The 42,848-nt window shown below is 33.0% G+C and carries 39 protein-coding genes and 1 pseudogene; 13 read left to right on the top strand and 27 right to left on the bottom strand.

Annotated elements, in window-relative coordinates:
* Positions 1 to 540: 540 nt before the first annotated feature.
* On the bottom strand, positions 541 to 1,266 hold the full coding sequence (locus DFR66_RS08785; RefSeq protein WP_114754468.1) for a hypothetical protein: 726 nt from the start codon (positions 1,264 to 1,266) through the stop codon (positions 541 to 543).
* A 28-nt stretch (positions 1,267 to 1,294) separates the two neighbouring features.
* Complete coding sequence (locus DFR66_RS08790; RefSeq protein ID WP_114754469.1) at positions 1,295 to 1,663, bottom strand: hypothetical protein; 369 nt, start codon at positions 1,661 to 1,663, stop codon at positions 1,295 to 1,297.
* A 498-nt stretch (positions 1,664 to 2,161) separates the two neighbouring features.
* Here DFR66_RS08790 and prfA point away from each other — a divergent pair, with 498 nt between their 5' ends.
* Entirely contained in the window at positions 2,162 to 3,238 is a 1,077-nt protein-coding gene (gene prfA / locus DFR66_RS08795; RefSeq protein ID WP_091174156.1) for a peptide chain release factor 1, read from the top strand.
* A gap of 79 nt (positions 3,239 to 3,317) precedes the next feature.
* On the opposite strand, the gene DFR66_RS08800 is transcribed toward prfA, so the two are convergent.
* From DFR66_RS08800 to DFR66_RS08835, 8 genes are all read right to left on the bottom strand, one after another.
* The gene (locus tag DFR66_RS08800; RefSeq protein WP_114754470.1) at positions 3,318 to 3,662 is read right to left on the bottom strand and encodes a hypothetical protein; all 345 of its coding nucleotides are present in this window, start codon (positions 3,660 to 3,662) and stop codon (positions 3,318 to 3,320) included.
* 12 nt (positions 3,663 to 3,674) lie between these two features.
* A complete protein-coding gene (locus DFR66_RS08805) occupies positions 3,675 to 4,211 on the bottom strand; it encodes a hypothetical protein (protein WP_242008653.1) in 537 nt (178 codons plus the stop codon).
* 137 nt (positions 4,212 to 4,348) lie between these two features.
* Positions 4,349 to 4,591 carry a YtxH domain-containing protein gene (locus DFR66_RS08810; RefSeq protein ID WP_114754471.1) on the bottom strand — a complete coding sequence of 81 codons (243 nt, stop codon included), beginning with the start codon at positions 4,589 to 4,591 and terminating at the stop codon, positions 4,349 to 4,351.
* A 27-nt stretch (positions 4,592 to 4,618) separates the two neighbouring features.
* Positions 4,619 to 4,762 carry a lmo0937 family membrane protein gene (locus DFR66_RS08815; RefSeq protein WP_114754472.1) on the bottom strand — a complete coding sequence of 48 codons (144 nt, stop codon included), beginning with the start codon at positions 4,760 to 4,762 and terminating at the stop codon, positions 4,619 to 4,621.
* 24 nt (positions 4,763 to 4,786) lie between these two features.
* Positions 4,787 to 5,425, bottom strand: a complete 639-nt coding sequence (locus DFR66_RS08820) for a porin family protein (RefSeq protein ID WP_114754473.1) — start codon at positions 5,423 to 5,425, stop codon at positions 4,787 to 4,789.
* Between the two features lie 273 nt (positions 5,426 to 5,698).
* Positions 5,699 to 7,483 carry a sensor histidine kinase gene (locus tag DFR66_RS08825; RefSeq protein WP_114754474.1) on the bottom strand — a complete coding sequence of 595 codons (1,785 nt, stop codon included), beginning with the start codon at positions 7,481 to 7,483 and terminating at the stop codon, positions 5,699 to 5,701.
* Position 7,484: 1 nt separating this feature from the next.
* Positions 7,485 to 7,931, bottom strand: coding sequence for a response regulator (locus tag DFR66_RS08830; RefSeq protein ID WP_114754475.1), 447 nt, complete (start codon positions 7,929 to 7,931; stop codon positions 7,485 to 7,487).
* 12 nt (positions 7,932 to 7,943) lie between these two features.
* Positions 7,944 to 8,507 carry a helix-turn-helix domain-containing protein gene (locus DFR66_RS08835; RefSeq protein ID WP_114754476.1) on the bottom strand — a complete coding sequence of 188 codons (564 nt, stop codon included), beginning with the start codon at positions 8,505 to 8,507 and terminating at the stop codon, positions 7,944 to 7,946.
* A gap of 498 nt (positions 8,508 to 9,005) precedes the next feature.
* Here DFR66_RS08835 and pyrF point away from each other — a divergent pair, with 498 nt between their 5' ends.
* Together pyrF and DFR66_RS08845 are read left to right on the top strand one after the other, a co-directional pair.
* Complete coding sequence (pyrF, locus tag DFR66_RS08840) at positions 9,006 to 9,851, top strand: orotidine-5'-phosphate decarboxylase (RefSeq protein ID WP_114754477.1); 846 nt, start codon at positions 9,006 to 9,008, stop codon at positions 9,849 to 9,851.
* Between the two features lie 282 nt (positions 9,852 to 10,133).
* Entirely contained in the window at positions 10,134 to 10,934 is an 801-nt protein-coding gene (locus DFR66_RS08845; RefSeq protein ID WP_114754478.1) for an ABC transporter substrate-binding protein, read from the top strand.
* On the opposite strand, the gene DFR66_RS13910 is transcribed toward DFR66_RS08845, so the two are convergent.
* Positions 10,929 to 11,078 (bottom strand): hypothetical protein, encoded by a 150-nt coding sequence (locus tag DFR66_RS13910; RefSeq protein ID WP_167400506.1) that lies wholly within the window; start codon positions 11,076 to 11,078, stop codon positions 10,929 to 10,931. The genes DFR66_RS08845 and DFR66_RS13910 overlap by 6 nt on opposite strands.
* 106 nt (positions 11,079 to 11,184) lie before the next feature.
* Between DFR66_RS13910 and DFR66_RS08850 the strand changes: the two genes are divergently transcribed.
* Positions 11,185 to 11,970 carry an alpha/beta fold hydrolase gene (locus tag DFR66_RS08850; protein WP_114754510.1) on the top strand — a complete coding sequence of 262 codons (786 nt, stop codon included), beginning with the start codon at positions 11,185 to 11,187 and terminating at the stop codon, positions 11,968 to 11,970.
* Between the two features lie 247 nt (positions 11,971 to 12,217).
* Here DFR66_RS08850 and purU read toward each other — a convergent pair whose 3' ends face one another.
* Together purU and DFR66_RS08860 are read right to left on the bottom strand one after the other, a co-directional pair.
* Positions 12,218 to 13,072, bottom strand: a complete 855-nt coding sequence (gene purU, locus DFR66_RS08855; RefSeq protein WP_114754479.1) for a formyltetrahydrofolate deformylase — start codon at positions 13,070 to 13,072, stop codon at positions 12,218 to 12,220.
* Positions 13,073 to 13,197: 125 nt separating this feature from the next.
* Positions 13,198 to 13,905: a DUF4197 domain-containing protein gene (locus DFR66_RS08860; protein ID WP_114754511.1), complete on the bottom strand. Its 708-nt coding sequence runs from the start codon at positions 13,903 to 13,905 to the stop codon at positions 13,198 to 13,200.
* A gap of 298 nt (positions 13,906 to 14,203) precedes the next feature.
* Between DFR66_RS08860 and DFR66_RS08865 the strand changes: the two genes are divergently transcribed.
* Positions 14,204 to 17,656 carry a methylmalonyl-CoA mutase family protein gene (locus tag DFR66_RS08865; protein ID WP_114754480.1) on the top strand — a complete coding sequence of 1,151 codons (3,453 nt, stop codon included), beginning with the start codon at positions 14,204 to 14,206 and terminating at the stop codon, positions 17,654 to 17,656.
* 428 nt (positions 17,657 to 18,084) lie between these two features.
* Positions 18,085 to 18,951 (top strand): alpha/beta hydrolase, encoded by an 867-nt coding sequence (locus DFR66_RS08870; protein WP_114754481.1) that lies wholly within the window; start codon positions 18,085 to 18,087, stop codon positions 18,949 to 18,951.
* Positions 18,952 to 19,046: 95 nt separating this feature from the next.
* On the opposite strand, the gene DFR66_RS08875 is transcribed toward DFR66_RS08870, so the two are convergent.
* On the bottom strand, positions 19,047 to 19,616 hold the full coding sequence (locus tag DFR66_RS08875) for a DUF1543 domain-containing protein (RefSeq protein ID WP_114754482.1): 570 nt from the start codon (positions 19,614 to 19,616) through the stop codon (positions 19,047 to 19,049).
* Positions 19,617 to 19,702: 86 nt separating this feature from the next.
* Here DFR66_RS08875 and DFR66_RS08880 point away from each other — a divergent pair, with 86 nt between their 5' ends.
* Complete coding sequence (locus DFR66_RS08880) at positions 19,703 to 20,203, top strand: hypothetical protein (RefSeq protein ID WP_114754483.1); 501 nt, start codon at positions 19,703 to 19,705, stop codon at positions 20,201 to 20,203.
* Positions 20,204 to 20,268: 65 nt separating this feature from the next.
* Here DFR66_RS08880 and DFR66_RS08885 read toward each other — a convergent pair whose 3' ends face one another.
* Positions 20,269 to 21,216, bottom strand: a complete 948-nt coding sequence (locus tag DFR66_RS08885; protein WP_114754484.1) for a TerC family protein — start codon at positions 21,214 to 21,216, stop codon at positions 20,269 to 20,271.
* A 291-nt stretch (positions 21,217 to 21,507) separates the two neighbouring features.
* On the opposite strand from DFR66_RS08885, the gene DFR66_RS08890 reads away from it, so the two are divergent.
* The 4 genes from DFR66_RS08890 (at position 21,508) to DFR66_RS08905 (ending at position 26,348) form a co-directional block, all read left to right on the top strand.
* Positions 21,508 to 23,697 carry a glutamine synthetase III family protein gene (locus tag DFR66_RS08890; RefSeq protein WP_114754485.1) on the top strand — a complete coding sequence of 730 codons (2,190 nt, stop codon included), beginning with the start codon at positions 21,508 to 21,510 and terminating at the stop codon, positions 23,695 to 23,697.
* Positions 23,698 to 23,806: 109 nt separating this feature from the next.
* On the top strand, positions 23,807 to 24,649 hold the full coding sequence (locus tag DFR66_RS08895) for an OmpA family protein (RefSeq protein ID WP_114754486.1): 843 nt from the start codon (positions 23,807 to 23,809) through the stop codon (positions 24,647 to 24,649).
* 98 nt (positions 24,650 to 24,747) lie between these two features.
* Positions 24,748 to 25,926: an AIR synthase related protein gene (locus DFR66_RS08900; protein WP_114754487.1), complete on the top strand. Its 1,179-nt coding sequence runs from the start codon at positions 24,748 to 24,750 to the stop codon at positions 25,924 to 25,926.
* A 62-nt stretch (positions 25,927 to 25,988) separates the two neighbouring features.
* Positions 25,989 to 26,348 (top strand): hypothetical protein, encoded by a 360-nt coding sequence (locus tag DFR66_RS08905; RefSeq protein WP_114754488.1) that lies wholly within the window; start codon positions 25,989 to 25,991, stop codon positions 26,346 to 26,348.
* Positions 26,349 to 26,541: 193 nt separating this feature from the next.
* Here DFR66_RS08905 and DFR66_RS08910 read toward each other — a convergent pair whose 3' ends face one another.
* Positions 26,542 to 29,382 carry a M16 family metallopeptidase gene (locus tag DFR66_RS08910; protein WP_114754489.1) on the bottom strand — a complete coding sequence of 947 codons (2,841 nt, stop codon included), beginning with the start codon at positions 29,380 to 29,382 and terminating at the stop codon, positions 26,542 to 26,544.
* Between the two features lie 297 nt (positions 29,383 to 29,679).
* Here DFR66_RS08910 and DFR66_RS08915 point away from each other — a divergent pair, with 297 nt between their 5' ends.
* Positions 29,680 to 30,276, top strand: coding sequence for a GNAT family N-acetyltransferase (locus tag DFR66_RS08915; protein WP_114754490.1), 597 nt, complete (start codon positions 29,680 to 29,682; stop codon positions 30,274 to 30,276).
* A 51-nt stretch (positions 30,277 to 30,327) separates the two neighbouring features.
* Here the strand turns inward: DFR66_RS08915 and DFR66_RS08920 are convergent, their stop codons facing one another.
* From DFR66_RS08920 to DFR66_RS08965, 10 genes are all read right to left on the bottom strand, one after another.
* The gene (locus DFR66_RS08920; protein WP_114754491.1) at positions 30,328 to 32,466 is read right to left on the bottom strand and encodes a PAS domain S-box protein; all 2,139 of its coding nucleotides are present in this window, start codon (positions 32,464 to 32,466) and stop codon (positions 30,328 to 30,330) included.
* A 916-nt stretch (positions 32,467 to 33,382) separates the two neighbouring features.
* Positions 33,383 to 34,969 carry a SulP family inorganic anion transporter gene (locus tag DFR66_RS08925; RefSeq protein WP_114754492.1) on the bottom strand — a complete coding sequence of 529 codons (1,587 nt, stop codon included), beginning with the start codon at positions 34,967 to 34,969 and terminating at the stop codon, positions 33,383 to 33,385.
* 41 nt (positions 34,970 to 35,010) lie between these two features.
* Positions 35,011 to 35,652 carry a carbonic anhydrase family protein gene (locus DFR66_RS08930; RefSeq protein WP_114754493.1) on the bottom strand — a complete coding sequence of 214 codons (642 nt, stop codon included), beginning with the start codon at positions 35,650 to 35,652 and terminating at the stop codon, positions 35,011 to 35,013.
* 283 nt (positions 35,653 to 35,935) lie between these two features.
* Positions 35,936 to 36,400, bottom strand: coding sequence for a DinB family protein (locus tag DFR66_RS08935; RefSeq protein ID WP_114754494.1), 465 nt, complete (start codon positions 36,398 to 36,400; stop codon positions 35,936 to 35,938).
* A gap of 238 nt (positions 36,401 to 36,638) precedes the next feature.
* Entirely contained in the window at positions 36,639 to 38,174 is a 1,536-nt protein-coding gene (locus DFR66_RS08940; RefSeq protein ID WP_114754495.1) for a M20/M25/M40 family metallo-hydrolase, read from the bottom strand.
* Positions 38,175 to 38,526: 352 nt separating this feature from the next.
* Positions 38,527 to 39,345, bottom strand: coding sequence for a M23 family metallopeptidase (locus DFR66_RS08945; RefSeq protein ID WP_114754496.1), 819 nt, complete (start codon positions 39,343 to 39,345; stop codon positions 38,527 to 38,529).
* 298 nt (positions 39,346 to 39,643) lie between these two features.
* Positions 39,644 to 39,937, bottom strand: a complete 294-nt coding sequence (locus tag DFR66_RS08950) for a type II toxin-antitoxin system RelE/ParE family toxin (protein ID WP_114754497.1) — start codon at positions 39,935 to 39,937, stop codon at positions 39,644 to 39,646.
* Complete coding sequence (locus tag DFR66_RS08955; RefSeq protein WP_114754498.1) at positions 39,930 to 40,181, bottom strand: type II toxin-antitoxin system ParD family antitoxin; 252 nt, start codon at positions 40,179 to 40,181, stop codon at positions 39,930 to 39,932. The genes DFR66_RS08950 and DFR66_RS08955 overlap by 8 nt, the downstream gene beginning before the upstream one ends.
* A 168-nt stretch (positions 40,182 to 40,349) precedes the next feature.
* Positions 40,350 to 40,556, bottom strand: coding sequence for a hypothetical protein (locus tag DFR66_RS08960; RefSeq protein ID WP_146841143.1), 207 nt, complete (start codon positions 40,554 to 40,556; stop codon positions 40,350 to 40,352).
* Positions 40,557 to 40,700: 144 nt separating this feature from the next.
* Positions 40,701 to 40,970 (bottom strand): hypothetical protein, encoded by a 270-nt coding sequence (locus DFR66_RS08965; protein WP_146841145.1) that lies wholly within the window; start codon positions 40,968 to 40,970, stop codon positions 40,701 to 40,703.
* 7 nt (positions 40,971 to 40,977) lie between these two features.
* Between DFR66_RS08965 and DFR66_RS08970 the strand changes: the two are divergent.
* Positions 40,978 to 41,697 (top strand): annotated as a pseudogene (locus DFR66_RS08970) (IS91 family transposase); the annotation flags it as partial.
* A 226-nt stretch (positions 41,698 to 41,923) separates the two neighbouring features.
* Here DFR66_RS08970 and DFR66_RS08975 read toward each other — a convergent pair.
* Positions 41,924 to 42,673, bottom strand: coding sequence for a hypothetical protein (locus DFR66_RS08975; RefSeq protein WP_114754501.1), 750 nt, complete (start codon positions 42,671 to 42,673; stop codon positions 41,924 to 41,926).
* Between the last annotated feature and the right edge of the window lie 175 nt (positions 42,674 to 42,848).

Genomic DNA, 42,848 nt, shown 5'->3' on the forward strand with positions numbered 1-42,848 from the left:
ACACTCGTTGCAAACGAACGCCCAATGTCATTATGTTTAGGAATAACCCCCATGATTTTGTCATTCCGACGAAGGAGGAATGGCAACAAACGAGAGCAACAAACAGAGATTCCTCCTTCGTCGGAATGACAAATAAACTCTTAACTTAATGACATTCAACGAGCGCCAGTGGGGTTTGTTGATTATTGGGATGGCTACGAAGTCAGAGACTTTGCAGAGCAGTCACGTTTATAATTCCGGATACGACTTATTAATACTTCGCAGAGCTTGGATATTCCCATGATTTTGTCATTCCGACGAAGGAGGAATGGCAACAAACGAGAGCAACAAACAGAGATTCCTCCTTCGTCGGAAAGACAAATAAACTCTTAACTTAATGACATTCCGTTAGCGCCAGCGGGGTTTGTTGATTATTGGGATGGCTACGAAGTCAGAGACTTCGCAGAGCAGTCACGTTTATAATTGCGGATACGACTTATTCATACTTCGCAGAGCTGGTATTTGAGAGATCGGTTTCCACTAATTCTTTTTTATAAATTATTAAAGCTTATTTTTAGTTAATTCTGCAATTTTAATTAATAAATCATTACTAGTATCCATACTCAACTGTCTAGTATTTATTAGAATTTGATTTGAATTTTGATAAATGTGAATATTCTCTCTTTTTTTAAGAATGCTTTCATAATAACTTACACTAAAAATATTCTCTATTTGTTCTTTTTCTAGATAACTTCCACAAGCTAAAATAATAATTTCAAAAGATTTAAAGAATTTGTTATTTAACATATTTAAGCGTTCAAAATTATCAAATCTTTTAATTTCGCTATATTTCGAAGGAATAAAATTAATTTCACTTAAAAAAGCATATCTAAAAAATTCATTTTCTGATTTTGGAATTGAAGTATAAATATGATTTAATAAGGTGTAATATTTATTCCAAGTATGACCAGATTTATTTTTATTCAAATATGGAAAAAACGTATTTATGTAATTTTCACTATCGTAAAATTTATTTTTATTACTTCCAATATTATTTTTTATATAATTATCCCATTCTCTAGGATTATTTATACTTTCATATTCTAATTGTTTTAAATTATTTTTATCAAACCCCTTTTCTTTACCTAAAATTAAAATTTTAGCATTTGGATTACCAAAACCAATAAAGTATGGATTTGGAGAGTTTACATTTTCTGGATTATTATAAAAATTATTACTTTTAATTACAGCGAAATTCACTAAATCTTTAAAACTTTCTTTATACATTTTCAATTGATTTATATTTCAAATTATTTTATACGTGTTTTTCATTCCAAGTTTTTTTCAACAACCACCAAGCTAATTTGAAGGGAAAAAAAAGCAGCCATAAAATAATGCTGAGTAATGAAAATGAACTTTTTTGTTTACTGTAATTTGTTTTTTTTTCATATTCGTTTTTTTGAACTTTTGTTGTTTTAGGCAATCGAATGGCTTCTATATCGCATACTATTTGATTAGGTTTAATTCTCACACCTGGAAAATGAATTGCTAAAATTGCTAATTTAACTTCATCTCTTTTTAATCCTGTTAAAGTAGATGCTGTTCTATCGTCTAATTCAATAGTTTTATTAATAATTATTGGACCATTTAATTGTCCAGTACCTCTAAATGTTACTTGTTTCATGTTTTTTTAACTAGCTAGTAATTTACGTATATGTTTGAAGATAAATGACTTATTATCCATAAACTGTGTTGTTTTTTCTGATGAGCGTCATTAGTTATTTTCAAACATATAACTTTCTTCCGAAAATACTGATAAAAATATATCAGTTTTATATCATTCTCAAAACTACTTCCTTTTGTTTTATCAACTTTACGGGAAACCGTAAACGCAATTATTTTAACACAAATTCCCTAGCCCTGATGGAAGGGAAAATCCTTTATTGATAAAACGCGAAGCAAGTTTTATCAATAAAGATTAGAATGACAGCAGGAAACAGCTCCTAAAAAGAGTTTAACTGGTTAAAAGTTTACTGTTTAAAGTTTCTATCATTGTAGTGTTTGTGTTATCGATGGCTTTGTGTCTAGAAAGTTTTAAATGGATGGGGAATACGCCAAAAACGAGCCTTGCAAACTGAATACTTTTTTCGTATTTTTGCACTCCAATAAAAGGACTAAGAAAATGTTAGATAGACTTCAAATAGTAAAACAACGTTTCGATGAGATTTCGGATTTGATTATTCAGCCGGATGTAATCTCAGATCAGAAGCGTTATGTGCAATTGAATCAAGAGTACAAAAGTTTAAAAGCTTTAGCTGAAAAGCGCGATGAATACGTTATTTTGATGGCGAATATCGATGAAGCAAACGAAATAATTGCCGATAATAGTGATGCGGATATGACCGAAATGGCCAAAATGCAACTGGAAGAAGCAAAAGAAAGATTGCCGGAATTGGAGGAAGAAATCAAATTTATGTTGATTCCTAAAGACCCTGAAGATGCTAAAAATGTTATGGTGGAGATTCGTGCCGGAACGGGTGGGGATGAAGCGAGTATTTTTGCCGGGGATTTGTTCCGTATGTATACGAAATATTGTGAAAACAGAGGTTGGAGAACTTCTGTGGTGGATATGAACGAGGGAACATCTGGTGGATTTAAAGAGGTGATTTTTGAAGTTACCGGTGAGGATGTTTACGGAACTTTGAAGTTTGAAGCGGGTGTGCACCGTGTGCAACGTGTACCGCAAACGGAAACGCAAGGACGTGTTCACACATCAGCAGCGACAGTTATGGTTTTGCCAGAAGCAGAGGAATTTGATGTACAAATTGATATGAATGATGTGCGTGTGGATTTCTTTTGTTCGTCAGGACCTGGTGGACAATCTGTAAATACTACTAAATCTGCGGTTCGTTTGACGCACATTCCAACCGGATTAGTGGCGCAATGCCAGGATCAGAAATCACAACACAAGAATAAAGATAAAGCTTTTGGCGTTTTGCGTTCCCGTTTGTACGAACAAGAATTAGCCAAAAAACAAGCGGAAGATGCTACAACACGTACCTCTCAGGTAAGTTCAGGTGACCGTTCGGCTAAAATCCGTACTTACAATTACGCTCAAGGTCGTGTAACGGATCACCGTGTAGGTTTGACGTTGTACGATTTAGGAAATATCATGAATGGTGATATTCAGAAAATTGTAGATGAATTAGCGCTAGTCAACAACATGGAAAAACTAAAAGAAGCCAGCGAAGTTTTTTAAAAAAACATAATGTGATACTATACAAAAACCAGCAAAAATTTCTTTCTGCTGGTTTTTTTGCATTCATAACTAACCAATATTATTTTTCTAAAAGGTTTGTGCCTTTTAAATTTTTTTTTCGTTCTCGAATAGAATTTCTGAACGCTTCATATTTGGCTGTTGCAGAGTCTATTTTGGCATCAAAGGCTGCTGTATTTTCTAATTGATCAATTGTGCTATTGAGTTCCGTTGATTGTTTTTCAAAATATTTTTCAATAGTTGACCAATTGGCTGCTGCGTCTGCAGTAGTTTTTTGTGTGACAGAATCTACAAAGCGAACGTATTTGTTTGTAACTAGTTCGGCTTTTTTTTCTTTATCACTTTTACAAGAAGTAAAAGTGATTATCAGGAATAAAAAACCGAATAGTGCTAGTGCATTTTTCATTTTGGGTTTACATTATAGTTTGAAACCGTATGCCAATCGAAGCGATATTTGGCCTAAACCATCCTTTACAACGTTGTTTTTAATTACTGGAAAGTCATTAAAATGTTCGTATCTCAAACTGATGTCAATTTTGTCAGTTGCATATCCAATGGCTGGACTTAACAGTAAAGAGGTGTCATTATATCCGTTTGTCACTGCAAATGCGGCACCTACCTCTCCCATCAAATACAATTGGTCTTTAAGGACAAATGCTTTAAAACCGGCTTTTGCAGGAATATAACCCAAGTCATTGTTGTCACCTGACACAAACATATTATTGAATCCAGTAGTTAACGTTAACGAATATATTTTTGATAAATCATATTGGAGTCTCGCATCTGCACCCAAATTGAAATCGTATGGGTTTTCAAGAGGAAGTCCTGCGTTGATTCCAAATCCAAGACGGAATCCCTGATCATAATTTTGTACTTCCTGCGCACTTGTCGTAGCAATTCCTAACGCGATTGCTAATGTTGTGAAAACTGTTTTGATATTGAATGTGTTTTTCATGATTGTGTGTTTTAATTAATATTTGAAATAAATAAGTAACTTTTCGGTTATGTAAAAAGTTCGTTTGAAACGATTATGAATTTAAATTATTGGTTTTTATAGATATTTTTTAAATTGTTATTATTTGCAATTTCTTCTTATAAAATTTTTGAATTATTTTCAAGTAATTGTTCCGAATCCGTTTTGAGTTGTCTTACTGTTTGGGTAATTTTTTGTGCCCATTTTTCGGAAGAATCTTTGGTAATATCTTTTAAATCTCTGCTTTTATCCGCAATTTTTTTTCTGGTTTCGCAACCTTTCGCTGGGGCGAATAGTATTCCTAAAGCTGATCCAATTACTAAACCGCCTAGTATTCCTGCTACTAAATTTTTGTTTTTCATGATTTTAGTATTTAAAATATAAATTATTTATCCTTTTATTACTCGTAATAAAATGGCTATCACTGCTATGACCAATAAAAAATGAATCATGCTGCCCACGCTATAAACAAAGAACCCTAACGCCCAAAGGATTACAAGTACCACCGCAATTGTGTATAGTAAATTTGACATGACATTTTGATTTGTGGTTATTTTTTAAAATTTTATTGCTGCATACAGACTAAGTACACTATTTTTAGAATCTGGGATAGTGTATGTTTGACCAAGAACTGTTCTTTCTTTTCCAACTGTACTTAATCCATAATTGTATCTGGCACCAATTCCAAAGGTGTCAAAATCAAATCCAACTCCAGCAGCGACCCCAAAATCAAATGTATTTAAATCGTCTTTATCGATATTGTCTTCAAAGTTGTAAGATCCATCTGCAGATTCGTTAGTAATTTTTGAGTCTACCAGAAAAGCTGCGTAAGGACCAAATTGTACATTGAAATTCTTAGTTAGGTTTGCTTTCAACAATACAGGAACTTCAATATAATTCAGTCTGAATTTTCCAGTTCCCTGTGCAAAAGCATTGTCGTATTGTAGTTCCGCTCCTTTTGTAGTGTAACTAACTTCTGGTTGTAATGATAGGCTTGCTGTTATAGGAAGTTGTGCAAATAAACCAATATTGAAACCTGCCAGAACATTTTCGTCGTCAACATCTTTAGTATATAAATTAGACATGTTTAAACCTCCTTTTATTCCTAATGATGCTCTAGTTTCTTGTGCTTTAATTGCAGTTGTTGTTCCTAATGTCATTAATACAACAGCTAATACTTTCTTTAAGTTTTTCATCTTTGTATATTTTTAAAGTGTTCGTTTTTGTTTTACAAAGATGCAATGGTTGGATTGATTGGTTGTTACATCAATTTCGAATATTATTACAGAATTTAAATATGGGGTCTTAGAAAAATAGTATAAATAGGAAAGATAACTTAAAAGTAATCCTAAGTTAGTTTTTTAAAAATCGAAAACGCTATCGCAAATTATTTTCTTGTATATGAAGATGATGTTCTAAAGTAAGTTACAGTTGGATTACCAAAATATGATCCTTTATAAAAAACTTTTTTAGCTTACGGGAAGATAAATGATAAACGTTGCACCTTCATTATGAGTTCCGTTTGCAAGTATAAATCCTTTGTGGTTTTCAACTATTTTTTTGCAAATGGCAAGACCAATTCCAGTTCCTTCGTACTCGTTTTTGTTATGAAGTCTATTAAAGAGAATAAAAATCTTTTTAGCATATTGCTGATCAAACCCAATCCCGTTGTCTTCAATTGTAATTTTGTAATATTTAGAGTTGTGGTTCGGCAGGAACTCTTCGTCGTTGTGTGTGATTATCCTAGTGTTAATTTTGATAATTGGTGCAATTTCTACTTTGCTGTATTTCAAAGAATTGCTTATTAAATTGATGAACAACTGCTGAATTTGAAATGGAATTACTTTCAAAATTGGTAATTCATCACTTTCTACAATTGCTTTTTTGTCCTCTATAATTTGATTTAATTCTTGCTTAGCATTTTCAAATAAAACATTTAAATCCGTTTCTTCAAAAACTTTCTCTCCTTTATTTGTTCTCGAAAATTGTAATAAATCATGAATAAGATTTCGCATTCTATTTGCTGAGGATTGAATACTAGAAACAGATTGCTGTCCGGATTTTGATAAATTATTATAATCTTTACTAATTAATCGTGATAGGAAAGTTTCAATTTTTCGGAGCGGTTCTTGCAAATCATGACTTGCTATATAGTTAAAAGCAGTTAATTCTTTGTTGTTGATTTCTAATTCTCTATTTCGTTCTTCCATCAGGTTTTGAGCGTAGACTTCTTCAGTTACATCGCTTGTCGTGCCTATTAAAGTTTTGTCACCTGAAGCAATTGATACCATTCTTCCTAAAGCTCTGAAATAACGTATTTCTCCATCTTTTCTAATAATTCGGAACGTAAAAGGAGCAAGGTCATTTTCTGTAAGAATGTTTTTGGTTTTTTGAACTACAAATTCTAAATCCTCGGGATGAATAAAGTTTAAGAAAGATTCCAAACTAGCTTCAAAAGATTGTGGTTCGCAACCCAATAACCGATATTCATTATCTGAAAAAGTATAAGTTTCTGTTTCCAAATTTAGTTGCCAACTTCCAGATCTACTAACGATTTCTGCAAGATTATTAGCTTCATTAGCAACAGAAAGAGTGTTAATTGTATTTTTTAGTAATACTAAATTATTATTCATTTTAATAAAAGCAACAGTAATTAGAATCAATGTTACAATTAATGTCAAATAAATGAGCAGCGGTGTATAATTCATTGTTGATTTGTAGTCGTGTTGCCTACTTTTCAAGAGCATCTGCTGGGTTTTCATCATGTCTTCTACTTTGAAGCGAATAGAATCCATTGTTTGTTTACCAATAATTGAGTAGTTTTTAAAAGTGTTTTTTTCAAATTTACCCTGCTCAATCATATATAACGACTTAGAAAGGTAATTTTGTTTTTTGTTAATAAAATACAACAGTTTTTTTAAATTGCTTTGTTGCGTCCTGCTGTTTGAAGTTAATTTAGAAACTCTTTCATACGATTTTCTTACTAATACTCTCGAATTATAATAGGGTTCCAAAAAGCTTTTATCATTACTCAAAATGTAGCCTCTTTGCCCGGTTTCTGCATCTTTAATATATGAAATCAAACGTTCAAGTTCAGCATTAACCTCATAGCTGTTACTCACAAATGCCGACGATTTTTTTAAAACTGTAATGTGCTTGAATGTAATCCCGCCAATAAAAAAAATAATCGCTACCGAGATAACAAACATTATTTTTAAAAAAACAGGTGATTTATGAAGTTGAGTATATTTCATGCTACATTCGCATTAAAAAATTGTCTTTGTTTAAACCAGAAGTGTGATATTGCCAATTGATGGTCACCACTTCCGAAAGTATTTTTTTTAATTCCTCGAAATCATTAGGTTTTTTTATGTAAATATTAGCACCATTTATAAAGGTTTCTTCAATATGTTCTTCTGATGATGAGGTGGAATAAATCGCAATGGCAATACCATTTAGTTTTTCATTTTTTTTTATTTCCAATAAACATTCAACACCATTTTTTTTTGGCATGTTTAAATCTAAAAATAATACGCTAGGCAAGACAGAATCTTCATTATTTAAATAATTCATCAATTCAACCCCATCGTTAAAAGTACTCACTTTTGTATTCATTTTTAATTCATCAAAGGCATCCGTAAAAAATAGTCTGTCGTCTTCGTCATCGTCTGCAAGACAAATATTTATAAAATCAGTATTCATATATATGTGTGTTTAACTTTTATTTTTAGTAGTTAATTCTCTTCTTTTATTGATAATTCTCTGAAATGCTGAGGGTGTCATTCCTGTAGTATGCTTAAATTGGGAGCTCAAGTGTGCTACGCTCGAATAATTCAACTTAATGGAAATTTCAGTTAAATTGAGCGATGTATTAATCATTAATTGTTTAGCTAATTCTATTTTTTGAAGAATAACAAAATTTTCAATGGAAGTGTATGTGACTTCTGAAAAAACATTTGACAAATACGCGTAACTAAGATTTAACTTGTCCGCAATATACACAGAGCTCTTTACGTTTAATGGCTTATCGCTATGAACCATTTCAACAATTGCATCTTTAATTTTTTGAACTAACACTCTTTTTTGATTTTCAACGATTTCTATTCCATATTCTTTGAAAATAGTTGTTATTTCATCCAATTTTTCAGGTGGTATTTTTTCTAAAAAATTAAACTCACCAAACCCAATAATGTTAAATTTATATCCCAATTCGGATAGTTTTTCCTGTACAATTTTTTTTGTCAGTTGAACATAATCAAATTTTAAATATACTTGCATAAAGACTTTTGTTTAACAGTAAAGATATAAAAGCTTGCTTTTAAATTCAAGTATAAATTATTCTTGGAGTTTTTTTTTTTTCAAAAAAAAAGATTTAAAAGCTACTTTTGCTTAAATAGTAATTATTTCCCTAAACGTCAGGCCTTGAATGTTAGGTTTTTAAAATTGGAAAATCTTTATACTAACTTTTTTTAAGAAATGTAAAAAAAAGGTTAGCATTCGTAAGTTTTTGTAGTTTTTTAATAGTCTTTCTAAGCTTCAATTTTATTTGGGTTTTAATCTGTACTGATTTTCATAAGTGACAATGTTTATTTAGCAGTAAAAAATCAAAAAAATATTTCTTGCTTTTTCTTTATAAATTTCTCTTTTTTTTCTTTTATTGTAATTTCTGCACACAGCGATGATCTAATTTGATTTTGATAATTAAATTCGATTTTATTACAGGATTGTAATTGATTTTGAATCTATGTTTGTAATTTTGCCTCACAACTCATAAAAATGACTACACAACAACTTATTGACCAAATCAAAATCAAGAAATCATTCCTTGCTGTAGGACTTGATGTTGATTTGAACAAAATTCCAAAGCATTTATTAGAATTAGAAGACCCGATTTTTGAATTCAATAAAGCCATAATTGATGCCACGCATGACTTGACGGTATCCTACAAGCCAAATACCGCTTTTTATGAAGCTTACGGAATAAAAGGGTGGATGTCATTGCAGAAAACAATCAATTACATCAACACAACTTATCCGGACATCTTCACGATTGCTGATGCAAAACGTGGTGACATAGGAAATACTTCTTCGATGTATGCCAAAGCTTTTTTCGAAGACTTAAATTTTGACAGCGTAACCGTTGCGCCTTACATGGGAAAAGATTCGGTGGAACCTTTTTTAGCTTTCGAAAATAAACACACGATTATGTTGGCTTTGACTTCAAACCAAGGAGCGTTCGACTTTCAGACTTTAAACGTAGATGGAAGCCGAGTCGAAGTTAAAGAATTGTACAAACAAGTGTTAGAAACCTCTAAAACGTGGAAAAAAAGTGAAAACCTGATGTATGTTGTAGGTGCTACAAAAGCCGAATACTTTACTGAAATCCGCAAAATTGTTCCAGATAGTTTCTTATTGGTTCCAGGAGTCGGCGCGCAAGGCGGAAGTCTCTCGGAAGTTTGTAAATATGGAATGAATGATAATGTAGGATTGCTGATTAATTCTTCCAGAGGAATCATTTATGCTTCAAATGGAACTGATTTTGCCGAAAAAGCCAGAGAAGAAGCATTGAAAATGCAACAGGAAATGGAAGCGTTAATGAGTTTAAAGTTTAAAAAGGTTTAAGGTTTAAAGAGGAAGAATTTTAAACTGAGACTTTTTTTTAAACCATTAAGAAATTAAGTTTCATTAAGAATGCGCTACGATTTGAATTAAAAAATTAAACCTTAATTTTTCTTAATTTCTTAATGGTTAAATCTTAAATTTTACACAAGAAAACATTGTGTGCTTTGCGAAAATCCTTGCGTCCTTTGCGGTTAAATTTTAAAACCTTAACTTTTCTTAATTTCTTAATGGTTAAAAAACGGTAAATTGATGTTTTAATTCGAACACTCTTAAACTTAAAACTTGAAACAAAAAACTCTTACAGACCAGCTCGGAATTTTCCATTCTTTTGAAACGTCACCAAAACGTATAATTTCATTAGTTCCATCCCAAACAGAATTGTTGTATGATTTAGGTTTGGAAGACCGTATTATAGGCATTACTAAATTCTGCGTGAATCCGTATCACTTTAAATCAGTGAAGAAAATCGTAGGTGGAACCAAGAAAGTGCATTACGAGAAAATCAGATTGCTGCAACCGGATATTATCATTTGTAATAAAGAGGAAAACACACAAGAAATTGTCGAAGAATTGCGAAAGATTTGTACAGTTTGGGTAACGGACATCATTACGATTGAAGATAATTTTCAAATGATAACCGACTTTGGTCAGCTTTTTAATTGTAGAACCGAAGCCCAAAAATGGAACGACAAATTAGCTTTTGCCTTGAGCGATTTTAAAAATTTTATCAAAGATAAGCCCGCAAAAAAAGTAGCGTATTTCATTTGGAAAGACCCTTTTATGGCTGCAGGTTCAAATAATTTTATCAATGAATTACTGAGGCTAAATCACTTTCATAACATCTATGAGAATAAAGGGCGTTACCCGGAAATCGAACTCAAAAAAATACGTTTAGAAGGTGATCCGGATTTAGTTTTCCTTTCCTCAGAGCCCTTTCCTTTCAAGGAAGAAGAAGCTTTTGAGATTGGTCGATTTACGCATCATGCAAAAACAGTATTTGTTGATGGCGAAATGTTTTCTTGGCACGGAAGCCGATTGCTAAAAGCTTTTGAATATTTTAAAAAAATGCATCTTAAATTATAATTCGCATTCTTCTAAAATCAATTCTTCTGTTGGAACAGTTGACTTGATGGTAGCTTTTTCGATGTTGAAATTTAGTTCTGAGAGTAGTTGGTATTCTCTTTTAAGCTTTTCTATTTCACTTTTCTCTTTCAATAATCCTTTCATGGGTGTAAATTTTCTGCAAATTTACGTCATACAATTATAAAACAAGCATTATTTTTTGTTAAGATTGGGATTTAAAATTAAAGTCCTATTTTTACAAAAAAAACAAGTGATTAATTATACCATTTACGAAAATAAAAACAACGATCAATGGGTAACTTTTGTTCATGGTGCCGGTGGGAGTTCTTCTATATGGTTTAAGCAAATTCGTGATTTTAAAAAACAGTATAATGTATTGTTATTGGATTTGCGTGGTCACGGGGAGTCCAAACCTACTTTAAAAACCGCTTTCAAACAGAAATATACTTTTTCGGCTTTGGCCAATGATATTCTTGAGGTTTTAGACTTTCTTAAAATCAAAAAATCACATTTTGTTGGGATTTCCTTGGGAACAATCCTCATCAGACAATTAGCAGAAATGTATCCAGAACGGGTGCAAAGTATGATTCTGGGCGGGGCTATCCTCAAGATGAATTTTCGTTCTCAAGTATTGATGCGATTGGGAAATATGTTTAAATACGTATTGCCTTATTTGGTTTTATATAAGTTTTTTGCATTTGTGATAATGCCTAAAAAAAGTCATAAGCAGTCTCGCGTTCTTTTTATTAACGAGGCCAAAAAATTATACCAAAAAGAATTTATAAAGTGGTTTAAACTCACTGCCGAAATAAACCCGGTGCTAAAATGGTTCCGTCAAGTAGAATTAAATATTCCTACGCTTTATGTTATGGGTGAAGAGGATTATATGTTTTTGCCATCGGTTAGGAAAGTTGTCGAGAATCATTATAAATCGTCAAAACTCTTTGTGATTCAAAATTGTGGACATGTTGTAAATGTAGAGCAACCTAATGCTTTTAATGACGCAGTACTTTCTTTTATGAACACTGCTAGATAAAAAAATAGCCTGCATTGTACATGCAGGCGATTCTTTAACTAACCAAAACCAAAATAATAAATAACCAGTTTATTACTTTACAAAGGTCACTCATTATTAGATGTTTTGCTGTTAAGATTTTGTTATTACTTTGTTGTACATAAGTTAAGTTTCTTTAATTTTTTATTACTCATCTCATTTTCTATGGATAATAACATAGTTTAGATGCCAAAAAGTGAGAAGTAAACTATTCTAAAAAAGATTACGTTTATAAAAATACCACCGTTTTATTGTCATAAACCATTGTTTTTCTTTCGGCATGCAATTTTATGGCTCTGGCCAAAACCATACGTTCTAAATCTCGTCCTTTCATAATAAAATCTTCTATGGAATGACTGTGTGAAACTCGGGCAATATCCTGCTCAATAATCGGACCTTCATCCAATCCTTCGGTCACATAATGGCTGGTGGCACCAATGATTTTTACACCACGCTTATAAGCAGAATGATACGGTTTAGCACCAGGAAAGGCTGGAAGAAACGAGTGATGAATATTGATGATTTGATTCTTGTATTTTGCAATCAAATTTGGGGTGATAATTTGCATGTAGCGTGCTAAAACAATAAAGTCAATTTTATATTCTTTTAATAAATCCATTTGCTTTTGTTCGCCCTCTGCTTTAATATCTTTCGTGAAAGGAACATAATGAAACGGAATAGAAAAACGTTCTGCCACACACTTCAAATCCTCGTGATTGCTTATTATTAAAGGAATTTCAAGAGGTAATTCGGCAGCGCTGTAACGTCCTAAAATGTCATACAAGCAATGGTCGTATTTAGATACAAACAAAGCCATTCTTGGTTTTTCATCTTGGGTATACATTTCCCATGACATTTGGAACGGAGAAGCTAGCTTAGCTTGAAAATCAGTTTTAATAGCTTCTATATCCCAGTTTTTAGCATTGAATTCACATTCTAAACGCATGAAAAATACATTTTCATCGGCATCAACGTGTTGGTCTAAATAAATAATATTCCCATCAATAGTGGAAATATAATTTGTAACGGAGGCAATAATTGCTTTTTGATCTTTGCAATGGATTAGGATTGTAATTTTCTGCATTAGGGTTTTATTTTCTGCTTTGTTCTTAGTATTGAATAGTATTTTTCAAAACTAAACGTATTTGTTTTTATAAAAAAGTTGGATTGGGCTGTTTTATGTTTAAAAAAAGACAGCCCAATTTCAATCTATTTGTTGTCCTGCATGGCAAAAACTTTTTGTAATAAAACGGATGTTCTAGCACTCAAATTGGTTCTGATGTTTTTCTCTTCAACGGCAACCATTTTAAAAACGCCAATCAGTGCTTGATTCGTAACGTAATCCGTCAAATCAGGATTTACTTTATTTACCAGAGGAATGCTGTTGTATTTTGTAATAATATTGGTCCAAACTTTATCTGCACCTACTTTTGTAAATGAATTTTTAATCACTGGATTAAATTTTCCGTACAAAGCCGTCGTAGTGCTGTTTTGTAAATAATTCGTCGCCGAATTTTCATTTCCCATCAAAATTGTTTTGGCATCCATAAATGTCATGTTTCTTACGGCATCAACAAATATTGGAGTAGCTTCCTTTACCGCATCTTCAGCAGCACGATTCAATACTTTCAAGCCTTCATCAGCCAAAGAACTAAGTCCAATTCTTCTCAAACCCGCGTCTACTTTTCTTAATTCTTCTGGCAATAAAATTTTTACAGCTTCATTTCTGAAAAAACCATCGGTTGTGGTCAGTTTGGTAACCTGTTTCGAAATTCCATTATTCAGCGCTTCCTTTAATCCACCTGAAATATCAATACCGCCAATTCCTTGTACTTGTGGGAATTGATTCATAACTTGTTGCATTTCGGCACAACTGGAAAGTGAGATCGCTACCGCTAAAATTAAAATTTTCTTCATCGTAAATTCTTTATTGATTAATTTGCCAAACGGCATTCGTAAAAATACTACTTATTCAAAAATAAAGCCAACTATTCTTTAGGAGCACAAACTTTAGTTTTATTAATCACGATTTATCCCGCTTTTCGCTGTATTCCCGATGTATAAAAACTACGGCTAAAAAAAAGCCTCCCGAGGCTTCGGGACAATCGGGGCTAAATAACAAAATTCTTTCTTATTTATTAACAACGAGTAGTAACATCAAATAATTTTTAAAATAAAATTGTAAATTGCAGGCTTAAATTATCATATTCATAAAATGGAACAACAAAAACCATATATCCCTAACAATAAAGTAAGAATAGTAACCGCTGCAGCTCTTTTTGACGGTCACGATGCGGCAATCAACATCATGCGTAGAATAATTCAGTCTACAGGTGTTGAGGTAATCCATTTGGGTCACGATCGTAGCGTGGAAGAAGTGGTCAATACAGCGATTCAGGAAGATGCAAATGCTATCGCAATAACTTCTTATCAAGGAGGACACAACGAATATTTCAAATACATGTATGACTTGCTTCAGGAAAAAGGAGCAGGGCAAATTAAGATATTTGGTGGTGGTGGTGGTGTAATTCTGCCTTCTGAAATTGCCGAATTACAAGCCTATGGAATCACAAGAATTTATTCTCCTGATGACGGACGTGCTTTAGGTTTGCAAGGAATGATAAACGATTTAGTACAACAATCTGATTATGCTGTTGGCGATAAACTGACAGATGAAATCAATCATTTGGAAGAAAAAAATCCAAAAGCAATAGCCAGAATTATTTCATCAGCAGAGAATTTTCCTGATGTAGCGGCAAAAACTTTGGAAGCTATCCAAAAAAAGAATGAGAACAGCACAATTCCGGTTCTGGGAATTACAGGAACTGGAGGAGCAGGAAAATCATCACTAGTAGATGAGTTAGTTCGTCGTTTTCTTATTGATTTCCCTGAAAAAACGATCGGTTTAATTTCTGTAGATCCATCTAAACGTAAAACGGGTGGAGCACTTTTAGGAGATAGAATCCGAATGAATGCAATCAATAATCCTCGTGTGTATATGCGTTCTTTGGCTACACGTCAATCCAATTTGGCTTTATCTAAATATGTTGCAGATGCTATTCAAGTAATCAAAGCGGCAAATTATGACATCATTATCTTGGAGACATCCGGAATTGGACAGTCTGATACAGAGATTATGGACCATTCTGATGTATCTTTATATGTAATGACACCAGAATTTGGTGCTGCAACCCAATTGGAAAAAATCGACATGCTTGATTTTGCTGATTTGGTAGCCATCAATAAATTCGACAAACGCGGTTCTCTTGATGCATTGAGAGACGTGAAAAAACAATACCAACGCAACCACAATCTTTGGGATGCTAATTTAGATTCACTTCCGGTTTTTGGGACGATTGCTTCTCAGTTTAACGATCCTGGTATGAATACGCTTTACAAAGCGATTATGGATAAAGTCCATGAAAAAACAAATTCTGATTTGAAATCAACGTTTCAAATCACGCGTGAAATGAGCGAGAAGATTTTCGTTATTCCACCACACAGAACACGTTATTTATCTGAAATTGCCGAAAGTAACCGTAAATATGATGTTACGGCTGTAAGTCAAGAACAAGTTGCCCAGAAATTATACGGAATTTATAAAACGATTGAAACGGTAGCTAAAAAAACTCCTGAGTTAAACAAAGCAGGAATCAATGATGATTCGGTTTTGCCAAGTGCTTTGGAATCTGAAAAACTAAGTGCTGCTGAGGACAAAATCTTTTTGAATCTTTTGCTGAATCAGTTTGATAAAGTAAAAATGGATTTGGATCCGTACAATTGGGAAATCATTTTGACTTGGGACGAAAAAGTAAACAAGTACAAAAATCCAGTTTATACGTTTAAAGTTCGTGACAGGGAAATAAAAATGGCTACGCATACGGAGTCACTTTCACATTCTCAAATCCCGAAAATTGCATTGCCAAAGTACAAAGCTTGGGGTGATATTTTACGTTGGTGTTTGCAGGAAAATGTTCCTGGAGAATTTCCTTTCACCGCAGGTTTGTATCCTTTCAAGCGTGAGGGAGAAGATCCTTCTCGTATGTTTGCCGGAGAAGGTGGACCAGAAAGAACTAACAAACGTTTTCATTATGTAAGTGCGGGATTGCCAGCAAAACGATTGTCAACTGCTTTTGACAGTGTAACTTTATACGGAAATGATCCACATGTTCGTCCAGATATTTATGGGAAAATCGGTAACGCTGGTGTTTCTATCTGTTGTTTGGATGATGCTAAAAAGCTATATTCTGGTTTTGATTTGGTACATGCCATGACTTCGGTTAGTATGACTATTAATGGGCCAGCGCCTATGTTATTAGGCTTTTTCATGAATGCGGCAATTGATCAGCAATGTGAATTCTACATCAAAGAAAATGGTCTTGAAAAAGAAGTTGAAGCAAAAATCAACAAAATATACAAAGATAAAGGAGTCGAAAGACCGCATTATCAAGGGGATTTACCTGAAGGGAACAACGGATTAGGATTGATGCTTTTGGGCGTTACTGGAGATCAGGTTTTACCTTTGGAAGTGTATGACGAAATCAAAGCAAGAACGTTATCTCAAGTTCGTGGAACCGTTCAAGCAGATATTCTTAAAGAAGATCAGGCACAAAATACGTGTATTTTCTCTACAGAATTTGCCCTTAGATTGATGGGTGACGTACAGGAATATTTTATTGCTAAGAATGTTAGAAACTTCTATTCGGTTTCTATCTCAGGATATCACATTGCCGAAGCGGGTGCAAATCCAATTACACAATTGGCTTTCACACTTTCTAATGGTTTCACGTATGTGGAATATTATTTAAGTCGTGGAATGAACATCAATGATTTTGGACCAAATTTATCCTTCTTCTTTTCAAATGGAGTAGATCCGGAGTATGCCGTTATTGGTCGTGTAGCACGTAAAATTTGGGCGAAAGCCATGAAAAATAAATATGGTGCTAACGAACGTGCGCAAATGTTGAAATACCACATTCAGACATCAGGACGTTCTTTGCACGCACAAGAAATAGATTTCAATGATATTCGTACGACTTTGCAAGCGTTGTATGCGATATATGACAACTGTAATTCATTGCATACCAATGCGTATGATGAAGCAATTACAACACCTACAGAAGAATCAGTGCGTCGTGCGATGGCGATTCAGTTGATTATCAATAAAGAATTAGGTTTGGCCAAAAATGAAAACCCAATTCAAGGTGCTTTCATCATCGAAGAATTGACAGATTTAGTGGAAGCTGCAGTTTTACAAGAATTCGACAGAATTACCGAACGTGGCGGTGTTCTTGGTGCAATGGAAACGATGTACCAAAGAAGTAAAATTCAGGAAGAAAGTTTGTATTATGAAACGTTGAAACATACTGGTGAATTCCCAATTATTGGGGTGAATACCTTCTTGAGTTCTAAAGGTTCTCCAACAGTAATTCCAGCGGAAGTAATTCGTGCTACGGAAGAAGAAAAACAATATCAAATTGATATGTTGAACCATTTACACCAGTCTAATCAGGATTTAGTAAATGAGCATTTAAATACGCTTCAGGAAGCTGCTATAAAAAACCAAAACTTATTCGAACATTTAATGGAAGCAACAAAGGTTTGTTCTTTGGGACAAATCACATCTGCATTATTTGAAGTAGGTGGGCAGTATAGACGTAATATGTAAGCAGAGAACCACTTTTTGCATTGCAAAAAATGTGTGAATCGCTTATCCCGCTTTTGGGCGGGACAGATTGTATTAAATATTTTTAAAAGACCTTTCAGTGATGAGAGGTCTTTTTGTTTGTATGAATTAAAGGTCAAACGCATTAAAATAAGTTGAAGTTTAAACCACATAGAAACATAGTGTTTATTCCTGAAAAAACAAATTTTGACGATGATAAGAGTTCACAATAGAAAAAAAAGCATTGGCTTTTTTTCTATGTCACCTAAATTTCGACTGTTCAGAACCCATTTAAATCAAAAATTAAATTAATTTCTATGTTTCTATGTGGTTCAATTTTCAATGCGTTTGATCTGATATGAATTGTAGTATCTTAATTTTATTTATCCTAAATCAGTATATTTACATTTCACCTTAAAAAATAATGTAGTATGAAAAAACTTCAAATTGTATTCTTATTTTTTCTTTTCGGACATGTAGCCATTTCTTATGCAGCTAAAGCCGATACGTTGCAAATTCCTAGTATGGCGATGAATAAAACCTACAAAGCAGCTGTTGTTTTACCTAATTCGTACGCAAAAAGCAAAAGTAATTACCCAGTTTTGTATTTGCTACACGGTGCTTACGGACATTTTAATGATTGGCTATCTAAAACTCCAGATAAAATGCTAGTTCATAATTTAGCCGACAAGTATAACATTATTATCGTTATGCCAGAAGGAGAAACATTTAGTTTTTATCTGGATAGTCCAGTGAATAAAGGAAGTCAATTTGAAACGTACATAACAAAAGAAGTAATTCAGAAAATTGATACTACTTACCGTACCATAAATAACAGGAAAGGTCGAGTAATTACTGGGCTTTCCATGGGAGGTCACGGAGCATTATATCTTTCGACTAGACATCCTGAATTGTTTTGTGCCGCTGGAAGTATGAGTGGAGCAGTGGATATGGGAAGCATGATAAATCCGGAATCTAAGGATAGAGTAACTAAATTAATGGAGCCTGTTTTTGGAATTGAAGGAGCGCCTCAGGAAGTATATGCTGCTAATGCGGTTTTGAATATGGTGGATAAGATAAAAAGCAACAAACTGGAATTGATAATAGATTGTGGAGTAGATGATTTTTTGATCGAATCTAATAGAGAATTACACCGTAGACTCGTTTACAATAAAGTTTCTCATGATTATACAGAACGCCCGGGAGCACATACTTGGGAATATTGGGAAAATGCGTTGCCAACTCATTTGTTATTTTTTCAAGGAGTTTTTAAAAGTAATGGAGTTTTGGTTCCGTAAATTAGTGTGATTTAATTTTAAAAAAAGGTCTCTCAGAAATAACTGAAAGACCTTTTTTGTATTAGCAAGGATAAATAAAGAAAGTTGCAACAGTATTATTTTAAACTACTAATTTTTACATAACCAATATGTAACTGATCATCTTCGATAACAGTTTCTGATTTTGTTATTTTTAAACTGTAGAGTAATTTCGATGCTGCTGGAAGCATATCATCTACTCGATAACGATCATCCACATCAACTCCATATTTCTCGTCAATATGCGACTCCGCTCCTTTAAAACCGCAATGCTTAAAAAAGGCGGTGGTTTTAGATTTTCGTGTTGCCAATCCCAAGGTTTTTGAAACTGCAAGCATTTTGTAATGGTATTCTTCAAAGTCATTTTCTTTGTAACCACCTAAATTGAGAAAAAATAATTTTTCTGTGATACTTTCGTCCGCATGTTTGCGTGGCACAATTTCAATATGATGATTATTTACATGAGTCACTTCGCGCCAAGCATCAATATGAATTTTACCTTTGGCTTCAGGCCAAAAAGCTTTCATTTGAGGCACTAAATCTTTGAGTGAAGTACCTATTCCAAAAAAAATATCATGCTGCTCTGTAAATCGTCCATCCGGCTTACAGCCTAGCATTATCATGTATAATTTGAGTTTTTTATCCATAATTCAATAGTACATTATTCTTTACAATATAGTTTGGCATAATTAATGGATACAATTTTCAGTATAAATTATTAAAGCTATAACTAATGAAAAAAATTACCTTATTGTTGGTTTTCATCGGGATGATGACACTACAAAGTTGCGAAGTTACTGAAATAAACGATACTATGGATAATGATACCATTAGTGAAGTGTTTGAAGTAACAACTTCGTTTAATCCTAATAATAATTACAGTAGGTTGGTCGCTTTTAATCCACCAATTTTTTCTTCTGATGTCGTTTTAGTGTATCATTTGTATGATACGGTAAATGGGGAAGATGTTTGGAGACTAATGCCTCAAACCTATTATTTTAGTGATGGTGGAGAGTTAGACTACAATTTTGATTATACTAGAAATAACGTTAATATTTTCCTTTCTGCTAATTTTAGTCTTAATACATTGTCATCAAGCTGGACACAAAACCAAACTTTTAGAATTGTAATTATTCCTGCTAATTTTGCAAGTACAGTAAATAAAAACAGTATCGACGCAGTAATGTCAGCGCTCAATGTTAACAAGTCTGAGATCCACAAAATTAATTTATAAAATATATTTTGCATCAAAAAAAAGGAAATCGTAAGATTTCCTTTTTTTGTTTATTCTACTTTTTATTAGACCGTTTCTTTACTGCTTTTTCTTAAAGATGCTATTATTCCTGTTATAAGCGAAACGGCTATGAAAGCCAGTGACACCCATTCTGGTAGTTTTATGTAATCATGAAGTAGCATTTTAATACCCACAAAACTCAAAATAGCAATAAGGCTGTATTCCAAATGTGCAAATTTGTCTAGCATGTGAGCCAAAAAGAAATACATAGAACGCAACCCTAAAATGGCAAAAATATTTGAGCTAAAAACTAAAAAAGGATCACTTGTAATGGCTAAAATTGCAGGAACACTGTCGATGGCAAATACAACATCCATTACTTCGATAACGATGAGTGCCACAAATAGAGGAGTAGCTGCTGTAATGTGTCTTCTTTTTACAAAGAAATGTTCGCCGTCGATGTGATTTGAAATAGGCATAACTTTTTTAAGAGTCTTATATACGAATGATTTTTTAGGTTCAAATTTTTCATCTTCACCACTAAAAAGCATTTTCATGGCAGTATATATTAGAAAACCTCCAAAAATGTAAGTCATCCATGTGAATTTATTAATCAATAAAACACCAAAATAAATCATGAGACCTCTAAAAATGATGGCACCTAATATTCCCCAAAATAATACACGATGCTGATATTTTTGAGGGATTTTAAAGGCAGAAAATATAATAGCGATTACAAAAATATTATCAATACTAAGGGAAAGTTCAATCAAATATCCTGTGATAAATTTTATTGACGCATCCGCAGGTTTCAAAGTATCTGGATTTGAAATATATTCTGTGGTATAAAGCCAATAAACTACTCCTGAAAATATAAAAGATAGTGCAACCCAAATAGCAGTCCATTTGCCTGCCTCTTTTGAACTTATGATATGTGGTGTTTTGTTGAAAACTCCTAAATCCAGTGCAAGAAAAATTAAAACAGCTGTTAAAAAAGAAATCCAGACAATCATAATTATTTTTTTAAAGTTGAGCAAAGATACTTTATGAATTTTAACTTCCGTAAAAATTTAATTTAAAGTTTTGATGTAGTAAATGGAGTTCAAATATTTTTGATGAAAATAAGAGTAAAAAAATATATGGCATCTAAAATTATTATGTTGTTATAATTAGATGTCTTTTTTGAGAATTTGACAAATTTAGAGCATTTGCCCATAAAAGTGAGAGGTAAAATTTCATAAAAGTAATAATTAAATTATATTTGCATCGAAATATTAGGGGTTTAATCTATAAAATAATTTTTTATGTCAACATTACGTTTTCAAGCTTTGAGAGAAGCATCAAACAGAAAGCCTGTTCAATTTGAAGAAACCGATAGAAAATCAACTATTTTTGGTTCAAATGTCTTTAATGACAAAGCAATGAAGCAATATTTAACTTCAGATGCTTTTAAAGGTGTGCGCGATGCAGTACAGCATGGAACTAAAATAGACAGGAAATTAGCTGATTATATTGCTATGGGTATGAAAGAGTGGGCTCTGTCAAAAGGAGTTACTCATTATACACACTGGTTTCAACCACTTACGGGAACTACTGCTGAAAAGCACGATGCATTTTTTGAAACTTCATATGATGGTAGTGATCCAGTAGAAAAATTTGGTGGTGCTCAATTAGTACAACAAGAGCCAGATGCATCTAGTTTTCCAAATGGTGGAATTAGAAACACATTTGAAGCAAGAGGTTACACTGCTTGGGACCCAACCTCTCCAGCATTTATTTTTGGTACTACATTGTGTATTCCTACAGTTTTTATTTCTTACACCGGAGAAGCTTTAGATTATAAAACACCATTATTGCGTGCTCTTATGGTAATGGATGAAGCCGCTACTGAAGTATGTAAATATTTTGATAAAAATGTAAAAAAGGTTACGGCAACTTTAGGATGGGAACAAGAGTATTTCTTAGTAGATAGATCATTGGCAAATTCGCGTCCTGACCTTATGATGACCGGAAGAACTTTATTGGGTCATACTTCTGCAAAAGGACAACAATTGGATGACCATTATTTTGGTTCTATACCAACACGTGCTTTAACCTACATGAGAGATTTAGAGCAAGAATGCATGTTATTAGGTATTCCAGTAAAAACGCGTCATAATGAAGTGGCTCCTAATCAATTTGAATTAGCGCCTATTTTTGAAGAAACGAATCTTGCCGTAGATCACAACTGTTTACTGATGGATGTGATGGAAAAAGTGGCTGAGAGACATGATTTGAAAGTGTTATTTCATGAAAAACCGTTCAAAGGCGTTAATGGTTCAGGGAAACACAATAACTGGTCGTTAGCTACTGATACTGGAGTAAACTTATTGAGTCCAAGTAAAACTCCAATGAGTAATTTGCAGTTTTTGACTTTCTTTATCAACACTATTAAAGCGGTAAATGATAACGAATCATTGTTGAGAGCAGCGATTGCCTCTGCAAGTAATGACCATAGATTAGGCGCTAATGAAGCACCACCGGCAATTATATCAGTGTTTATTGGAGAACAATTAACTAAAGTTTTAGCTGAATTAGAAGGTGTTACTGCTGGAAAATTATCTCCGGAAGAGAAAACCGATTTAAAATTAAATGTAGTTGGGAAAATTCCAGATGTACTTTTGGATAATACGGACAGAAACAGAACTTCACCATTTGCTTTTACAGGAAATAAATTTGAGTTCAGAGCGGTAGGTTCAACAGCGAATTGCTCTAACGCTATGACAACATTAAATGCAATTGTTGCAAAACAATTGAGAGATTTTAAAGTTGAGGTTGATGCCTTAATTGACTCGAAAGACATGAAAAAAGATGATGCTATTTTTAATGTTTTAAGAGAATACATCAAGCAATCTAAAAAAATCCTTTTTGAAGGGGATGGTTACAGTGATGAGTGGGAAGCCGAAGCAAAGAAAAGAGGTTTAAGTAATTTTAAGACTACTCCTGAAGCACTAAAAGCAAGAATTTCTAAACAATCTTTGGATTTGTTTTCGGAACTGAACATCATGAACCATGTCGAAGTGGAAGCACGCTACGAAATTGAATTGGAAGAGTACACTAAGAAAATTCAAATTGAAGGTAGAGTTCTAGGCGATATTTCTAAAAATCACGTGATTCCAACAGCAATCCGTTACCAAAACACTTTGATTACAAATGTAAAAGGATTGAAAGATATTTTTGGTGATGATTTTGAAACAATCGCTAAAGAGCAAATCATTTTAATCAGAGAAATTTCAGGTCATATCGAAGGAATCAATTCTAAAGTGGAAGAAATGACTAACGAAAGAAAAAAAGCAAACAACATGACTGATGCACAAGGAATGGCTGAGGCATATTGTAATAATGTAAAACCATATTTTGAAATCATCAGAAACCACTGTGATAAACTTGAGTTACTAGTAGATAACGAGCTATGGACATTGACTAAATACAGAGAATTGTTGTTTACAAAATAAACATAAATCTTTAAATTACTAGACCCGATAGATTTTAAAACCTATCGGGTTTTTTTATACTATATTTTTTAATTGTACGTTATCTTAAAATAATGGTGAATCGTTTTAAATGAAAATAAGACTTTTTTTAATTTTGTTTTTTTATATAATTAATTTGTCTGCCCAGGATAAACTAGTGTTGTTTTTTGATTTTAACCAAGATATTATTAATGAAAAATCACAACATGATTTTTGTACATGGTTAGAGCATTCAAAAAATAAAGAAATTTTAAAGATTCAAGGTTTTTGTGATAGTGTAGATTCTAATTCTTACAACAAAGAATTATCTTCTCGAAGAGTCACTACTGTACTTGCACTTTTAGAATTCAATAAAGTTAATCTAAGTAAAAAACTTGAATTAGATAGTCTGGGAGAAGACTTTAAGCAATTAAAAAATCAAAGTGAGAACAGAAAAGTAATTGTTTATTATCAAGATAAGGTATCCGTCAAGCAAAAAAGGGAAGGTAAAAATGTAGTTTTTGAAAAAACATCAGAGAAAGAAATTCCGCTTAATGAAACTAAAAATGTGATTTCTCTAGCAGAAAAAGTTAATAAAGCTAAAGTAGGAGATTTAATAAAACTTGAAAATTTAAACTTCTATTTTAATTCAGAAAAAATAATTATCGAGTCAGAACCAATTCTTTCTGATCTTCTCCAGGTTTTAAAAATGAATCCTCAATTAAAAATCTACATACACGGACATATTTGCTGCAATGATAATCAAAACGACGTAAAGCTTTCGTACAGAAGATCAAAGTTTGTATTTGATTATTTAATAAGAAATGGAATATCCACTTCAAGATTGGGTCATAAAGGATTTGGAAGCAGTAGACCAATATATGTTTTACCGGAAAAAAATGAAGCTGAACGAATTGCTAACAGAAGAGTTGAGATTCTAGTTGTGAAAAAATAGTATAATAAATCCTATTTCCTAAAACTGAATTCCTAAATCAAATTAGTATCTTTGCCGCACAACTACCTGTTATAAATCAGGCTTCACAACTAAACTACATGAGTTCAGATACTTCAAAAAGATATGCGCTTCGCGGTGTTTCGGCATCCAAAGAAGATGTTCATAATGCCATAAAAAACATTGATAAAGGTTTATTTCCACAAGCTTTTTGCAAGATTGTCCCAGATTATTTAACGCAAGATGAGGATTACTGCCTTATCATGCATGCAGACGGAGCAGGAACAAAATCTTCTTTGGCGTACATGTATTGGAAAGAAACAGGAAATATTTCTGTTTGGAAAGGCATAGCTCAAGATGCTTTAATCATGAATATTGACGATTTATTGTGCGTAGGTGCAACAGATAATATTTTGCTTTCGTCCACAATAGGAAGAAATAAAAATCTTATTCCAGCCGAAGTAATTTCAGCAATTATCAATGGAACTGAAGAACTGATTAAAGAATTAGATTCTTTTGGGGTAACCATACATTCAACTGGTGGAGAAACCGCAGATGTAGGCGATATTGTTCGAACTATAATCGTAGATTCAACAGTTACAGCGCGAATGAAACGTTCTAAAGTGATCGATAATGCTAATATCAAAGCTGGTGACGTAATTGTAGGATTGGCTTCTTTTGGTCAGGCCACGTACGAGAAAAGCTATAATGGCGGGATGGGAAGCAACGGGTTAACATCAGCGCGTCATGATGTATTCGGGAAGTATCTGGCTACTAAATATCCAGAGAGTTTTGATGCTGCAGTCCCTGAGGAATTAATCTATTCAGGACAAGTACAATTGACGGATGCCGTGACAAATTCACCTATTGATGCCGGACAATTAGTGCTGTCACCAACCAGAACCTATGCGCCAATCATCAAGAAAATTTTAGACCAATATTCTTCTAATGAAATTCACGGAATGGTGCATTGCAGTGGAGGAGCGCAAACTAAAATTTTACATTTCGTAGAAAATTTACATATTATAAAAGACAATTTATTTCCAGTTCCGCCATTGTTTCAGTTAATTCAGGAACAATCTAAAACAGATTGGAAAGAAATGTACCAAGTGTTCAATTGTGGTCACCGTATGGAAATTTATGTTCCAGAGGCTGTAGCACAAGACATTATTGCGATTTCAAAATCATTCAATGTTGATGCTCAAATTGTAGGTAGAGTTGAAGTTGCTACTGCAAAAAAGCTGACTATCAATAGTGAATATGGAACCTTTGAATACTAAAAAGAATTAGTTGAAACTCAGTTTTCAATCTTTCTATTCCATAATCTATTAATTTTTTATCTATGTACGAATTGGTTTTTTGGAGATATTTGGAGGGAATTTATCTCAACCATCACTTAGTTTATGAAGCTATTACTGAAGAGCAAGCTGAAATTGAAGGTTTGGAAGAACTTCCAGTTCAAGTGATTTTAAACAGAGTCGGTTCCGTATTTTCCAAATGGGAAAAAGTAGATGATAATAGTTGGAAAAACAACAATGGAGTAGGTGCGTTTCATATCAGAACGACGCCTCAAAGTATAAAAATCGATTGTTATGGCACTGAAGGAAAAACAATGGATACTTTAGTGAATGTTATGGAAGAATTCAAATGTCCGCTTTATGATCCGCAAGTTCCGGAACGTCATGACGAAATGAATGAATAAAATTTTCAGGAGCTTATCCAGCACTCCGTTACAATACTCCCTTAAAAAAAATATTTTTCTAAATCCTGAAAGGAGCTTCCGTTGGTCGCTCTTTCAGGACAAGAAAAATTATTTTTTTTTACAGTCGTTATTTTCACTTCGATCTGGGCTAAAACAATCAGTGATGTTTGACCCAAATTAGTTTAAAATCAACTTATTTTACCGCTGGTTTATTCAAAAGAATTGGTTCTCCAAAACCTATTTGCTCCAGCTTTTTCAATTGTGTTTCAGCATCGCCCACTATTAAATAAATCATTTTATCAGCATTCAAATACTTTTCTGAAAGTTTTTTTATGGCGTCTGTAGTACTGTTTTTTACAATGTTTTCCTGTTGTTTAGCATAATCATCGGCATAATTATAGTTACTAATATCATACAACATTTGTAGTTTAGAAGATAAAGTTTCAAATGCTCTAGCATTACTTTTTATTAAATATCCTTTAGTTACCTCAAGATCATTCTCGTTGAAGTTTTTTCCATATTGCGAAAGAATTTCTTTAATCAAACTAACGGATTCATAAGTTACATTCGAACGCACACCACTTGCAATAGTAAATGGACCTTTGTTTACAGAACCGTTAAACGAAGAACTGATGCCATACGTATATCCTTTTCCTTCACGTAATTCTTGCGTCAATTGTGAGGCAAAACTACCACCACCCAAACGATAATTCATGATTTGAACAGGATAAAAATCAGCATCTGTGGCAGCAAGTGCAGGATATCCAATTTTAATTACAGATTGTTTTGCTCCCGGAACATCATAAAAATAAATTTTAGAGGGTGCTACAGTATTCGAAACAATTGGTTTAGGAACCATAACTTTTTTAGCCTCCCAGTTTTTATTTAGAGTAGCTAATGAATTGGTCACTTCCGCTTTTGCAATAGCGCCAACAATTTGAAAATTAGCAACTGATGGAGCTACATTTTTAGTATAATAATTTTTTAAATCATCAACAGTAATGCTGTTTACAGAATTTTCGGTACCAATCCTATTGTTCGCTAAAATCGATTCTTTACCGTAAAGTAATTTTTTGAATTCATTTCTGGCAATACTATTTGGATCTGCTTTTTGCTGTAGAATTTGGCTTAAAGTACTTTGTTTAATTAAATCAAATTCTTTTGTGTCCCAGCGCGGTTGCAATAGTATTTCCTGAACTAAAGTCATAGTTGCATTGTAATTCTTTGCCAAAGTATTGCCTGATATAAAAATGGATTCATCAGTTGCATACGCTCTAATGGTTGCTCCCAGACTTTCGATAGCATTTTCCAGTTGTTCCGGAGTTTTATTTTTGGTTCCTTTCGTCATCAGTTCCGCCAGCATATTCGAAACACCTATTTTACCCGTGTTTTCAAGTAACATTCCGCCTTTTATTTGCAATTGAAATTGCACAAGCGGTACCTCATGATTCTCGATTCCTAAAACATTCAATCCCGATGATAACTTATTTTTCCATACCGATGGTAATTTTACATCAGGGCTTTCTCCATAAGCTGGTTCAACAGTTCGGTCAAATTTAGAAGGTGTTTTTTCATACGTTGCTGCAATACTGGCATCAAACGCATCTTCTTTTCCTTCAACGATTTTTTCCTCAACAACTTCGGCTAATGTTGATCCAACCAAAATTAAATTTGACTCTCCTTTTGGAACAAAACTAGTGGCTACAAAATGTTTTCCTTTGATGTATTTTTGATACACTCGCATTACATCTTCGGTGGTAACTGCAAGAATATTTTTTACATCTTGATTGATATAATCCGGAGTTCCCGCAAAAATCTCATATTGCGCCAGTTGAAAACCTTTTCCTAATACACTGGATAAATTCGTGTAAAAAGCAGTTTCTTGTCCCGCTTTAATTCGGTTTAAATCACCTTGCGAAATCCCTTCGACTTCAAAGTTTTTAAAAGCTTCATTGACGCCGTTTATTACGTCATTCAAATTTGTTTTTTCAAATGCCGTTACGCTCAACATATATTGACCCGCAATTTCTGAATTGTATTGAAAAACATCTGCGGCATCAGTTAATTTTTTTTCTTCTACTAATGTTTTGTACAAAGGCGCTTTTTTACCTTTGGAAAGATAACTAGCCAAAACTTCTAAAGCATAACTGTCAGGGTGGTATTCGTAAACTGAAGGCCAAGTCAGGGTGAGTTGTGGTAACTTGGCAAAGTTATCTTCATAATATAATTTTTTTGTTTCATTCAATGTTACAGACTGCTTTTCCATTTTAGGAATAGCTTCACCGCGTTTTATTTCTCCAAAATATTTTTCGACCCAAGCTTTGGTTTGTTTCACATCAAAATCTCCAGCAATTGTTAATGTCACATTGTTAGGAACATACCAGCGATTGTAAAAACTTTTTACATCTTCAAGCGTTGCATTTTGTAAATCTTCTAAGGAACCAATGACATCCCAATTGTACGGATGCGTTGCTGGGTATAAATTTTTAGAAATTACAGAAAAATTGTGTCCATAAGGTCGGTTATCATAACTCTGTCTTTTTTCATTTTTAACGACCTGCTTTTCTTTAGCTAAAACCGGTTCTGTTACCGTGTTGATAAAGAAACCCAATTTATCTGCTTCAGCCCAAATCATTTTTTCAAGTGCATCTTTAGGCACAGTCTGAAAATAATTGGTTCTATCTCTACTAGTAGAACCATTGGCACCTTCACCACCAATACGGGCGCTCATTTTATCAAGTCCTCCTTTTCCTAAATTCTCTGATTCCAAGAAAAGTAAATGCTCAAACAAATGTGCAAATCCGGTGCGACCGGCTTTCTCTCTCGCAGAGCCTACATGACTAGTCAAGGCAACTGCAACTACAGGATCTGAGCGGTCAATATGCAAGATAACTTGTAATCCATTATTTAAAGTAAATTTTTCAAACGCGACTTTAAATTCTTTTGATTTATCCGTTTTACTTTGATTTTGACAATACGAACTGAATGTTGAAAAAAGAATGAAAGGAAGGATTAGAAACGAAATTGATTTCATTGTTTTGTTTTTAAAATTGGAGTTCGTTGCTATTTGTTGAATTCAACTAATTTTTAGCAACCGATAACGAAATTAAGAAAATTATAATAATAAATCCCTAAAAAGCAAGAAGTTAAATTTTAATATTTGTTTTAAATTTATGACTTTAATAGTTGGTATTCAGTTTTTTAATTTCCCATTTTGCAATTTGAATTAGGGAATTCTAAATATATTTTTTACTTAGGGCTACATTAGTAAAGTTTAATACATGCAAAAACTTTAAATTGGTAGTTTTTACAGCCATAATTAAAAATAAATATGAGCATATCTTTATCTCAAAACACCATTTTAGAGGACGAATCTGTTTTATTGCGTCCGCTAATGGAATCAGATTACAAAAATTTATTAGAATTTTCTATTAACGAACCTGATACATGGAAGTATTCCCTTGTTCAGGCAAATGGAAAGGAAAATCTGGAAAAATACATTCAAATAGCGCTTAAAGCCAAAGAAAACGAAACTGAATTTCCCTTTATAGTTTTCGATAAGAAAACAGGAAAGTATGCGGGAAGTACTCGTTTTTATGATATTAATTTTGAATTCAAAACGCTGCAACTAGGATATACCTGGTACGGTCGAGCGTTTCGTGGAACTGGGTTAAACAAGCATTGTAAATTTTTATTATTGCAATTTGCATTCGAAACTTTAGGAATGGAACGAGTTGAGTTTCGCGCTGACAATAATAACGAACGAAGCATTGCAGCGATGAAAAGCATCGGTTGTAAAGTAGAAGGTGTGTTGCGCAATCATATGCCTACCCAAGGGAGCGAGGCTCGACGAGACAGTATTATATTAAGCATCTTAAAAAATGAATGGTTTGATGCTGTGAAAGCGAACCTAAAAAATAAATTATAATGGATAAATATGGATACCGGAATTTTGCATAATGCTTAAATCATTGTATTATTACTGCTCTTTTCGGAATCCAATTAATTTTCTGTATTTTGATTCAGATTCTTTCAAATCTTGTTCCATTTGTTTGTATTTACTGATGTCTTTTATCGTTACAACAGCTGCAACTACATGGTTGTTTTGATCAACTAAGGGTCTGCCGCTGATAAGTACTCTTTTCTTTTCCCGCAACTTTGGATTCCAAAGGATTATTTCAATATCTGTAGTCACTTCACCCCTTAGTGCGCGTTCCATGGGTAAGTTTTGCGAAGGGAAAATGGTTTTTTCATCAGGAAAGTAAAGCTCGAAATGATTGCTTAAATTTGGGGATATTTGGTCATCTTCTTCGATTCCAAAAATTTCATTGGCCATATCATTAGCCATTATTATTTTTTTATCGGCATTTGCAACAATAATTCCTTCACTAATATTTTCGACAATTAATCGTAATTTTTCTTCATTTTCATAGAGATTGTCTATGGCTAGTTGTTGTTCATTTTCGAGTTCTACCAATTCCGTGACATTTCGCCCTACGGAATAAAAAACTCCGTTTAGTAGATCCATATTACTATTCCAATCAAGCCATTTATACGAACCGTCTTTGCAGAGAAACCGAGTTCTAAAATTGACAATTGATTCCCCTTTTATATGTTTTTCCAGAACATCTCCGGCTGTTTTCTTATCATCAGGGTGAATTATATCCATGAATTTTATCCTATTCATGTCTTCCTGATTGTATCCAAGGGTTTTTGTAAAAGCTTGATTGATTTTGATAAAATGATTGTCTTTAGCCACGGTTAAAATGTCGAATGCCATATCAAAAAACATATTTGCTATCTTTAAGGATTCGTTATTTTTAATCATTTCAGAAACATCTCTGGCAACAGCATAAATTATTCCCGTTTGAATATCAATTGTACAAGTCCAGTCAAACCATTTGTAAGAACCGTCTTTTAATCTTTCTCGAACTCTGTTGCTGATAGCGGAGCCGCTCACTTGTAATTTTTTAATTCCATCCATAAAGATTGAAGCATCCTCAGGATGAATAAAATCTAAAAATGGCTTGTTGATGATTTCTTTTTGATCGTATCTAAGTATTCTTGTAAATGCAGGGTTTACTTTTACAAATTTTTCATTTTTAATTACAACAAACATATCAAACGACATATAAAAAAACGTATTTGCAACATTTAAGGCTGTTTCGGTTTCTTTTTGAGCAGTAATATCGCTGGCTACAGCATACAATAATCCCGATATGACGTCAGGGAACACTGACCAAACGAGCCATTTAGTAGACCCATCTTTGCAAATGTATCTGTTCTCGAATTTTATGGAAGGAGCTCCAGTTTGAAGTTTAGCAACTTCTTTTTTAGTGATTTCAATATCATCGGGATGTGTAAATTCTAAAAAGCTTTTGCTTAATAATTCTTCTTCAGAATACCCTAATATTTTACTAACTGCGGGATTCACTTTTACGAATTTATTCATAGAAGAAATAATCATCAAATCCACTGACATGTTAAAGAATTTATCAGCGGCTTTTGAAGATTCCTCTAGTTTTTTTCTTTCGGAGATATCTGTAAAAATCCCACCAATAGCATAAATTCTTTTTGCGGAGTCGTAGATGGGGAATTTTACAGCAATGTACGTGTGTTCGCCATCAGATTGTTGAATTGTTTCCTCAGTTTTTAATTCTTTTAATACTTTGACAACCTCAAAATCAGAATTTCGGTTGGCATCAGCTATTGAAACAGGTAAAAAATCATGATCTGTTTTGCCTATGATTTCTTCATTTGTGATTTTATACAAAGTTTCAAATTGTCTGTTAATCAATAAATATTCGCCATTTATTTTTTTTATAAACATAGGGCTCAATGTATTGTCAATAATCGATTGCAGCAGTTGTTTGTTCTCTAAAAGTAAATCTTGAGAAATTTTCTTTGCCTTAATTTGGGATCGAATGATAAAATAAACAACAGTCAACAATATTACGGAAAGAATAATTAATGCAAATTCTATCCACTTTAATGTTGTATCCAAAGCTTGATTTCTTTGTTTGTCAATTCTTAAAATAAACACCCAGGCAATGGCAAAAACAACGAATAGGTTTAGGATAAATCCAATGATTATTTTTTTTTCTATTGAAATTTTCATAATTATATGGTATAAAAATTAAATAGTAGTAATTGCAATATCTAAGATATAGAGAATCACTTTAAGTGTATGAAAGTTAGTTAATTAAAATGAATTAACAAGTAGTTCTTGAAGATTTGTTGGGTAGTGTCACTCTAATATAAAGATTAAAAAAAGAGATGCTTATTTTTAATTGTAGCTTGTCTTCAATTTTAATTCGGATAGATTTGAATACAATTTATTCTTTACAGTTTTAGCAAATAGATTGAATTAAGATCGTTATTTGAATGTTGTGATAGAATCAGGATCAGATGCGATTTGCTATAACAAAGAATTATTTATCATAGATATACATAACGCATCTGAAGCTTTTGAGTGTGTTTATGTGATCTTAATGTTATTTTCTCGTCGTTTAACGAATGAGTTACCTATAATTTAAGGATTAAGAGACCTAATGCTAAATTTTATTTTAGCCATAACATTATTGTATCATCATTATATGTTAATAAAAGGACTTGTGTCCAAAAGTGACCGAATACACTAAACTAAATCTAAAATGCTACTCAAAAAAAAAGAGGACACTACATCCTCTTATAATTCTTTCTTAAATCTTTACGATAACTTCTTAATTCTTAACAGAGTATAGTTCTCCTGCACAAATGGTACAGAATGTTCAACTCGGGTTTCATTGTTTGGCTTGAAGACACAGCGAAACTCTAATTTTAAGTATATGGTTTGTTATTTTTTATTGAATGTAATTTTCACAACTAAATAAATTTTAAGGTTGATTGCAAGACCGTTAAAAAAAATATTTATTTAACCTATACAATGCACATACGAGCATTGTGAATTAATTATATATTTTATTGTATTTTTTTATTTATGATTTCTTGATCATATTATTACCTCAAAATTTGCCAATTATAGCTAATTACAATTATGATACATGATTGCTATTAGTACTATTTTCGATCTTATATGCACTTTTAAAATCCTGTAGTTCTACAATGATATTTTTATCTTTTGAACCATATTGTTTAAAATCTTTTATCAATTCTAAGACATCGTAGTCAATATATACAGTGTTTTTTGCACTTATAATCACTTTTGAATTTTCAGGCAAATGTCTTAATGTTTCTTTTATTGCTGCTTTGTTAAGAAAAGAAACCTCCTGAGCTAAATCAATATTAATATCTTCTCCTTCTTTATGTTCCTCTTTTTTGAAAAAATAAGCCAATTTCATATTGCCCGAAAGAATAAAGAAAACACTTACTAATAAGCCAATTCCCACTCCCTTTAATAAATCTATGCCTACTACACCTATGACTGTCACTATAAATGGAATAAACTGGAATTTACCAATTTTCCACATGTGCATAAAAACCTTAGGGCTCGCTAATTTGAAACCAATCATGATTAGTATTGCCGCCAAACATGCCATTGGAATTTTATTTAATAATCCTGGTATTAAGACTACCGTTAAAAGCAAGAGTAAACCATGAAATATGGCTGAGAATTTAGTTCTTGCTCCTGCCTGTATATTTGCTGATGTTCTCACGATAACGCTAGTCATTGGTAAACCACCTATTAAACCAGAAATAATATTTCCTATACCTTGAGCCTTTAATTCAGTATTAGCGCTTGAGTATCTTTTTAAAGGGTCTAATTTATCACCGGCTTCGAGACACAATAGTGTTTCAATACTTGCCACTGCTGCAATGGTAGCTGCCGTTATCCATACTTTCGGGTTGCTAATTCCAGCGAAATTAGGCAATGTAAATTGAGCAATAAATTCATCAATTGAACCTGCTACGGGTAATGTCACTAAATGGTCTCTAGAAATTAAAAGCTGTGAATTAGCTAAACGAAATGCTTCATTTAATAAAATACCGACTACAACTACAACTAATGCCCCAGGCAACACTTTAAGTTTTTTCAGAAAAGGGAGTTTGTTAAACGCCACTAGAATTCCTATTGATAGTAAGGTTAAAATAATAATACCCGTATGAGCAAAGTTTAATGAATGTATAATCTCATTAAAAAAACCACTGTCAGCTGAGTCAGTAAGGTTATAATTAAAAAAATCACCATCGTGTTCTTTGTCATATCCTATGGCATGTGGCAATTCTTTCTTGATTATAATAATACCAATACCTGTTAACATTCCCTCAATTACACCTGATGGGAAATAATTTGAAATAGTTCCTGCTTTTGCAAAACCTAGTATCAACTGTAAAATTCCTGCTAAAACAATAGCTAATAAGAATGTCTCAAAACCCAAATCTTGAATAGCAAGTAATACAATGGCAATTAAGCCTGCAGCCGGACCAGAAACACTTACGTTTGAACCACTAAAATAACCTACAATCAAGCCGCCAATGACGCCACTAATAATACCAGCAAATGGAGATGCTCCTGAAGCAACTGCGATGCCTAAACACAAGGGTAATGCAACTAAAAAAACCACCAAGCCTGAAAGGCTGTCGGTTTTTAACGATGAGAATTTTAAATTGTTTTTATTCATTGTATTCGAATATTGTTTTTTGAAGTATTATATCTTTTTAACTAAGCGATGAAAGTAGTATCCGCATAGTAAGTAACAAGTCCTGTTGATATATCGTGCATTCCACCAATTATACCAATTTCTCCACTCTTTATCATGTGTTCAAGAATAGTACTTCTCTCCATGATTGCTTGTACGGTTCTTTTTACATTAATGGCAGCAACATTTTCAACAAAAACTGCATTTTTAGAAGTGCGATTATCTTTTGTTTCTAACTCGTCATCTACAGCTGGTCTTATTTTGGCAAGTAAAGCAGTTAAATTACCCATTTCGGCATGGTCACAAGCTCCTTTTACTGCCCCGCATTTACTGTGACCTAATACTACAATTATTTTTGAACCAGCTAATTTACATGCAAATTCCATGCTTCCCAATATGTCTTCGTTAACAATATTTCCAGCAATTCTCACACTAAAAATATCTCCAAGTCCTTGATCAAAAATTAGTTCAGCAGATGTTCTGCTATCAATACAGCTTAAAACTACTGCAAATGGATGTTGCCCATCTGATGTTTCATTTGCCTGTTGTAACAGGTTGCGATTTGCCTTTAAATTATTGACAAACCTCCTGTTTCCCTCTTCAAGCAATTTCAAAGCCATTGCTGGTGTAATAGATTCTTGTAATTCTTTTGTCAATGTCTTCATTTGTTTATTCTTTTTTTCGTTGCTATTTTAAATCTGTTAAAAAAGTAGTTTGAAGCATCACGAAGAGTCTAACTTCGAAATGGATTATTTTCTTATAAAGATAAAATTTCTTGCTGAAAATAAAATTAAATTCACAAAAAAATCTATAATTATCTGAAACCGCTCATATGAGTTCGTTTTTTATTTTTGCTATTTGGGTTATTTACTTTTTTCTTTCTTTAAAGCCAAATCTTATGTTTATTATATAATTAAGCTCAATTTACTTCTAAATTACATGATTATTTTATGTTAGCATTTTCTTTAATAGTACAATTTGTCCTAAATGATAATAACTATGTTCAATCATTGCTTCAATATTTCGCTGATAAGTTCCGTATTTTTCTTCGACAAAGTGTTCTCTGAGTTTGTTTTCAGGAAGTTTTTCTACAAAATCCGCAAATAGTTCAGCATTATTCCACAATTCATTTAGTATGCTATTCCATTCTGTTTGGGATTTTATTTCTGTAAAATCAAAACTATATTTATCTTTTATGTCCAAAGTCCCGCCAGCAAATACATTATTTATTCCGTTTATGTAATAATTTATATGTTGAGTTAATACACCAATTGTATTTAAGTTTTCAACTTTTTTATTAGCTAATTCATAACTGCTATCGGTTAACTGATCTTTAAAATTCGTATTTGCAATCCAAGTTCCATTTAGAATTACTTCTCTAAATCTGTTAGCAATTTTAATATTAGATTCCATATAAATTAATTTTATCTTTTTTTTTAGTTTCGTATCGCTCGAAAGTCACGTACAACGGTTTCGGGCTTGGTGAAGTTGGTAATTTACAATGTAAATGTTGATGCGGCGAACCATTTTGATCAGCCAAAAACGTCTCTGTAGAGCACTAAATTGACTTTTTTTCTATACCCATGATGAGCGTTCGTACTTCTATTCAATAACAGAATTGCCTTGTAAATGGGAGGAAGCCATAGAGCTATTATTTAAACATCATAATAGATGCCATCATTACTATTCCGTCAAATAAATTGCCTATTCGAATGTTCTCATTTTCTGCATGTTGATTGTTGTCATGGTTAGCTATTGGAATTGTAACAGTTTTTGCCTTTAAATATTTTTCAAACAAAAAAAGTGGTAAAGTACCGCCCATTGTTGGCTGTAGCACAATCTGGTCCTGTGTTGTCATTTTGACTGCAGCAATGACTTTTTGTATAATTGGCAAATCCATAGATGTCCGTTGTGCATTTACACCATCGTTTCCAGATACAACTTTTATAATTTTTGCATTTTTTTCTCTTTCTTCGTCTGTAGGTTCACCTTCGATTACATTATAACCTTGGGCTTTTATATGATTGATGACTTTTTGTCGCTGCCTTTTCCAATCGTTGCCTAATACCAATCTTAAATCAAGAACAGCAGTTGCGTACGTTGGGATTTGATTAGAAGCCATTTGACCAACATTACCACTTTGCATGCCATTGATGTTTAATGAAGGTTGGTTTATTGCCTCACTAAGTGTTACTCCTTTCATTTCTAATGCACTAATTCCCAATTCTCTTTTCATTTGTTCATCAACTGTGGGAACTTCATCCAAAGATTTTTTTTCTAAAAGAGATAAAGGGGTTACATCGTCATAAAATCCTTTTATGGTTACTCTTCCAGTGTCGTCTTTCATAGAAGATAATAATTTAGCCAACATCATTGCAGGGTTAGGAGCCCAGTTCCCGTAATGTCCACTATGCAGTGGCCTTTTTGAAGCATACACAGTAAGTTCGAGATTTACATCACCTCGGACACCAAATATAATTTGCTTTTTGCCTGACTGATGAATTGGTCCATCACAAATAATCCATAGGTCTGATTGAAGTAATGACTGATTCTTTTCTAATATTTCATGAAGATGAGGAGAACCTGCTTCTTCTTCTCCTTCAAAGAAAAATTTGAGATTGTAGTTGGGAGTAAGCCCGCTTTTTTTAATGGCATCATATGCATTTAAAATAGCATTTATACCAGCCTTGTCATCAGAAGCTCCACGTGCATATATCCTCCATTCGTTGTTATAGCTACCATCTGCAGGAAAAGGAATGTTTGCCCCGCCTTTATTTATGGCTTCAGAAAATAACTTAGGCTGAAACGGTTCAAGTCCTTTAGCCCATTGCGTTGGGTTAACAGGTTGTCCATCATAATGTGCATAAAAAATAAGCGTTTTTGTAGCACCAGGAACATTTACTTCGCCATATACTGCCGGAGGTACGCCTTCTGTGTTAGCTCTTAATAGTTGCACTTTTTGAATACCACTTTTGGTCATCATATTCATAATGAAGTCAGCATTTTTTTGTTGGCCAGCAGGATCAGTAGCAACATTAGGTAAATAGAGAAATTCGAAGAACTCTTTTATGATGTTGTCTGCATTTTCGGTTCCGTATTTTTTTATTGTTAGAACTTCTGGGGATTGTGCAAAAACTGATTCTACAATCAGAAAACCTAAGATAAAAAAGATAAAATATTTTTTCATATCATAAATTAATTCGGGTTATTAAATAAAGACTATTAAAGATTTCGTCTATAGCCTGTCGCACAGAGTCAGTTCATCTAAAAAACTCTAAATGAACTTTATTAGATTAATTTTATAGTAAATATATGTGATTTAACCTTCAATTAAAATTCTTTCTATAAAAAGGTATTTTGTTAGTTACAAAAAAAAGAGGCTCACTTGCCTCTTGAAATTCTTCTCTAAACTTTACGATAAGTACATAGTTCCTATCATTTACCAATTCTCCCGATAAAACGGGAAAGGCTGTTCAAACGGAGATTTATTGTTCGTGATGAGGACGCAGTGAAAAATTTGAATGTTGGTGGAAGTTTTTTTAGTAATTTCTATTGTATTTTTTCTTTTCTGAAAGTATCTCTCTGGTTTGGCCATCACCGGTTTTAAATATTGTTTGTAGTGTTTGTCTCCCTTTGCTTGTGGGTAAATACACCACTAAATGAAGATGAGGACCGCTGCTCCAACCAGTATTACCGCTTAATGCGATTACATCTCCTTGTTTAACCAAATCTCCTACTTTGACCTTACTGCCATTTTTTTGAATGTGAGTATATTCAACAAAGGTCCCGTCCGGATGTAGGATAATGATATAATTGTTATACTGTTTACAACTTTCGTCTTTACATCCAAGAGAATTCGCGGTGACAGTTTTTACAACTATACCTTCCCTAATTGCTGTAACAGCAGTTCCAATTTTCATTGTGAAGTCAAGTGCATTTTCGTTTTTATGTGAAAAGGAACCGTAATATCCTTGATAAACTTCGTATACTTCTCCAGTTTTGAATGGTAAAGTGTAAAGAAAATCTTTATCGTAACTTGACTTGGTTATGTTTCCAAGGTGTATCTGCGATTGAAATGAGAATTTTGATTTCTTTGTTCGGTCTACTACGTTAATTTGGTCAATCAAATATTTTTTAGCATTTGCTGGTATAACTATGGGTTTGTTCGCTGGGTTCACATTTTTCATGTTCAACAAATCGTAAGAGAGCAATACTGATACTTCGCAAACTTCATTGTTGTCAGCGAAGACTTTGTACGCTCCATTTTCCATTTCATGATAAAATTTCACATTTGTTTGAGCAAAAAGAGAAGTAGTTAATGTTGTTAAGCTGAATGCAATAAAAATTAAAAATTTCATTTGAGTTTTTTGTATTAATTAAATATTACTGCCAAAGTAAGTTCGTCTAAAAACCTCCAAACGAACTCTATTTTGTTAATCTGTGAGTAAATATATGGGATTTAAACTACAATTAAAATTCTTTCTATAAAAAGTCATTTTGTTAGTTTCAAAAAAAAGAGGCTCACTTACCTCTTAAAATTCTTCTCTAAAACTTTACGATAACTCCATAGTTCCTGCCAGTGACCGGTTTCGTTCAACCGGAGTTTCATTGTTCGTGCTGCGCACGTAACGAAACTCTAGCTGTTGGCGAGGTTCCTTATAGTCTGCTTTTTAAATCTATCATTCCATGAAGAATTCTTGCGATTTCTATTTCGTTCTTTGATACAATTGAGTAGAAAATAATATGTTCACCTGATTTAAAACCTAATATTCCTTTTGTAACTATATCATAGTTTCTACCAAGCTCTGGATTATTTGCTAGATCATCACATGATGCCATAAGTAAATCATAATACTTTTCAGCTTGCATTTCAGACCAAGTTTCGATTGTATAATCCCAAATTTCAGTTAAGTCATCAACAGCTTTATTTGTTAAATAAAATTTAGCCATTTGATGTTTTTCTTGCTTTTAAAACGTTAAGATGTTTTTTAGCATCAAAATCCATTGCACGTCCACTTTCAATTCCATCATTAATTGCTTTTCTTAAAGCTACAATTTTATTTTCCTCATCTTCTAAAAGACGAAGACCGGCTCTGACAACTTCACTTGCGTTATTGAATCTTCCATCATTTACACTGTGTTCGATAAAACTTTCGAAATGATTACCAAGCGATATAGAAGTATTTCGTCCCATAATTTTTTTTTTTAGCTAAGTTACCAAAAAATGGTAACTTTTCAAATGATTCCGTATTTTTTTTGGAATCTCACATAACGGCAGTTCGTCTAAAAACCTCTGAACGAACTTTATTAGGTTAATGATTGATTAAATATATGTGATTTAAACTACAATTAAAATTCTTTTTTAAAAAGCCTCTTTCGCTTTCTCAAAATAAAACAAAGTGTAAAAAGCAATGAAAATCGCTCTTAGAGTCCCAAAATACAAAGCCAATACTTTTAGATATTGTTTTAGTAGATTGTGGTCAATCAAGTTAAAAATGCGACACAGATTGTAGGCGCAGAAAATCAGTCCAACATCTGCTGAGGCATGTTTGATCGTTTTTTTTGTCATGATATAATAAAAATCCTCCCGAGGCTTCGGGATCGCTTTATAACTCACCCGCAAAGAGGGGACAGGCTGTAGGGTGCTCGACGATGGCTTGTCTTTTACGATAGATTTCATAATTGTTTTCGATTCTTACTATATTTTGATAAATCAAATGGGCGTACTGGGAGCATTCAATAAGTCTGCCTTTTGTATTTTTGGTGCATTTTTATAAAGTTCACAAGTCAAACACGCACTGGTTTTGTAATGCTTCATCTGGGTTATTGATTTGCCGTTATTTTTGGCGTACCAATTACCGTTTGTGGTCAGAGTTTCATTGGCTGGGTTAGTATGGGAATCGGTAGTTATATTGTATTTAAAATGTTCTACATCAAAAGTCAAATCAGGTGCGTGAGCAGAAACTCCTGGAATGGCAACCAAAACATCAATACATATAGGAATGATAGCGGTTTTGTATACTTGGGGACAGCAATTGAGCTTGCATCCGCACCTGCATTGCATTGTTCCGGGCGGTGGGGTTAATAAGAACGGACAGTGGAGAAACGCAAGAACCGATGGCAAATTTTTGTTCCCAGTCAAAGCGTTGTCAAAAGTTTTTAGGGCGAAGTTTTGCGCCAAACTCAAAGTAAAATCACCTATCCAATACGAACAAATCCGGCAGGATTTATGGAAAAAACCTTGGGTGGTATTTGCTAAAAAACCCTTTGGAAGTCCAAAGTCGGTGGTAGAATATTTGGGAAGATACACCCATAAAATCGCCATCAGCAACCAGAGAATCAAGAGCATTGACAATGAAAAGGTAACTTTTGATTACAAGGATTACCGAGTAGCGGGCGTTAAAAAACAAATGACACTGACGCATCAGGAATTCATCAGGCGTTTTGCGTTGCATATTTTGCCTAAACGTTTTGTAAAAATAAGGCATTACGGTTTTTTGAGTAGTACATTGAAACGTCAAAAGCTCAAGCTTTTGCAGGATAAACTCCAAGTAAAAGTGATGGAAAAGCGGGAGAAGAAACCCTTTTTACCCAAGTGTCCGTGTTGCAAAACAGGAAATTTACACCGCATAGCAGTCTTTGACCAGCGAGGTCCACCTGCTTGGTATCTTGGCGGCAGCCGAAGTTCTACTTCTTGTCCCGCTAATTAGCGGGATGGGTAAGGGCACGTATGCCCGAAAGTGAAGGAAAACACTAGAAAACTATATTTAAAACTACTTCAAAAAAAAGAGGATACTAAATCCTCTTAATATTTTCTCTCAAAACTTTACGACAAATCCATAAGTATTGACGGTATGTAATCGGTTCCGTTCAACACGAGTTTCATTGTTCGGCTTGCAGCCGCAACGAAACCCTAGCTGTTATGCGACGTTATTTTTATGCTAAACCAGCAACACTAAAAGTTTCAATTTTCTTTTGTGTTAAATTCAAGACAATAAAAATATTGCATTTTCCACCATCGTTCATTTCAATAACACTTTTCCTGAAATTTTCTAATTGATATCTGCTTTCACAAAAACTTTTTATAATCACATATTTTTCTCCATTAGCTTTTTTATATCCAATAAGTTGTTTTAGATATCTGCCATATTCGTTTAGGTTCTTTCTCTTTTTAAATTCAGGTTTTAGCAAGTTTTCAATTTCGTAAATATCTTTTTCATTTAAATCGATATTAAGATTTTCATCATTTTCTCGTTCACTTTTTTCGTAGTTGAAAACCGCATAATTTTTGAATTTTGAAAAATTAATTAAGTTATTGACTTTTAATTTGGTAGAATCAATTTTCATTCTAAACGGTACATCTCCATCTATAAAATCTATATATCCATTTTTTAGATTTGCTTTATCCGCCCTAATGAACTCAAATCTTGAAGGAAAAAAGTCAAGACTATCATTTTTTATTTTTACATATCCCTTAAAATTTTCAACTTTATTGTAAAGTTGACCATTCACATTTACATTGAAAACATATGTACTATCAGAGAAAATTTTTAAAGTTAATTCTGTTTTATTTATAAACGAGCTTTTATCGGTTGCAATTAATAATAGTTCTTTTGCCTTTTCATTTTTTTTGTGACAAGAGAACAACAAGATTAAAATTAAAAATAGGAAAGTTCTTTTAGCCATAATTTTTGAAATAATGTCGCATAACGTCAGTCTGTGAAAAAACCTCCGCTGTATTATTTTCAAATATAACAAAATACTAAAATAAAAAGAAGATTTTTCGTATTTTTAATCATGCAACACATCACAGGTATTTCCCGTCAACAACTGCGTTTTTCAAGTTTAGAAGACACTATAA

This window comes from Flavobacterium glaciei, from assembly GCF_003350545.1.
GTDB classification, from domain to species: domain Bacteria; phylum Bacteroidota; class Bacteroidia; order Flavobacteriales; family Flavobacteriaceae; genus Flavobacterium; species Flavobacterium glaciei.

What these genes read in the sequence shown, in the direction of transcription:
- DFR66_RS08785 (WP_114754468.1), bottom strand. Translation starts at nt 1,266, where the DNA reads ATGTATAAAGAAAGTTTTAAAGATTTAGTGAATTTCGCTGTAATTAAA.
- DFR66_RS08790 (WP_114754469.1), bottom strand. Translation starts at nt 1,663, where the DNA reads ATGAAACAAGTAACATTTAGAGGTACTGGACAATTAAATGGTCCAATA.
- prfA (WP_091174156.1), top strand. Translation starts at nt 2,162, where the DNA reads ATGTTAGATAGACTTCAAATAGTAAAACAACGTTTCGATGAGATTTCG.
- DFR66_RS08800 (WP_114754470.1), bottom strand. Translation starts at nt 3,662, where the DNA reads ATGAAAAATGCACTAGCACTATTCGGTTTTTTATTCCTGATAATCACT.
- DFR66_RS08805 (WP_242008653.1), bottom strand. Translation starts at nt 4,211, where the DNA reads ATGAAAAACACATTCAATATCAAAACAGTTTTCACAACATTAGCAATC.
- DFR66_RS08810 (WP_114754471.1), bottom strand. Translation starts at nt 4,591, where the DNA reads ATGAAAAACAAAAATTTAGTAGCAGGAATACTAGGCGGTTTAGTAATT.
- DFR66_RS08815 (WP_114754472.1), bottom strand. Translation starts at nt 4,762, where the DNA reads ATGTCAAATTTACTATACACAATTGCGGTGGTACTTGTAATCCTTTGG.
- DFR66_RS08820 (WP_114754473.1), bottom strand. Translation starts at nt 5,425, where the DNA reads ATGAAAAACTTAAAGAAAGTATTAGCTGTTGTATTAATGACATTAGGA.
- DFR66_RS08825 (WP_114754474.1), bottom strand. Translation starts at nt 7,483, where the DNA reads ATGAAATATACTCAACTTCATAAATCACCTGTTTTTTTAAAAATAATG.
- DFR66_RS08830 (WP_114754475.1), bottom strand. Translation starts at nt 7,931, where the DNA reads ATGAATACTGATTTTATAAATATTTGTCTTGCAGACGATGACGAAGAC.
- DFR66_RS08835 (WP_114754476.1), bottom strand. Translation starts at nt 8,507, where the DNA reads ATGCAAGTATATTTAAAATTTGATTATGTTCAACTGACAAAAAAAATT.
- pyrF (WP_114754477.1), top strand. Translation starts at nt 9,006, where the DNA reads ATGACTACACAACAACTTATTGACCAAATCAAAATCAAGAAATCATTC.
- DFR66_RS13910 (WP_167400506.1), bottom strand. Translation starts at nt 11,078, where the DNA reads ATGAAAGGATTATTGAAAGAGAAAAGTGAAATAGAAAAGCTTAAAAGA.
- purU (WP_114754479.1), bottom strand. Translation starts at nt 13,072, where the DNA reads ATGCAGAAAATTACAATCCTAATCCATTGCAAAGATCAAAAAGCAATT.
- DFR66_RS08860 (WP_114754511.1), bottom strand. Translation starts at nt 13,905, where the DNA reads ATGAAGAAAATTTTAATTTTAGCGGTAGCGATCTCACTTTCCAGTTGT.
- DFR66_RS08865 (WP_114754480.1), top strand. Translation starts at nt 14,204, where the DNA reads ATGGAACAACAAAAACCATATATCCCTAACAATAAAGTAAGAATAGTA.
- DFR66_RS08870 (WP_114754481.1), top strand. Translation starts at nt 18,085, where the DNA reads ATGAAAAAACTTCAAATTGTATTCTTATTTTTTCTTTTCGGACATGTA.
- DFR66_RS08875 (WP_114754482.1), bottom strand. Translation starts at nt 19,616, where the DNA reads ATGGATAAAAAACTCAAATTATACATGATAATGCTAGGCTGTAAGCCG.
- DFR66_RS08880 (WP_114754483.1), top strand. Translation starts at nt 19,703, where the DNA reads ATGAAAAAAATTACCTTATTGTTGGTTTTCATCGGGATGATGACACTA.
- DFR66_RS08885 (WP_114754484.1), bottom strand. Translation starts at nt 21,216, where the DNA reads ATGATTGTCTGGATTTCTTTTTTAACAGCTGTTTTAATTTTTCTTGCA.
- DFR66_RS08890 (WP_114754485.1), top strand. Translation starts at nt 21,508, where the DNA reads ATGTCAACATTACGTTTTCAAGCTTTGAGAGAAGCATCAAACAGAAAG.
- DFR66_RS08895 (WP_114754486.1), top strand. Translation starts at nt 23,807, where the DNA reads ATGAAAATAAGACTTTTTTTAATTTTGTTTTTTTATATAATTAATTTG.
- DFR66_RS08900 (WP_114754487.1), top strand. Translation starts at nt 24,748, where the DNA reads ATGAGTTCAGATACTTCAAAAAGATATGCGCTTCGCGGTGTTTCGGCA.
- DFR66_RS08905 (WP_114754488.1), top strand. Translation starts at nt 25,989, where the DNA reads ATGTACGAATTGGTTTTTTGGAGATATTTGGAGGGAATTTATCTCAAC.
- DFR66_RS08910 (WP_114754489.1), bottom strand. Translation starts at nt 29,382, where the DNA reads ATGAAATCAATTTCGTTTCTAATCCTTCCTTTCATTCTTTTTTCAACA.
- DFR66_RS08915 (WP_114754490.1), top strand. Translation starts at nt 29,680, where the DNA reads ATGAGCATATCTTTATCTCAAAACACCATTTTAGAGGACGAATCTGTT.
- DFR66_RS08920 (WP_114754491.1), bottom strand. Translation starts at nt 32,466, where the DNA reads ATGAAAATTTCAATAGAAAAAAAAATAATCATTGGATTTATCCTAAAC.
- DFR66_RS08925 (WP_114754492.1), bottom strand. Translation starts at nt 34,969, where the DNA reads ATGAATAAAAACAATTTAAAATTCTCATCGTTAAAAACCGACAGCCTT.
- DFR66_RS08930 (WP_114754493.1), bottom strand. Translation starts at nt 35,652, where the DNA reads ATGAAGACATTGACAAAAGAATTACAAGAATCTATTACACCAGCAATG.
- DFR66_RS08935 (WP_114754494.1), bottom strand. Translation starts at nt 36,400, where the DNA reads ATGGAATCTAATATTAAAATTGCTAACAGATTTAGAGAAGTAATTCTA.
- DFR66_RS08940 (WP_114754495.1), bottom strand. Translation starts at nt 38,174, where the DNA reads ATGAAAAAATATTTTATCTTTTTTATCTTAGGTTTTCTGATTGTAGAA.
- DFR66_RS08945 (WP_114754496.1), bottom strand. Translation starts at nt 39,345, where the DNA reads ATGAAATTTTTAATTTTTATTGCATTCAGCTTAACAACATTAACTACT.
- DFR66_RS08950 (WP_114754497.1), bottom strand. Translation starts at nt 39,937, where the DNA reads ATGGCTAAATTTTATTTAACAAATAAAGCTGTTGATGACTTAACTGAA.
- DFR66_RS08955 (WP_114754498.1), bottom strand. Translation starts at nt 40,181, where the DNA reads ATGGGACGAAATACTTCTATATCGCTTGGTAATCATTTCGAAAGTTTT.
- DFR66_RS08960 (WP_146841143.1), bottom strand. Translation starts at nt 40,556, where the DNA reads ATGACAAAAAAAACGATCAAACATGCCTCAGCAGATGTTGGACTGATT.
- DFR66_RS08975 (WP_114754501.1), bottom strand. Translation starts at nt 42,673, where the DNA reads ATGGCTAAAAGAACTTTCCTATTTTTAATTTTAATCTTGTTGTTCTCT.